The organism is Sediminibacterium salmoneum NBRC 103935 (assembly GCF_000511175.1).
GTDB classification, from domain to species: Bacteria; Bacteroidota; Bacteroidia; order Chitinophagales; family Chitinophagaceae; genus Sediminibacterium; species Sediminibacterium salmoneum.
This window is the reverse complement of the sequence record NZ_KI866530.1, coordinates 3,048,408-3,102,038: the sequence shown is the minus strand read 5'-3', so window position 1 is coordinate 3,102,038 and position 53,631 is coordinate 3,048,408. Positions and strand designations below refer to the sequence as shown.

Here is a 53,631-nt window from a genome sequence, read left to right as displayed (position 1 = left end):
TGCCTCCCACGACTTCACACGCTGGGTTGAAAAAACAAATTGCACAGGTGAGTTTTCCTGTGCAATTCCCTGTTGTGCCAGTAAACTCAGTACCAGCACCCAAATGAATTTCTTCATATTATAATAACTTAATGTCAAATTGTTTTTTGGTTGGAGGCAGGCATTGCTCGTCGTCGCAAACCATATAGTTTACATATCCTGCTACATTGGTCTTGATTCCTGGCTTCACTTTCACCACCTGTGTGTACACCACTTTGCCACTGTAGAACAACACTTCCATATCGAAAATCTTATCATTGATTTTTTCCAGTTTCCCTTGTTCTTTGGGCTTGCCCTGGGGCTTTATCAATGGATTAGGGTTTAGAACAATCTTGGTTGGAACAGGACCTCCGCTTGGCATATTTTGTGAATACATATGCCAGGGCTTGGGGATATTGGCCGTAATTACCAGCTCGTAAATATCAGCTGTTTTTTCTTTGCTTCAAATGTCCATGACACCGGATCTTTTATCTGTGCGCTTACAGAACCCAGACTCATCAAAACAACCAAAACGCTTAGTAATTTTTTCATTTTTTCTTATTGAATAGACAACAATTCAAATACTTTCAATCCATCCAGGTTGTGCAGACTAGGTGATGTTGCACGTTCCGGATGCGGCATCATTCCAAAAACATTGTTTCCTGCATTTCTAATACCGGCAATATTTCGGGCCGCTCCGTTTGGATTGGCTTCTGCTGTAATATTACCTGCTGCATCAGAATAATGGAATAAAACCTGGTTGTTTTTTTCCAATTCGTCCAGGGTAGCTTCATCTGCATGAAATCTGCCCTCTCCGTGTGCAATAGGAATCTTCATGGCGCCAGTTGCAGGATTGGTTATATAAACGTTTTTACAGATAAATTGTTGATTGGCATTTTGTAAAAGCACACCGGGTAAAAGGCCGCTCTCACAAAGAATCTGAAATCCATTACAAACACCCAGCACTTTACCTCCGCGATTGGCAAAATCAATCACCGATTGCATCATTGGACTAAAACGGGCAATGGCACCACAACGCAGGTAATCTCCGTAGGAAAATCCACCAGGAAGTACAATACAATCTTCTGTTGAGAAAGCCGACAAATCTTTGTCTTTGTGCCATAACATAATCACTTCCTTGTTCAGGTCGTTCTGTAATGCATCCTGCATGTCTCTGTCGCAATTGGATCCCGGGAAAACCACCACCCCTAGTTTCATGTAATTTAGATTTAGGCACAAAGGTACAATCCAGAAAGAGAAAGAATGCCTAAAATTTAACGATTTGCCAATTATTGTACATAACTGCGGCCAAAAGCAGCCAGAATATCAAATTGGGGAAAAGCAATCGCCTGGGATAAGAAAAACCAGCCGCAGCAAATGGAACCACCGGCACCAGACAAAGCAGGGCTGCTTCAAATCCGGCATGATGAAATGCAACAGGGGCAATGGCCAGAATTAAGGTCATCACCAGCAGGGAAGACCAGTTCTTCCTCATCTGAATCACCAGTCTGCTGTTGAATTGCTGCCAGAAAAAAAGACCGATAAAAAAGCTGATCAGAAAAGCCGACAACCCAATCCATTCAGACTGCGTTAGCGGAGTTAGCTTTGTGGGAATTTCCAAATCTGGCAGCCAGTTACTGATCAGGGGTAACTGATTCGTTAAATACAATCCGGATGCCAGAAAATAATAAGGCAATACCATCCCCATAATCAGGGTAAACCATTCCTGTAATTTGAAAGCCCGCATGATACCCAGTGCAAACAAAACAACCGGAACAACCAATGCTGTAGGATGATAACAGAGTACCATAATGGCAACGAGTAATCCTATATTAAACAATAGTGTTTTGGGTGCGGGATTGTTGTAGAGTCTGGTTAATTTAATGTATATCCAGATCAGCAGAAAATTGGCCAGCAAAGCTGGTGAAATAACAGACCATTCCGGAAACAATCCGGTGAGCAACACATAAGTCATGGCCACGGTATAACTAGACTGTGGATACATTTTCTGTTCTGCCAGTAAAAAGTTTAGCCGTATGGCCTGTACCATTACAATGAGGATATACACCCAGAAAGCGGCTTCTCCCAGCAAAGGTTTCAGATAATGCTGCAACAGAAATCCCAGATAGCCAGTGTTCAAGTTAGCTTCTACCGGAACCGGTAAAAAGAAACCATGCGCGTGCACCAGCAAACTGAGCAGCAGTAAAAATAAAATATTAATAATCGATTTGTCTCTGAATAAAAATACCACGGACGCAAGTTAATAATCTATTTTGGCAAAACAGGTGAACCCCCTGTACATACAAGGAATAATCGCCTGTCTGGACCCGGTTTGCTTGGCATGTCTGGGCATGAAATCGTATCCTCTTTCCAGATTCTTAAGGGTTGGATTGCGGTCGATCTGTCCCTGAGGAGACATTGCCTGGTCGGTTAAAACATTGTTGCGTTTCTCCTGAATATTAAACAGAAAACGAATCTGGTCTCCTGAGTTCATTAAGCCATACCCAATATAATTATCGGTATTGTCGTCGAACTGGGTTTTACGTATTACATTACTCCACTCCATTTTTCCATCTGGTTCAAATGAAATGATGGCAATATTATCCGAGAAATACCGGGTAACATTATTTCCACCCATATTATTCATTCCCCAGGGCGATCCCCAGGGATAAGCATTGAAGCCGGATCCATAAGGATAGTAGCCACCGAATCCCATCCCCATCCCCATCCCAAACCCTGAACCAAAATAAGGGTTATATAAAGGACTCCGGTTCATCATATCCCAGCGATTGAAATTGTTTCCCCTTGAATTCATGTAGGCAGATTCTGCTATCATCATGAATCCACCGTCTCTGCGCAGAATAAGGTTCTTTAAATAAAAATCATTGAAAGCAGTCTTGGTAGACCCTTCTCCCTTTACATCTGCTCTGAATTCATCGGTAAAAACCGTAGTGGCATTCAGCAATTCAGTACCGTTTTTCTTGTCCCAGAGGGTATAGTACAAACCATCAATATTGCCTCTTTTCTGCTTACTGAAAAAAGAAGTAATCAGAATTTTTTTATTCAGGTTGTCAATCTTTATTCGGATATCGTCGAGAAACAGGTTTTTTACTTTTACTTCACTGATGGTGGGATTGATGCTGCCGAGTGATTTTATCACCAGACTCACTTTAATAACACTCTCATTAGCCGCTACCGAAGACTCTCTTAAACAAACCAGATTGCCCTCATTGTCTAAACCAAACTCACCCAGGTAATCGTTTCTGTCTGGCATGGGAACCGGAATCCTTACTTTCTCCAGCTGATTCAGTTCCTTATTGAATACACAGGAAGTAATCACGTGTTCTTTTTCGTTGCGGGTACTGATTTTAAATGCGCCCAGCTTCTGTTTGTCTTCGCTGTTAACAATAGTATAGATTCTGTTATTGGCCGTGTAGCCAATACCGGATGTAGTATCCAGCATGGTTACCTCCCCCATAATTTTTCCTTCCGGACCAATTTTGGCAGCCATTACATAGTAGATATTTCTTTGCTGATACTGATAAATAAAATAGGTAAAATCGGGATAGGCCAAGAAATCTGTTCCCAGTATTTTAGTTCTGGAAGGCAGAAAATCTGCTTTAACCTTTGCGCTCAATTTCATTTCCGAATCGTAAACGGAAAAGAAATGGTCGTCCCTGGCATTTTTATAAATCAGGAACTTACCGCCTATTTTACCAACCACTTCAAAATTCAACGTGCGGGGGTCATCCCGGTCTGGTTCAGAATAAACGATGCTCTGAGCAGACACGGATGCACAAGTTGCTAACATAGCCCATAAAAAAACAGAAATGACCTTTTCATACGCACTATCTTTATAGTTCAAATGTACGGTTTGTACCAATCATTTGGTTTATACAAATTACCCATACATTTGTTAAAGATTGATTCAATTTAATGCTTCAACGCTTCTTTTGTGAGTAAAAATATCAACAAAGTTACCGGTGCTGGTCTCTTGATTGCTTTAGGGATTATTTACGGTGACATCGGCACATCTCCTCTTTACGTTTTTAACGCGATTATTACCAACAGGGTTATTTCAGAAGAACTGATTATTGGTGCCCTTTCCTGTATTATCTGGACCATTACGCTGCAAACCACGGTGAAGTATGTATTGATGATTCTGAATGCAGACAACAAGGGTGAAGGGGGAACTTTTGCTTTGTATGCCCTGGTAAGACGAAGAAAAAATGGCTGGTTATTCCCGCTATGATTGGGGGTGCAGCACTGCTGGCAGACGGCATTATCACTCCGCCAATTTCGGTTACTTCTGCCATTGAGGGCCTGAAGGAATTACCTGCTATGCAATCTATTACAACAGACAGCATTGTTTTCATTGTAATCGGCATATTGGCACTTATCTTTTTTATGCAACAATTTGGTACCGCAAGTATTGGAAAATTGTTTGGCCCCATTATGACGATCTGGTTTACCATGTTGGCCATACTTGGACTGGCTCATATGGGAAATGAATGGTCCGTCTTTAAAGCACTGAACCCTTATTACGGCATTAAACTGCTGATTACTTATCCAAATGGTTTCTGGCTACTGGGTGCTGTTTTTCTTTGTACTACCGGTGCAGAAGCTCTCTATTCCGATTTGGGACACTGTGGAAGAGGAAATATCCGAATTTCCTGGATTTATGTAAAAATCTGTCTTTTACTGAACTACTTTGGACAGGGTGCTTTGTTGTTAAGTACACATAAAGGGTTGATGGTAAATGCAGCTAATAAAGCCCAGTTTGGAATCAATGCTTTTTACGACTTAATGCCACAGTGGTTTATCATTTTCGGAGTTATCATTGCCACTTCTGCTGCCATCATTGCCAGCCAGGCCATGATATCGGGTTCTTTTACCTTAATAAGTGAAGCCCTACGCCTGAACCTATGGCCCAAAATGAAAGTCAGATACCCTTCTGAAGAAAGAGGTCAACTATTTGTTCCCGGCATTAACCTGATTTTATTTCTGGGTTGTCTGGGTGTGGTTTTGTATTTCAGAGAGTCTTCCAGAATGGAAGCTGCTTATGGATTGGCCATTGTAGTAACCATGCTAACAACTACCATTTTATATTCCAATTTTTTAGTTCTCAAAAGAACCGCTTCTGTCTGGATTTATATATTCCTTGTATTCTATCTAATATATGAATCGGCATTCCTGGTTGCACTAATGGAAAAATTTGTGCACGGAGGCTATGTTACCTTATTGGTGGGCGGTGCTTTGTTTGCGGTTATGTATGTATGGTACAGAAGCCGTAAGATTAAAAACCGTTACGTAGAATTTGTTCGGCTGGAGAATTATATTCCAATGATTCAGGAGCTCAGCAACGACAAGAGCATTCCCAAATATGCTACTCACCTGGTTTACATGACCAGTGCCAACAATCACAATGAGATTGAGCACAAAATCATTTACTCCATTCTGAACAAAAAACCCAAGAGAGCAGATATCTATTGGTTTGTTCACGTAGATGTGTTGGACGATCCCTATTCCTGTGAATATACCGTTGAACATATTATTCCCAACGATATCATCCGTATTGAATTCAGACTGGGATTCAGGGTAGAACACCGCATCAATCTGATGTTCAGAAAAGTGGTGGAAGAACTGGTGAAGAACAAAGAAGTAAATATTACCAGCCGCTACGAAAGCCTGGAGAAAAACAATATTGTTGGCGACTTCCAGTTTATCGTGATGGAAAAATACCTGAGCCAGGACAACGAGTTACCTTTCTTCGAACGCATCATCATGAAACTTTATTTCTGGCTGAAAGAAATTTCATTAAGCGAGGAAAGGGGCTTTGGACTGGATCCCAGCAATGTTACCATTGAGAAATTCCCATTGATTGTGGCACCGGTTTCCAAGTTGAAACTATCCCGTATCTTTCCGGAAGGGGAAGAATAAAATCAATTCATTTGGGTACCGTTCTATTGTATGTATTAGGGGGTTACTTACTTATCGTAATCATAGGATACTTTATCCAGGAAAAACTCATTTTCAAACCCGAAAAATTAGCCCCTGATTTTGAATACAAATACGATGCTCCTTTTGAGGAATTGTTCTTTAATGTAGCACCCGGAGTTCGCATTAATGGGTTACATTTTTACGTTAAAGAACCCAAAGGGCTGATACTTTACTTTCATGGCAATTCCAGAAGCATCAAAGGCTGGGCAAAATATGCCAAGGATTTTTACCGCTTTCAGTACGATGTAGTACTGGTAGATTATCGCGGCTTTGGAAAGAGCACCGGAAAAAGAAGTGAAAAGGAAATGCTGGCCGATATGCAGTTTGTTTACGAACAACTCAAACTAAAATATCCTGAACACCATATGCTGGTATATGGCAGAAGCCTGGGCAGTGGATTCGCAACCAAAATAGCGGCAGACAATTCCCCTCGATACCTCATATTGGATGCCCCTTATTATAGTTTCATTAAAGTAGCAGAAAGATTTACGCCCTTTATTCCACACAAACTCACTTTGCGCTACAAATTACAAACCGACCAGTGGATCAGAAAAGTGAACTGTCATACTTATATCATTCACGGCACTAAAGACTGGTTAATTCCCATAAAACACAGCAAAAATCTGCAAAGACTGAACCCACATAAAATAACCCTGATCAGTATTCAGGGAGGCGGGCATAATAACCTGCCGGGTTTTGCAGAGTACCATAATTTTATCAGAGATATCTTAAAATATTAAGCAGGCAATCTGCTTACCTTTGTTCCGTGAAAAAAATTACATTCTTTTATTACCTGAAAATAGGACTTCTGCTCTATGCGTTAATTGGCTCTGTATTGTTTATTCTTCAGGATCATTTACTCTTTCACCCCAAAGCAGTGGAAGCAGACAGCAGCTATGGATTTACGCAACCTTTTCAGGAGTCGGTAATTCCGCTGGATGCCAAAACCCAGTTTCATGTAGTACATTTTACGGTGCCAGACAGCATACGAAAAGGGGTAGTATTGTATTTTCATGGTAACCAGAAAAATATTGGCCGATATGCTCCTTACGCGGAAAATTTCACCCGCAATAACTACGAAGTATGGATGATTGACTATCCCAAATTTGGCAAATCAACCGGAGAACTCACTGAAGAAAATTTGTACGAAGGCGCATTGCAATTGTATATGCTGGCTAAGATTCGGTTTAAGCCGGAACAAATTATTATTTACGGAAAGTCGATCGGAACGGGTATTGCCACCCAACTGGCATCTGTAAGGGATTGTAAGGCACTGGTGCTGGAAACACCATATTTCAGCATGAAGTCTTTGCTTGGGCGTTATTTATTCATGTATCCCCTGCAACAACTATTGCATTTTAAATTTCCTACTGTTGACTATTTACCCAAAGTAACAGCAGCCGTTCGTATTTTTCATGGTACTGATGATGGCGTTATTCCATATAGCAATGCAAAGAAATTAGAACCTCTATTGAAAAAAGGAGATGCATTCATAACCATACCAGAAGGCGAGCACAACAATTTAACTGAAAGCAAAATCATGCAGCAGGAGTTGAATAAACTCATGCAATGATGGGTAAATTTGAGCAAAAGGGTTAAGGCTAATTTTTTTCTACAGCTCCTTCATTGTAACAGACTGAGCGGATACATTCAAACTTACTGGTATACCTACTTTCAGCGCAACATTGGCTTTGGCATGACTTACCGGGAAATGAAAACAAACCGGATAATTGTATTCGGCAATATGTTCCTGAATAATTTCTTCGAGTTTTTTACCGAAAGGCCTGGTAGTGTCTTTGCATTCGGTAAAGCCACCGATAATCAACCCACTCAATTGCTTTAATACACCCGCACGTTTTAACTGAATCAACATGCGATCTATATTGTAGAGATATTCGCCTACATCCTCAATAAATAAAATGGCACCCCGGGTTTTATATAACAAAGAAGAACCTGCCAGATGTGCCAGCAGCGCAAGATTTCCGCCCACTAATACTCCGGTTGCCTTCCCCAATCTGTTTTTGGAATAGGACTTGCATTCGTATTGATTTTTCTTTCCTGTAAGGGCTTTTTGGAGCGACTGTACATAGGGCCCTTTTGCCCCCCCCTTATTAAAAGCATTGGCCATCGGCGCATGCAGGGATGCTATTTTGCACTTGCTGAATAAATAGGAATGTAATACGGTGATATCGCTGAAGCCAATGATCCACTTGGGCTGTTTGCGAAAAGCTTTGAAGTTGATTTGTTCAATAATACGCGTAACACCGTAACCTCCCCGTCCGCAAAGAATGGCTTTGATGGATGGCTCATCCAGCATGGCTTGCAATTCATCTCTTCTTTCTTCATCTGTTCCACTGAAATAGTTGCTGGAACTACTGCCCACTGTTTTCCCAATCAACACCTGAAAGCCCCACTGCTGAAGGGTTTTCACACAGGTTTTAATATTCATCGCATCCATGTATCCGGCCGGACAGGTAATGGCGATGGTATCTCCTTTTTTTAAATAGGGCGGGATGGTAATCATGGTTTAGATTTCTTGTAGTTCAACTTTATCGGGACCTACTGTTAAGCGATGTGGGATTCCCATTTTCAGTGCAAAATTATTTTTGATATGCCCTACCGGAAAATCAAAACAAACAGGATAATTGAAAGCTCCGACTTTTTCCTGTACAATCGTGTAAATATCTCTTCCGAATGGAACGGCAGGGTTGTCTAATTTAATATTGGTAAATCCACCAATAACCAATCCGCTCAGCTGATTAAGTTTGCCTGATCGCAGCAAATTGCAAAACATGCGATCAATATTGTACAAGGGCTCCCCCACATCTTCCAACACCAGTATTTTCCCTTTGGTTTCAATCATGGAAGCCGACCCATTCAGGTTCTCTAAAATTTTTAAATTGCCTCCGATGATTTTCCCTTCTGACGTTCCCAGGCGATTGGATGGAGTAACAATGGCAGGATAATTTACTTTTCTTCCTTCCAGTACATCCCTGATGGACAATATTGTTGCCTTTTGTATTTCATCAGCCAGCTCCCAGTCATTGGGGAAACTGCCGCACATTTTGGCATGGATACTGGCCACTCCCACCACCTGATGCAGATGACTATGCAGTACCGTAATATCGCTGAAGCCAATAATCCATTTGGGATGTTTTCTGAAATTTTTGAAGTTGAGTTGATCAATGATGCGCACCGTTCCATAGCCTCCGGTTGCACAAAGGATGGCATGAATATCCGGGTCGTCCATCATGCGCTGCAAATCGGCTGCTCTTTCTGTGTCTGTTCCGCCAAAAGTATGGTCGGTTTTACCAACCGTATCTCCTAACCGTACTTTATAACCCCAGGATTCTAAAATGATTTTGCACGGCTGTATGGTTGCTGAGAGTGCAAAACCTGCAGGACAAGTTATACCAATGGTATCACCGGGTTGCAGGTTTCGGGGTTGTCTGATTTTTCTGGCAGAACGTTCAGCAGCCATTGCATGCAGCGGTGCACCGAAAAGAGGCACCGACATCAATCCCATTCCCGCCATTTGTAAAAAAGAATTTCTCTTCATCAGGAACTTTTCTTGGGTTTGGTTTTTATAACAGTGCTTTCTTTTTTCCGGCCTGCCGCTTTCAAAGCCTGATCAATCAGCATTTCAATTTGACCATTGACACTTCTGAACTCGTCTGCAGCCCATTTTTCCAGGGCGGCATAGGATTGCTGATCAATGCGTAAAACAAATGACTTTTTACTCAAAACAATTCCTTTAGATTATTGATACAAACTGCCGGTATTCACCACAGGAGATGCTGCACGGTCTCCACACAATACTACTAGTAAATTACTTACCATCGCGGCTTTGCGCTCTTCATCCAATTCCACCATTTGTTTTTCGGACAATAAGTCCAAAGCCATTTCTACCATACCTACCGCACCTTCTACAATCTTACTTCTGGCAGCTACAATAGCCGTTGCCTGCTGGCGCTGTAACATAGCTTGTGCAATTTCAGGCGCATAAGCCAGGTGACTGATACGGGCTTCCTTAATAACAATACCTGCTTTGAACATGCGCTCGTTCAATTCAGACTCCAGCATTTCTATCACTTTTTCTCCACCATCCCTTAAGGTAACAGCAGCATGCTCATCTTCAATGCTATCGTATGGACAGGTAGATGCCATATGTCTTAAAGCAGCTTCACTTTGGTTGGTCATATAGTTCGAGAAATTCACCACATCGAAGCATACCTTGTACGTGTCTTCAATCTGCCACAAAATAACAGCAGCAATTTCAATGGGATTACCCAGCTTGTCGTTCACTTTTAGCTTAGTACTTTCCAAACTCTGCAAACGCAAAGAGACTTTCTGTTTGGTATACAAAGGATTTACAAAAATCAATCCATTGTCTTTTACAGTACCCACATACTTACCAAAGAAGGTAAGTACTACACTGGTATTGGGTTGCACTACCACCAATCCTAATAACAAAAAGAAGGAAGCAATAAAATCAATAACCACGAACCAGATCAACATTGTTCTGGTTTGGTCCTCAGCTTCCTTAAATTGGGTTATTGCATATATGCCTGCAGCCACCATAACAGTAACCAGTAATAAAACCAGAAACCCTTGTGCCGCTTTAATGGTCTTTTCCATAAAATTTATTTTGATATTAATTTGATATCAAATATACATCCAATTCTGAAATTTCCAAATAAACTTGCATTTAGTACCTTTGCCCACTGCAAAAGCAGGATAGAACATGAAGCAACCGAAGCGATATTTAATTACAGCCGCCCTTCCCTATGCGAACGGGCTGAAACATATTGGACACTTAGCCGGGGCTTATTTGCCCGCAGATATCTATGTACGTTATTTAAGGGCCCAGAAAAGAGATGTGGTTTTTGTGTGCGGCAGCGACGAACACGGAACAGCCATTCCCATCCAGGCTACCAAGGAAGGTACCACGGCACAGGCCATCATAGACAAGTATCATCCCATTATTGAACAGAATTTTAAAGACCTGGGTATCTCTTTTGATATTTATCACCGCACCAGTTCTCCCATTCATCACGAGACAGCCAGTGAATTCTTTACTGCGCTAAACAGCAAGGGCGATTTAATTACAAAGGAATCAGAACAATATTACGATGAACAGGCACAGAGCTTTCTGGCCGACCGATACATTAAAGGAACCTGTCCCAATTGCGGCTTTACTGCCGCATACGGAGATCAGTGCGAAAGCTGTGGCAAGAGTTTAAGCCCGGATGAACTGATTAATCCGGTGAGCACCCTAAGTGGCAATGCCCCTGTTAAAAAGACTACCAAACACTGGTACCTGCCTTTAGACAGACACGAAGATTTTTTACGTAAATGGATTCTGGAAGAACATGCCAATGACTGGCGTTCTACCGTTGTTGGCCAGTGCAAGAGCTGGATTGATGGCGGCTTACAACCCAGGGCGGTTACCCGCGATCTGGATTGGGGCGTTGCTTTACCCGCTGATGTGGAAGGCAGTGCAGGGAAAGTGTTGTATGTATGGTTTGATGCGCCCATCGGCTATATAAGTGCCACCAAGCAATGGGCATTGAATGCAGGCAAAGACTGGAAACCTTACTGGGAAGACAAAGAGACCAAACTGATTCATTTTATTGGCAAGGACAATATTGTTTTTCACTGTATCATTTTCCCGGTGATGCTACAATTGCACGGAAATATTTTACCGGACAACGTTCCTGCAAATGAGTTCATGAATCTGGAAGGGGACAAAATGAGTACCAGCAGAAACTGGAAACTCGAAATGGAAGATTATATCAACGATTTTATTAAGCCAGAGAACGGGGGATCACAACTGGCCGATACCTTACGCTACTATTTAACTGCCATAGCACCCGAAAGCAAGGACAGTGAATTTACCTGGAAGGGTTTTCAGGATGCCAACAACAGTGAGCTGGTTAGCATCTTCGGCAATTTCATTAATCGTGCATTGGTATTGATGCACAAACTATGTAAAGGAAAAGTACCCCCGTTGCATGCAGAAGTAATGGATGAGTTGGATCATGCTACCATTGCAGAAATTAAACAGACCAAAGAAAAAGTAGAGAAACTGCTGGAAGACTATAAATTCAGAGATGCCCAATTCGAAGTGATTAACCTTGCGAGAATAGGGAATCAGTACATGCAGAAAAAAGAGCCCTGGATTATTGCGAAACAACTGGAAGCCAATCCGGAAGCGCAAAAGCTGATTGACAACTGTCTGCATATCTGTTTACAGCTTACGGCAAACCTGGCGATTCTGATCAACCCATTCCTTCCCTTTACTGCCAAGAAGATCTGCTATTTACTAAAAGTAGTAGACAAAATACTGGATTGGGAAAACGCAGGCAGCATGAAATTGCTGAGTGTAGGTTATAGTTTAAGAGCACCGGAATTGTTGTTCAGAAAAATTGAAGACGAAGAAATAAGCAAACAGATTGAGAAATTAAAAGCAGCAGCCGTGAACAAAGAAAGCATTGCACCATCTAACAATAATAATCAGCCTGCTTCTGCATCAGCCACCACAGGTGAAACTGCATCACAATCTCACGTAAAGCCCGAAATTGTATTCGACGATTTTGCAAAGATTGATTTGAAAGTAGGCACAATCGTAGCTGCAGAAAAAGTAGAGAAAGCGGATAAGCTATTGAAACTACAGGTAGACCTTGGTTTTGAAACCCGCACGATTGTTTCTGGTATTGCCATGCATTTTTCTCCGGAAGATATTGTTGGCAAGCAGGTAACGGTAGTTTGCAATTTAGCTCCCAGAAAAATGCGCGGCATTGAAAGCAATGGCATGATTCTGATGGCTGAGGACGCCAATGGCAAATTACATTTTGTGAATCCGGAAGACAAGATTAATCCGGGTAGCGGGGTGAGTTAGTTCCCTTTCTGAATTTTCGATACAGGAACCACACAACAAGACCCGCAAGAATCAATGACCATGACTGGATTAGGATTAGAAACAGCCATTCAATCAGCTGCCATCCTTTTATAAAGGCGGTGAGGATTTTGCGACCAAAGCCCGGTTGATACTCCATCGCTTTTTCTTCATTGGCTATCACCGTTTGTTTCACCAGTGATCTTTGCGAAAACACAAGTGATATATCACTGTAGCGGATACGATCGCTTAGCGAAAGGTTGTCTACTTTGGCCCGGTCTGCTTCTTCCTGTTGATAGGCACTTAGATCTGCTGATTCCTTTTTGTTTTTTCTTGCCCCACCTACCGCTCTTCGAATGGTCATATGATTACTCAATACTTCAAACGAAACATCATCCAATTGAACAATCTGATTGTCAATAAAATTGGCAAGTGGCAATATGCTGGAGAGTACCGTATCAAAACGAACGGTTGGTACACGGATCTTCATATTGTTCTGCACGGTATACCTAATAAATTCCAGGGATGAATCTCTGCTCAATTCCGTTTCAGCCATTTGATTAATCTGGCTACTCAATTTGCTGTATATAACAAACCCTCCGGCTTTTTGAACAATCTCTTTGATGTCTTCTGTTGCTTCTCTTACATTGTCCACCTTGAATTCAAGTTCTGAACTGCGGATGAATTTTCTATCTGTAAAACTTCCATTTGATAAGGCAGTCATCTGCTTATCTACTGAATCTGCAGATGCCACTTCACTGGCATCTGCGGCATTGCCTTTTTCTTCGGAACCGCTACCCACGCGCTGATTGCAGGCAACTGATAACAGTAAATAAAAACAAATCAGAAGCAAAAAAGAAAGGATACGCATAACAAAGAATATTAACCCTAAAATAATGTTCCGTACAAATAACTGAATACCGTTGAGACGGTATTTGGGGTTAAAAAATATACAAGACTTTTATTGCATGATTACAAGAACCCTTCTCGCCACTTGTCTTTTATTCGCAGCCAGTATGCTGCATGCGCAGAAAAAAGCCTCCATCAAACCTGTTCTTCAAAAAGACGCGCGCAATAAAGTAAGCTTCGCCTGCAATTTTTTTGGTAATTCAACCCACTACGAACCTGTACCCGCCGCTGAAGTATCAGATGAAAATGCGGAGAAATGGATGAATGAACTGATTACGAAAATAACCGCTGTTGTAGGTTTACGCAACCGCTTCAGACTGGTGGCTCTTCAGAACTTTAACAACTGTGCTGCCGTTTGTTTTAATAATGAAACCGGACAGGAAAGATTCATTCAATTTGACAGACAGTTCCTGGAAAACTTTCAAAAGCGAACCAATAATAAATGGTTTGTAACAGGCGTATTGGCGCATGAACTGGGCCATCACTTTAATGGTCACTCGCTGGATGGAATTGGCAGCAGACCCGATAAGGAAATTGAAGCGGATGAGTTTGCCGGATTTATTTTACAAAAGCTGGGAGCAAAAGAAACCGAAGCCGAATCTATCTTTAGTTTCTTAAACGAAACCGATGGACCTCCCACCCATCCCATTAAATCCAAAAGATATGCTGCCGTTTCCAGGGGATGGAACAGTGCGGCAGGAAACAATATCTGGGTTTCTCTTTTGTTAGAAAACGATGCAGATAAAAAAGAGATTGCTTATGAAGCGTTGATGAATGCAAGAAACAACAGCAACCCAACTTTACAGTTGGAGCTTATAGACAAAGCCTTAAAGAAAGTACCTGCCTATGCAGAAGCCATTAGCGAAAAAGGCCTGGTTTATTTACAACTGAACCAATTTGCCTTGGCAGCTAAATATTGTGAAGAGGCGTTGATACTGGAACCTTATATCGGAATTCTCCGCTTAAATCTGGCCAAAGTAATGATGGCTTTGAATAATAATGACAGTGCGCTGAGTCTGGTACAGGATGCCATTTACTTAAGGCCGGTATTTCCTGAAGCATACCACCAGCGGGCAATGATATTTCTGAATAAAAATAATTTTGTACAGACAGCAAATGATTGCGCTATTGCGTTGCTGATGAGTCCGGATAATCTGGCAACCAAAGCAGATATACTCATTACCAAGGGAATGGCTCATACAGAATTAAAACAAGCAGAATTGGCTTCTGCTTGTTTTACTGAGGCTAAAAAATTAGACCCTTATAACAGTAGGTTGGCTAAATATCTTTCGGAAAAGAAAAAAGAGTAAGCTAGGCTTTATCGAAGCTTACGCATTCCTTCAATTCTTTTTCAGTGTAAGCCATATTGTATTGCTTCAATACATCATCTGGCACACCATTCCATTGATTCGGTGCATTACCCACATACCCGAGATCCTTAACCCCCATTTCTGTGGTGTAGAATCCGGTGGTTACCAAATCCCTTATGCTGTTAAAAAAGGCAACACCCTGCGCCAGTTCCTTGGGTGCTTTGTTAGGATAAGCAATGGAATCTACCACGGTTAATTGCTGTGCAGCAGATAGGTTTACAAAAGCCTTTTCATATAATTTATAGCAATGTAAATCTAACCAACGCAATCCGCCTCTGAGTGGGGTTTGGTGAGAAGGCATGTCTTTTACAATGAATTCAATGAACTCAGGAACTTTGGCTTCACTGGCACTACCACTCACTTCGTCTTTTGGAATAATAATATCTCCCAAAACCGTGATGGTTGCCATTTCATGTTCGGTGAAGAACTTAGGCTCTTTCTCTATTTTAGCCAGATAGGCTTTTTCTTCCTGCATGCGATCTGCTAAAGCAGCGTCTGCAGAACTGGCTATATTTTTTTTATCGGCACTGGTGCAGGCTTCCACCAAAACACCGGCACCAACGGTGCCAATCATCAGTGCTTTAATCGATTTTCTCCTGTCCATATTATAAGTTTTGTTTTTTCATTTCATCAATAATGTATTCACTCGCGCGCATACTCAATGCCAGAATGGTCCAGGTAATATTCTTATCGGCCTGAGACACAAACTGAGAACCGTCCACACAGAACAAGGTTTTACAATCGTGTGCCTGACTCCACTTGTTCAGGGCAGATGTTTTTTTATCGTTCCCCATTCTTACAGTACCCGCTTCGTGAATAATATTTCCCGGATTAGACAAGCCATAATTATTGGATGCATCGTCATCGGCTCCCCAGGTAATCACAGCACCCATATTGTGCATGATTTCCTTAAAGGTTTCCTTCATATGCTTGGCCTGTTTTATTTCATAATCAGAATGTCGGGTATTGAAACGCAAAACCGGGATGCCCCATTTATCTACTACCGTAGGATCTATTTCGCAGTAGTTGTTGATATCGGGCACCGACTCTCCTCTTCCTGCCATACCCACACCCGCTCCGTAGAAAAAGCGAACGTCTTCTTTTAAGGAAGCACCATATCCACCGGCTTCCTTGGTTTTACCATTCACCTGGTACTTGCCATTCAGTCCCTGCATGCCCATACCAAATCCATAAGCCGGCTGACTCATACCACCCCAGTATTCAATATGGTAACCTCTTGGGAAATCCAGTTTCTTATTGTCTAACCACCAGGGGGTATACACGTGCATACCACCAACACCGTCTTCGTTGTAACGCTTTCTGCCAAAGAGTTCCGGCAGAACACCGCCCATGGCCGCACCCGTAGAATCGTGCAGGTATTTACCTACTACATTGCTTTCATTGGCCAATCCATTCGGATGTCTTTTTGATTTTGAGTTCAACAACAAACGAGCGGTTTCACAAGTACTGGCAGCCAGAATAACTACGCGGCCATTTACCTGGTATTCCTGACTGTCTATTTTGTTTACATAAGAAATTCCGGTAGCCAGCCCTTCTGCATTCGTAATTACTTCACGGGCCATGGCCTGGGTAATTACATCAACGTTTCCGGTTTTTAATGCTGGCTTCACCAACACAGAACCGGAAGAAAAATCACCATACACTTTACAACTTCTGTTACACTGTGCACAAAAGAAGCAGGCACCTCGTTCTTCGTTAATTTTTTTGGTAAGAATGGATAAGCGGGAAGGAATTACCGGAATACCAATTCCGGTTGCCGCTTTCTTAATCATCAGTTCGTGCAATCGGGGTTTGGGTGGCGGTAAAAAAATTCCATCCGGATCATTCTCCAATCCCTCATTACTTCCAAATACACCAATTAGTTTATCAATCTTATCGTAGTAAGGTTTTACGTCTTCGTAACCAATGGGCCAGTCTTCACCAAGGCCATCAATGCTTTTTCTTTTAAAATCTTTGGGACCAAAACGCAGAGAAATTCTTCCCCAGTGATTGGTACGTCCACCCATCATACGGGCTCTCCACCACTCGAACTTCTGACTGCCCGGCGCCTGCGTATAAGGCTCTCCATCAATTTCCCAACCCCAGTAACAGCCATCAAAATCACCAAAAGGTCTGAACTTGGTACTGGCCCCTCTTCTGGGGGATTCCCATGGATTTTTTAATTGAGAAGAGTTGACTGCCGGATCATAATCTTCTCCTGCTTCCAGCAAACAAACTTTTAATCCGGCCTTAGACAAAGTATAGGCAGCCATTCCACCACCTGCACCTGAACCAACAATAACTACATCGTATTGTTTCGGTTGTTTTTTAATTTGAAAATCTCCCATATAGCGTTTTTAAACTTGGTCGTTAGAACTATGAATGTAATAATTTTAATGGTATCGGAACTGAGTTTTTGATGAATGCATTCACTTATCTAACAAAGTATTCTGTAGGAAAAGACCGAAGGGTAGATTGCCTTATATCTTCCGGTATTTCTTTGGCAACTACCTTATTGGATCTGTTGTCTACTTTCGTCCAAAAAGGGTAACCAAAATCCTTGGAAACCATTACCAGCGAACCGTTGATCCAGTTGTATACATTATAGACCCAGTAGTTATGACCTTTGTAATTGGTAGTGGTACAGCCCAATATTTCTGCAATACCATCTTTATTGAAATCGTATTCCTTTTCTGCAGAAAAATCTACAAAGCTGAACACGCGGTATTTATTTTGCTGACTCATTAAAAAGACTTTGTAATTCAGCAATGCAGCTGAGCCGTTCCCTCCTGTATAGATGCGGAACTTAATATCAGGGATTCCGTCTGCGTTAAAATCGGCAATTTCTGCTAAAGGTAAAATATGACGAAACCAAAAGGGGACCTGCAGTTTTTGTACCACTTTATTTTGCTGATACAGAATAATCTGCGAAGCTTCTGTGGTTCTTTCTAATTCCAGCAACTGAATTTGATCTACCACCATTCCTTTAATACCCTTCACCTGAATCTGAAGTAATTTATTTTCTATAGTGGTATCAATAAGCTGAGTAATTTTTGCTTTTTGATAAATCAATGGTTTATGGGTGGCAAAAAAGAAAGAGGGATTCTCTTTTTTTGTTGTCCATAAACAGAAAGGGTAAGAAAAATAATCCCGAAAATGAGACAGATTTTTTTCATAAAGAAATGATTGCTACAATTTAAACAATGCTGTTGCTTATGCAAAAAAAATCTCCTCCGGAGCAAGTCCAAAGGAGATATTAGGGCAGGGATTAACTGCTATCGAATTAACTGCAACCCATGCTGGTACCGCAGTTCAAACACTTGTAACAGGTTCCGCTTCTGATGGTTAAATGACCGCAGGTACTACAAGCAGGCGCATCGCTCTGCATGCTCTTGGCGGCTGCATTTACTGCATCCATTCCACTATTACCTGCAGCTGCTGTTGTGGTAGCTGCTCTTTGTAATTTAGGAGAAGCAGGTCCTTCTGCAGGGCTTGCATTCGGAGAGGGAGCAGTTACTCTTACACTACTCAACTCAGGCTTTCCCAAAAAAGTAGCATCTCCCTCCTCTCCTGTATTACCTACAGTGGGTCTGTCCAGCACATGAACCAAATCGGTTCTGTTCAGGTATTCATAGCCCAATGCACGGAATACAAAGTCTACCAACGAAGTAGTGGTTTTGATATTCGGATGGTCTACCATACCAGCTGGTTCAAAGCGGGTAAACACAAACTTATCTACAAACTCTTCCAACGGAACACCATATTGTAAACCTACAGATACGGCAATGGCAAAGCAGTTCATTAAGCTGCGAAGGGTAGAACCTTCTTTTGCCAGATCAATGAAAATTTCTCCCAATGTACCATCGCTGTACTCACCGGTTCTTAAGAAAACAACCTGACCGCCAATCTTGGCTTTCTGTGTAAATCCTCTTCTTTTGGCTGGCAAGGATTTTCTTTCTACGATTCTGGACAATGCACGCTTTAACTCCGTATCGGTAGAAGCAGTCATTCGCTTGGTTACTTCTTCCAATAATTCATCTACGGTTAGCTGACCCAGATCAACAATGGTGGATGCTTCAGCCACTGTAGTTTCTTCTGCAGCAGCTTCTGTAGAGGTATCTTCTGTTTTCTTTTTCTTCTCGCTCTTGTTGCTTAAGGGCTGGCTTAGTTTAGAACCATCACGGTATAAAGCATTTGCCTTAAGACCCAACTGCCAGCTAAGCATATAGCAATCAGCAATTTCTTCTACCGTTGCTTCATGAGGAAGGTTAATGGTTTTGGAAATAGCACCGCTTAAGAATGGCTGACAAGCGGCCATCATTCTGATATGTCCGTAAGCATGAATATATCTTTCTCCTTTCTTACCACATTTATTGGCACAATCAAACACAGGCAGATGAGCATCTTTTAAATAAGGAGCCCCTTCTATTGTCATGGTACCACATACATAATCGTTGGCTGCTTCAATTTCATCTTCTGTAAAGCCTAATGCTTCCAGCAAATTAAAGCTCCAGTCTTCGTATTGTGCAGGACTAAAGCCCAGACGCTGCATACATTCATCACCCAAAGTGAATCGGTTAAAGATGAACGCAATTTCAAAAGCAGATCTGGCTGCTCCGTTTAATTTTTCTATTTCAGCTGCAGTAAATCCTTTGGCTGCCAAACTTGCATTGTTAATGAAAGGTGCATTTTCAAAGCTGGCTGAACCAACTGCATATTGTTCAATGGCTTTTGCTTCCGCATCATTGTACCCTAAGTTCTTCAAGGCCTGAGGAACAGACTGGTTGATGATTTTGAAATATCCACCACCGCTTAGTTTTTTGAATTTCACCAAAGCAAAATCCGGTTCAACACCTGTAGTATCGCAATCCATTACCAGACCAATGGTACCGGTTGGTGCAATCACAGTTGTCTGAGCATTGCGGTAGCCGTATTTTTCTCCTAACTGAACTGCATCGTCCCATGCACGGGTAGCTGCTTTCAGCATATAATCAGGACAATACTGCGCCTTAATACCCTGAGGTTTAATTTCAATACCTACATAAGCTTCTGTTGCATCGTAAGCAGCAGCACGGTGGTTGCGCATAACGCGTAACATATCTTCCTTGTTCTCTTCATACTTATCAAATGTGCCAAGGAAGGAAGCCATTTCCGCAGATGTTTTATAAGCAACCCCGGTCATGATGGCCGAGATAGCACCTGCAATGCCTCTTGCTTCTTCGCTATCGTAAGCAATACCACTTACCATTAGCATAGAACCCAGGTTGGCAAAGCCAAGTCCCAGTGTTCTGTAGTCGTAAGACAATTGCGCCACTTCTTTAGAAGGGAACTGTGCCATCAATACAGAAATCTCCAATACAGTGGTCCACAAACGGGTTGTGTATTCAAATCCTTCTACATCAAAAATATTGGTATCATCATCGTGGAACTTACGCAGGTTGATGGAAGCCAAGTTACATGCGGTATTGTCTAAGAACATGTATTCTGAACAAGGATTGGAAGCATTGATGCGACCACCTTTTGGACAGGTATGCCATTCGTTGATAGTGGTATCGTATTGTGTACCTGGATCTGCACAACGCCATGCTGCATAAGCAATTTTATCCCAAACTTCTCTGGAAGGAATTTTCTTCATAACTCTGCCATCGGTTCTGGCTTTCAATTCCCAGTCTCTTCCTTCTTCCAAAGCATGGAAAAATTCATTGGGGATTCTAACAGAATTGTTAGAGTTCTGGCCAGACACGGTTGCATATGCTTCTCCTTCGTATCCATTATCGTAACCGGCAGCTACCAGGGCAGCTACTTTCTTCTCTTCTTCTACTTTCCAGTTGATGAATTCCATGATTTCCGGATGATCTAAATCCAGACAAACCATTTTAGCTGCACGACGGGTTGTTCCTCCGCTCTTAATTGCACCTGCAGCACGGTCACCAATTTTCAGGAAGCTCATTAAACCACTGGAAGTACCACCACCGCTTAATTTTTCACCACTTCCACGAATCTGAGAGAAATTGGTACCCACACCTGAACCATATTTGAAAATTCTGGCTTCACGGGTCCACAAGTCCATGATACCACCTTCGTTCACCAAATCATCGCTTACACTTAATATAAAACATGCATGCGGCTGAGGGCGTTCGTATGCGTTGGTTGATTTCTTTAATTTACCATCTTTCGGATCCACAAAATAGTGACCCTGCGGCTTACCGGTAATGCCATACACTTCGTGTAGACCGGTATTGAACCACTGGGGTGAATTGGGAACACATGCCTGATTCAGAATACTGTATGCCAATTCATCATAAAATACCTGTGCATCTTTTTCACTGGCAAAATAACCATAGCGCTCACCCCATACTCTCCAGCAATGGGCCATTCTATGTGCTACCTGCTTCACACTGGTTTCTCTTCCTAAAGAACCATCGGGTTGTGGCACACCTGCTTTCCTGAAATATTTCTGAGCAAGAATATCTGTAGCAATCTGGCTCCATTGTTTGGGAACCTCTACATTATTCATTTCAAAAACTTTTTCACCGTTTGGATTCTTGATTACGCTGTCGCGGTAATCGTATTCAAACATATCATAAGGACTTACACCTTCTTTGGTGAAGCGGCGGCTGAATTGCAAGCCTTTGGGAGTGCGTGGATTAGGCATATCGAAATTGTGGTTTAAGATGTATTTAACAGTTTTCCCAAAACCGTGTTAAATCGGTCGGTTGACGAAAATATCCTTCCATTTTCAAAATCCAATAGTGGAAATATGCACAGCTTGTGGATAAGGAAGGTGGATAATTTCAGAGCTCAAATCCACATTGAATTTCCCTGATTATACACAGGTGTCAATAAGATTTTTAGGTAATATTGCAGAAATGAAAGGTTGATGTTTTTAGCCCAAAAAGTTAAACAATCCTGCATTTACCTCCCCCCGACATTGGCAACCGCATTTAAAATGCTTTAAACGAAAACTTTTCTGCATTTTTGTACCACCATCCTATAAGAATGAAGCAAAACATTTATCATCAATTCATTACCAAAAAAAGTTCGGGGAAAAAATCCTTTGCCGTACTGATTGACCCTGATAAGGTGAATGCCAAAAGCATTGCGGAATTGGTAAAATTGTCGATTGAAGCGAAAGTGGATTATTTCTTTGTGGGCGGCAGTCTGGTCATTTCTCATCACTTGGATGAATGTATCCAGCAAATAAAAGCCGCCTGTTCCATACCTGTCATCTTATTCCCGGGCTCTCCTTCCCAGGTAAGCAAATACGCAGACGCATTGTTGTACCTGTCTTTGATTTCCGGAAGAAATCCCGAATTACTAATTGGACAACATGTAATTTCTGCACCCTTCGTTAAAAAATCCGGTCTGGAAATTATGCCAACCGGGTATATGGTAATTGACGGAGGTGCACCCACAACGGTTAGTTATATCTCCAATGCCTCTCCTATTCCTGCTGACAAAAGCGAAATAGCCATGTGTACAGCCATGGCAGGCGAAATGCTGGGCATGAAACTGATATACATGGATGCAGGTAGCGGAGCCAGAAGACCCATTACCGAACATATGATTGAAAAAGTGGCCCAGCATATTGATGTACCACTGATTATCGGAGGAGGTATTGTTGATCCTGAGAAAGCATACCTGAACTGTAAAGCGGGTGCCGATATCATTGTGGTTGGCAATGCAATAGAAAAAGATTTCTCCCTGATTTCCGAAATCAGTGCTGCCATTCATTCTGTTGCCAATGTTAATGCAGGTTAATTAACCATGTTGAGCCTTTTCCCCATTGCAAATGAACCACAACAACTATTACCTTTTGATGGTCTGGCCATTTATTATGGTAGTGTTTTTTCATCCATAGAAATACAGGATTTCAAGAAACAGCTTTTAGAAGAAATTGCTTGGGAGAACGACCAGATCCGCATGTTCGGCAAAGAGATTATTACCAAAAGAAAAGTGGCCTGGTATGGAGACCAGCCTTTTTTATACCGATATTCCAACAGCACAAAAACAGCTTTGCCATTTAACGGCACACTGAATCTTATTCGACAATCCATTGAATCCATTTCCGGAGAAAGCTACAATTCCTGTTTACTGAATTTGTATCATAACGGTGAAGAATCCATGGGCTGGCATAGCGATAATGAAAAGGAATTAAAGAAAAACGGAGCCATTGCTTCTGTTAGTTTTGGAGCAGCAAGAAAGTTTTGTTTTAAACACAGAAAGACCCAGGAAAAAAAGAAATACTGCTCGAAAACGGAAGCCTGCTGGTGATGAAGGGCTCTATACAGGAAAACTGGCTGCATCAGTTGCCCCCGTCCAAAAAAATAAAGGAGAACAGAATCAATTTAACTTTCCGAACCATTGTATCATGAAGTCATCCCCCAATATGTTTCAAAAATTCTGGAAGAACCTGGGGCCGGGGCTGGTTACCGGATCCAGCGATGATGATCCCTCTGGCATTGCTACTTATTCTCAGGCAGGGGCACAATTTGGACTGGGAACACTCTGGGCGGCTTTATTAACTTTCCCTATGATGGCTGCTGTTCAGGAAATGTGTGGCCGGATTGGTCTGGTTACCCGGAAGGGACTCACGGGAACCTTGAAAGATCACTATCCCAAACCTGTTTTGTATGGCGTAGTCATGTTGAGTTTTCCTGCTATCATTTTAAATATTGGAGCCAATATTGCGGGTATGGGCGCCGTAGGAAATTTATTGTTCCCATCCATCGATGCCAATTTTTTCAGTGCCGGTTTTACCATGATGCTGCTGATTTTAATTATTTATCTGCCCTATGAAAAAATTGCTTCTGTTTTAAAATACCTCTGCCTGGTGCTGTTGTTTTATATCATTGTTCCCTTCCTGTACAAACAGGATATCAAAGCAATACTAAAGAGTACTTTTTTACCCGATATTCAATTGAATAAGGAATACCTGGCCGTGCTGGTAGCCATTCTGGGTACTACTATTTCTCCATATTTGTTTTTCTGGCAAGCCACGATGTCTATTGAAGATTTAAAACACCGGAAACAAAAACTGGTGGTAAACAAGAAAGTGATTGCAGCCATGAAACAGGATATTGATACCGGTATGCTGTTTTCGAATATTGTGATGTACTTTATTATTTTAACCACGGGTACGGTTCTATTCAATGCAGGCATTCATCAGATAGACACTGTTGAAGATGCGGCCAAAGCACTGAAACCATTGGCCGGAGAGGCTGCTTATATTTTGTTTGCCCTGGGTATTATTGGAACCGGATTCCTGGCCATCCCCGTACTGAGTGGTGCCCTTTCTTATATGATAACAGAAATATTCAACTGGGAAAACGGACTGGATAAAAAATTTCATGAAGCCAAGGCTTTCTATACCATCATCACCCTTTCACTTATTCTGGGTCTTGGTATAAATTACTTAGGCATATCTCCTATAAACGCGCTTATTTATGCTGCCATTTTATATGGCTTAACAGCCCCTGTATTAATTGCCGTGATTCTGCATATTTCGAACAATAAAAAAATCATGGGACGATATAAAAACGGGCTATGGAGTAATGTATTTGGCGTGCTGGCCCTGGTGCTTATGTTGTTGGCTTCCATTGGCTTATTCCACTTTCAATAATTTTAAATTGCTGTATCTTTAAACAGAGGGAAGCTAATTGCCCTGACATTATGTTTTTAAAGACAATGCATCTAACTGTTGTTTTAACCCTTCTCTGTTTCAGCAGTTTTTCACAGCTGAAAGAAGAGGAAGGTTATGTTCCGGTTACAGGCGGAAAAATCTGGTACCGTGTTATGGGAAAAGGCAAAGGACTGCCACTCCTGTTAACTCATGGAGGTCCCGGAGGAACCAGTCGTTCTTTTTATCAATTTGTATCAATGGGAAAAGACCGACCCATTATTTTGTTTGATCAACTGGGCAGCGGAAGATCAGGATACCATACCGATACCAGCTTATTGAAAGTTCCTTTTTTTGTTGAGCAGGTAAAAGCATTGATAGATCATTTATCACTGGATTCGTTTTACCTACACGGTCATTCCTGGGGTACAGCACTGGCCCTTGAATATTATTTAAAATACCCCAAAGGCATCAAGGCAATTATATTTAACAGCCCGTATTTCAGCACAGAGGTCTGGAAAAAAGATGCAGATACTTTAATCAGCAGTCTGCCTTTATCTATTCAGAAAGCTATTGCAGAAGGAGAAAGAACCCGTGACTTCAATGCCGAAGCTTACCAAAATGCCAATACCGTTTTTGCGAAAAATTTTGGTGTTCGCAATACCAGACTAACCAGTCCTTGGGATACGGCAACTGCACCCAGCAATGGTTTTATTTATAATTATATGTGGGGGCCAACTGAGTTTACGGCAACCGGCACTTTAAAAAACTATGACCGTATCAGAAGTTTATCTTCTATAACTGTACCTACACTTTTTATTACCGGCGAATACGATGAAGCCCGGCCTGCAACGGTTGCAAGATTGAGCAAACTGGTAAAGCAAAGTCAGTTTGGAATAATAAAAGGTGCAGGACATGGAACCATGCACGACAACCGGGCCGAGAACATTCGTTTTATTGAATCATTTTTACAATCTTTAGAAAAAACCAATCCAAGAACAAAATGAAAATTTTAGTACCCACCGATTTTTCAGACAATTCCAAAGCTGCACTGTATTTTGCAGCCAGTCTGGCAAAGCAGATTCCCAACACCGCCGTTGTATTTTATTCTGCAGTTGCCTTAATGCAACCAGACACCTGGAATCTTTCCTTCTACCAGGAATATGAAAAAGAAGAGAAAAAAAGATTGACACAGTCACTGGAAAAATGGGTGAAATCTACCTTAGGAAGTCAGTTAAAAAATATGTCTTCCTGCAAATACCAGATTGATTTTGTGACAGGAACCGAACAGGCCATTATACAGGCTTCTCTGAAAAACAAATGCCAATTTATCTGCATTGCCACCAATGGTGCCAGCGTATTAAGAAAGCTGATGGGCACACACACGGCTTATCTGGTGAATCATTCCAGTATACCTGTACTGGCCATTCCTTCCAAATACAAAGCAAGTCCTTTGCAAAGCATTCTCTATGTTTCCGACTTTGAAAACCTGAACAATGAATTAAAAAAACTGAGCTCCATCACCAGCGCATTAAAAGCCAATATAAAAGTATTGCACTATGCCAGAATGGGAGTTAATCATCCGGAAACAAAAAAGAAAGCAGCTTTATTAGCACAGGAAAAGTATCAACATATAACACCTGTTATCCTTCCAACCCATCTTGAATCTTCTTTGATAGAACGGCTTACTAAGTTTATTAAAAAAGAAAAGCCCGGATTGGTTGTACTGTTCACCAAACAGAAGAAAGGATTTTTCGAAAGATTATTCCTTCCCAGTAAATCTGCTGAATTAACCTATTCTACCAAGGTCCCTACTTTGATTTTTCCCAAATAAAGCAGACATGAAAACAGGGTTTATTGTTATGCTGTCGATGGGCTTGCTGGGTAACAGGCAGGAATTGGTTGCGCAGGAAAAGCAAAGACCCAGGGATATGGGGATTGTAATTGGTGTTTTACCTACCGGCCAATACAATAGCATCATTGATGTTAAGGGTGTGGCTGTTGGTCATACCACACTTGTAAAAGCAGACTCCGTAAGAACAGGCGTAACAGCAATTCTGCCACATACCGGCAATCTCTTTAAGCGCAAAGTTCCAGCAGCCATTTATACTGGTAATGGATTTGGAAAGTTGGCGGGAAGCACGCAGGTAAACGAATTGGGAAATCTGGAAACACCCATAATTTTAACCAATACCTTAAGTGTACCGAATGCCATGAATGCATTAATCAGCTATACCCTTAGCTTGCCAGGCAATGAAAGAGTAAGTTCTGTAAATGCAGTAGTGGGTGAAACCAATGATGGCTATTTAAATGATATCAGGGGTAGACATGTACAGGAAGAACATATTTTATCTGCCATTAAAAATGCAAATTCCAATACCCTGGAAGAAGGCTCCATTGGTGCCGGCACTGGAACTGTATGCTTTGGTTTTAAAGGGGGGATTGGAACTGCCTCCAGAAAACTCCCCGCGAAACTGGGCGGATACACGGTTGGGGTAATGGTACAATCTAATTTTGGAGGCGTACTCAGTATTGATGGCATTCCCGTTGGTGAGCATTTACAGAAATTCAGTTTCAGGAATGAACTGTTGAATAATGTGGATGGATCCTGCATGATGGTGCTTGCTACAGATGCCCCGCTGGATCACAGGAACCTCATGCGACTGGCCAAAAGAGCTATGTTGGGATTGGGAAAAACAGGAGGTATTGCTTCGAATGGTAGCGGAGATTATGTGATTGCTTTTTCTACTGCTGCTGAGAATCAGATTCCGCATCAGCCTGCTACTGCAACACAAACCTTTCTGAATCTGCACAACGACAACACTTCCCAGTTATTTATGGCGGCCATTGAAGCTACTGAGGAAGCCATCATTAATTCATTGTGGATGGCCAATACAACCATCGGTATAAAAGGGAACAAGGCAGAACGCATACCGGTTGAAAAATTATTGCCCCTATTAACAACAGAAAAAAAATGACCAAGTTGTTTGTATTTATAAATAATGAATTGCTACCTGCTGAGGAAGCAAAACTTTCTGTTACCGACCTTGCCATTCAAAGAGGGTATGGGATTTTCGATTTTCTGGTAGTAGTGAAGGGGAGTCCTATTTTTTTAGACGACCACCTGAATCGTTTTTATCATTCTGCTGCCGCCATGCACCTTCCGGTAGCCCTGAACAAAAATGAATTAACCAGGGCTATTCATCTTTTAATAGAGAAAAACCAGCTATTGAATGCAGGCATACGAATCACCCTAACAGGTGGCGATTCTCCGGATGGGTACAGTATGGGAATTCCGAATTTAATCATTACACAAAATCCATTTCAGTATACCTACACTTCACCTCTGAAAGGCATCCGTTTAATTACGCACGAACACCAGCGACAATTGCCGCATATTAAAACCATTGATTACGCAAAAGCCATTTATTTACAACCCACCATTAAGGCTGCTGGGGCTGATGATGTATTGTACCATAACGCAGGAATAATTACCGAATGCCCCCGTTCTAATTTTTTTATTGTAAACAACAAACAGGAAGTAATTACACCTGACAAACAGGTATTGGCCGGTGTAACCAGAGCAAAAATATTATTGAATACCCAGTTTGTAGTAAAGCAAGGGCCCATTGATTTTGAAGACCTGGCGAATGCGAAAGAAGCTTTTGTTACCAGTTCTACCAAGAATGTATTACCCGTGGTTTCAATAAACGGGAGGCCCATCGGAGAGGGCGTTCCGGGTGTTGTTACCCAACAATTACTCCAGTGGATGATTCAGAAAAAAGGTATTTCATTAACCAATTCATAAAATATGAAAAGACTGTTTACGCTATTCACATTGGCAGCACTAAGTTTCCTTAGCAGCTGCAAACAAGACCTTGCAACAGCAACTGCCGGCAATGATTATTTCAAACCCCATTCAACAGGTCTTCAGAATGGAAATATTCAGATGATTCCCATTCAAACACCCAAAGGAAGTTTCAATGTCTGGACAAAAAGAATCGGGAATAATCCCAAAATGAAAATCCTTTTAGTAAACGGAGGACCTGGAGCCACCCATGAATACTTTGAATGTTTTGAAAACTTTCTTCCTGCTGAAGGAATTGAAATTATTTATTACGATCAACTAGGCTGTGGCAACTCGCAGAATCCGAAAGACAGCAGCTTTTTCGATTTAGCCAGGTATGTAGATGAAGTGGAACAGGTAAGAAAAGCCTTGCAACTGAATAAAGATAATTTTTACTTACTGGGACATAGCTGGGGAGGCATTCTTGCCATGGAATACGCACTCAAATACCAGAACAATTTAAAAGGTGTAATTATTTCGAATATGATGAGTGATGCAGTTGAATATGGTAAATATGCCGATGAAGTATTGGCCAAACAAATGGATCCGGCTATACTGAATGAAGTTAGAGCACTGGAAGCCAAAAAAGAGTACAGCAATCCTAAATACATGGAACTGTTGCAATCTCATTTTTATACCCAGCATGTGTTAAGACTGCCATTGAATGAGTGGCCGGAACCAGTGAACCGTTCTTTTGCCAAAATGAATCAGGACCTGTATGTAACCATGCAGGGGCCCAGCGAATTTGGCATTGCCGGCAAGCTGGCTACCTGGTCTGTAAAAAATCAACTGAATCAAATTAAAGTACCTACCCTGGTGGTGGGTGCAGCACATGACACCATGGATCCCAATCATATGAAATGGATGGCAGAAACATTACCCAATGGCACTTATCTGTTTTGCCCGAATGGTAGTCATATGAGTATGTACGACGATCAGGAAACCTATTTTAAAGGGTTGATTCATTTTATGAAAGGAGTTAATAAAGGAGAAACTAAAAACATTGTACCGCAATCCTAAAGTTTAATCCAGAACTTCAGGTCTTCATTGGTACCAGTGCCCACCACTTCATAACTGGTGGGCATTTCATTTTCTGTACTATGAAAAGTGGCAATGCGTGTACCGGCAGGCATTTTTTTTAAGGCCTTGTACAAATTGCGATTATACCTGTGAAACAACTCATTGGAAATGGGAACCGAGTCATCAATCAGATCACTTAGCTCCAGGTGTTCATAAAAGGAGTTATAAAAATAAAAATGATGGTAAGCCGAAAAATCAATGGTACTGAAATTTCCTTCAAAGAAATGGGTATTCATGATACCCAACTGACTTGCTAGTTGGGTGGCGATGGTATTCAGGGCAACCCGGTGTTCAACTCCCGCAAAAAAAGCTTTGGGATAATAATGGGCTCCTGTTAAACAAAATTTTCCAACGCCACTTCCTATATCAAGTATACGGGGGGAGTCTCCTACTGCCAGAAATTGAGCTGCTTCCTTGGCAACTGACAAGGGAGTCCAGTGACGACTGGCCAGCTGCGCAATATGGGCAGGATACAGGGAATCGAAAGCCGCATCCGAACGAAAGGGATCCATTCAGCAAAGTTCGCAAATTAAAACGGGGTAATGCAGATAATTTACAAGAGGGTTTTGATTTGGTAATTACTCATGGTTAAATAAATGGCGCCGGTTTTGGATCCGGCGGCACGCATTTTTTTTCTGTCTATATCGGTATCCTTGCCCATGAAATTAATGGGTATCCTGATTTTCTCAATTTCAAAATTAACGGTCACTTTATCTGGTAATACCTTCTGATCCTGATTGTACTGGAAATGCACTGTATAAGAACCGTCTTTCTTGGTATTGATTTCTGAAGCTACCAACCTTCTGAGCCGGGTATCCATCCAGACGGTGGCTATAGAAAAATCAGCCCGTTTATCGGTCGGAATAATATTGATCACTTTACAATTTTTACCATCCTGCATTTCCATTCCCCTATCCACGGTAATGAAATCGTATTCCAGCAAACTATTCAGGGAAAAGTCCAGCCCCCTTTTGGGGAGCATCACAAAATCACCTGAAGAAAATTTTACTTTCTGTCCCTTGGTATACATCATCTGTGCCTTCTTTACCGGCATATTGATGAAAGAAATATCCACCGACAAAGTCAATTGGGTGGTAAAGGATTGAATAGAATCGAGCCGGCTCTTCAATTTTAATAAATCAGGATCTACCGGTTGCGCAAAAACATTACCCAGTAATACCTGAGAAAACAGCATTAAAAATAATTTTCTCATTATCCAATATCTTTTCGATGAAACCAATAAATACCTGCGCCCATAAACAACAAACTATAGCCAATGGACAATAAACTATTGAAATGAATTTGTTCCCAGTTAATCTGGTAATAAAAAAAATACTGCCAGGTATCATTCAACTTGGCAAAGAACAATGCATTGAACCAATTGTCTCCAAAATCAACCTTCAGCAGAATATTCGATAAGATCAGAAAAAAGGCAGATACTATCCAAGTTTTTGCCGCCTCCTTAAAAAGGATGGCAATGGTTAAACTCGCAACCGAAAAAAAGACCATGGACAATGCCCCTGAAACGAATGACCATCTTAAACGATAATAAGCATCTGATGCATCAAAGAAATTCAATCCATTCAGATATACTACCAAGTCGCCCTTTCCGAAGAAAAAATAGGAAAGACCAAATGAACTGAGGGCCAATGCCAATACAACCAGCAGGGTAAATACAATCGCAACGATGTATTTACTCAAAATAAATTTCCATTTGCTCACAGGTTGCAACATAATGGTCTGCAAAGTGCGGTCTTTGTATTCTGCGGTTAGCATACCGGAAACCACAATCATCAGTATCAATGGCAAATGAAACCAAAGGGTGTTCAGAATCAGGTACACCAGTAAATTTCCATTTAACAGGGTGCCCTCAAAATAAAATCTTTGCTTTAAATTTTCCAGTAACAAATCAATAATATTAGTGCCCTGAAAATAGGCACTGAGTAAGATGATAGCTTCAATGGAAAACAAGGCCCCAATAGCATAATAGGTTTTTCCCTGTCGGAATAGTTTAAATATTTCTGCTTTAATTAAGGCGTACATTCCGTATTGGTTTCAAATAGTTTTTCCATACTCAATTCCGGAGTACAGGACGTAATAAAAATATGCTCCTGGTGCAATTGCTGAATCAATGCCGGCACTTGGGTTGCATCAATGGTAACCATTGCACAATTTCCTTTAAAAACAACCGGATACGATGCAAGACAGGCAGCAGTATGAATGCCCGGTGCACAAATACTAAAGACCAGGGTATTGGCTGCAATTAAATCCTGTGTTGGTCCGCTGTTTACCAACTGGCCGTTTTTCAACACATAGAGTTTATGGCAAAGCTTACTTAACTCTTCAATGATATGCGAGGAAAGGATAATGGCCAGCCTTTCTTTTTCTGCCAGGGTGGCAATTAAATTCCTGAGTGAACTTACTCCCATTGGATCCAGTCCGGTAAAAGGTTCGTCCAGTACCAGACAGGAAGGATTATTCAACAAAGCAATGGCAATGCCCAGCCTTTGTTTCATGCCCATGGAAAAATGGGCAACGGGATCCATTCGGTCTGTGGGCAAACCCACTTTATCTAATTGTACGGCAATCTCTTTTTTCGTCAGTTTCAATCCCTGAATACTCGAAAACAAATGAATATTATCATAAGCATTTAAATATTCGTACAAAGCAGGTTTTTCAATGATTCCACCAATGGGCTTCACTGCGTTCTCCGGTAAAATCACCTTTCCGCTGTCGGGCGTTACCAGACCAAAAAGAATTTTAAATAAGGTAGTCTTGCCGGCACCATTGGCACCCAACAAACCGCATATCTCTCCTGCCCCACAGCTGATACTTACCTTATCCAGTACTTTACGACCCTGGTAGGTTTTGCTTAGATCAATGCCTGCTATACTCATGCCTGCAAAGCTAATTGTTCATAATCGGAATAGTTGAAGCGGGGCTTATAATTCGGTTCCAGAAAAGTTCTGGACCAGAAATGCTTTTTGAATCCAAACCAGGGATCCTTAATCATAAAATAGGGAACATAGTGATACCACTTAACTCCTTTTGCTTTGTGATAGGCTTTTACTTCGTCTTCTATGCCTAATTCCCTGGCAGCTTCCAATGCCGCCATACGTTGACATTTAGAGCCAATATAGGTATCTACAATTCTTCTGTTAAATCCATGCATAAAAAACTGGTCCTTGGCCCTTTTGTAATTCTGATAACGGCTCCAGCCATCTGCCAGCACCAGAAAAATATGAATGAAAGAAAACATAAAACTCCAGGCCCAGAAAAAAATAACCCAGGCTGCTGCAAACTGAATGGCTTCATTCAGTTTAACCCAGTAAAACCAGGATTCAACAATGAATATGAAGAGTGAATAATACAAAAGTCTACCTACGCGCAAATAAGAAACAATGGGATGCGGTTGTTTAGGTAAAAAAGGAATTTGCATAGTATTAAAGTTAACAAACCCCACTATTCAAATCAAATATTTTCTTACTATTTATGCCGATGCTATATGCCTTACCTTCATATGGAAATCCATATAACAGGTCATGTCATCTACACCATTTGAATTAAAAGGGCTATCCGAAGAGGAGGTTAATGAAGCCAGACAAAAACACGGCAGCAATCAGCTTCAGTTTGCTTCTAAAAATAATTTCCTGGAAACCATCAAAACGGTTTTGAAGGAACCTATGATTATCCTGCTTTTTGCAGCAGCCTTTATTTATTTTATTACAGGTAATGCCGGGGATGCTTTGTTTTTATCTGTGGCCATTTTACTGGTGGCTGCCATTTCTATTTTTCAGGACTCCAGAAGCAAAGCCGCATTAGAAAAGTTACAGGATTTTACACAACCCTTTTGTAAAGTGATTCGCAACCATGAAATTGTTTCTATTCATGTTGACGAACTGGTGATTGGCGACTACCTGATGATGGAAGAAGGCAGTTCTGTTTCTGCAGATGGCACGGTTATCCGATCGAATGATTTTTCCGTAAACGAATCTATTTTAACAGGTGAAAGTTATGCAGTAGACAAAACAGCAGAAGCTGGAAATAATGAAGTGTACAGAGGATCCTATGTAGTTGGGGGATTGGCCATTGCCGTTGTTACGGCAGTGGGTAATGCTTCCAAACTGGGCAAAATTGGCAAGAGCCTCTCTGATATTGATACAGAATCCACTCCGTTGGAGCAGCAGATTAATCGCTTTGTAAGAAATATGGCCATTGTGGGGATCATTGTTTTTTTAATTGTATGGTTAATCAACTTTCAGCTATCAGGTAATGTACTGGCCAGCCTGTTGCAGGCTTTAACCCTTGCCATGAGTATTCTTCCTGAGGAAATACCAGTAGCTTTTACCACTTTCATGGCACTGGGTGCATGGAGACTCATGAAAATGGGGATTGTAGTAAAACAAATGAAGACCGTTGAAACACTGGGCAGCGCCACTGTAATCTGTACAGACAAAACAGGAACCCTTACCGAAAATAAAATGAGCATTGCCGGATTATACAATGCACAAACTGCTAAACTTTTCCAGACCGATGATTTGCCCAAAGACATAACTGAAAATGAATCTTTAATCAGTTATGCCATGTGGTCCAGCGAACCCATTCCATTTGATCCCATGGAATTGTCTATCCATGCATTTTATAAAGATAATATTAGAGCAGACCGTCGGGCAGAATTCAAAATGGTGCACGAATATCCCTTATCGGGAAAGCCTCCGATGATGACGCATATTTTCAGGAACCAGCAAGGCGAACAAATCATTGCTGCCAAAGGTGCACCGGAAGCCATTCTTTCCTGTTGCAATCTGGATCACGAAAAAAGAATGGCAACTGAAAATGCCATTCAGGCTTTTACAGAGAAAGGATATCGGGTGCTGGCAGTTGCGGAAGCCATTTTCAGCGGAGATAACTATCCGGCTCAACAGCAGGATTTCATTTTTGAATTAAAGGGGGTGGTTGCATTTTATGACCCCCCAAAGAAAAATATCACCCATGTTTTACAGGATTTTTACCGTGCAGGTATTCAGGTTAAAATTATTACCGGAGACAATGCAGCTACCACTCATTCTATTGCACAGCAAATAGGATTCAGGAATACAGGCTCTTTAACCGGTGATGAATTAATGGCAATGGAAGATGCAGCCATCCAATCGGCTGTTGCCAAAACATCCATTTTTACCCGTATGTTTCCAGAAGCCAAGTTGCGTATTATCAATGCGCTCAAAAGCAATGGAGAAATTGTTGCCATGACTGGTGACGGAGTAAATGACGGACCCGCTTTAAAAGCTGCCCATATTGGTATTGCCATGGGAAAGAAAGGAACGGAGATTGCCAAGCAGGCGGCTTCCCTAGTTTTGGTGGAAGACGATTTGGCCAAGATGGTGGAAGCCATTGCTATGGGAAGGAAAATTTATACCAATCTTAAAAAAGCCATTCAATATATTATCTCCATCCATATTCCAATTGTGCTCACCGTATTCATCCCATTGATGTTGGGCTGGATTTATCCCAATATTTTCACACCCGTCCATGTAATTTTCCTGGAATTAATTATGGGGCCTACCTGTTCTATTATTTATGAAAACGAGCCCATGGAAAAAAACACTTTATTGCAGGCTCCCCGTCCATTCACCAGTACTTTTTTTAACTGGAAGGAATTAACCACCAGTATGATTCAGGGATTATTAATTACCGCAGGTACATTATATACCTATCAGCTTGCAGTGAAACAGTCCTATGATATTGAAACCACCAGGGCCATGGTATTCAGCACACTGATATTTGCCAATATTTTTCTCACTTTAATTAACCGCTCTTTTTATTATTCCATTTTCAGTACCCTGTTTTACAAAAACAACTGGATCTATGGAATCATCTTTACAACCCTGTTGCTATTAGCAGCACTGATATACATAGAGCCCTTTGCCCGGTTCTTTGGATTCAAGCCCTTGTTAATAGCAGACCTTATCAGTTGCTTTTGGATTGGAGCAGCATCCGTACTCTGGTACGAAATAGTAAAATGGATTAAACGATTAAACAGCCGTTAACGCAAGCTGCTGGCATCTACTCTGGAAGGAGTTTCCTTACCACTGATAATCCCTCTTGCACTCAACGCGATGGAGCGAATGATTTGTGTCATGTTCGGAATATCAATGGTACTTAACTCATCAGAAGCTTTGTGATAGTAAGGGTCTACATCAATCTTGGTGGTTGAAATGGTATGTGCCGGAACGCCAAGACGTGCAAGGGTTGCATTATCTGAACGGTAAAACAAATTCTGAGAAGTGTAAGGATCAGGATAAAAAGTAAAATCGGTACCCGCCAGGTTCTGCTGCAAAATTTTACCCATATCGGTTTTTTCATAGCCAGTGATGAAAGCACTGTTCTTGCCCCATTTGCTTTCACTACCAATCATTTCAATATTGAACATGGCTTTTACCGCTAATGGATCAAACTGTCTGGAGAAATACTGAGAACCAAAACCACCCACTTCTTCTGCAGTGAAGGCAACAAAAATCAAGGTACGTTCATTGTTTTTGGCAGCAGCATAATACTTAGCCAATAACATCATCGCTGTGGTTCCTGCGGCATCATCGTTGGCTCCATTGTAAATAGAATCGTTATTCACCATATTACGGCTATTGATACCCAGGTGATCGTAATGTCCGGAGAAAATTACAAATTCATTAGGCAAAGACTTACCGGGAATCATACCCGCTACATTGGCCAGTTTCATTTCCTGGATCTCGTGCTTTGCGTCAATGGTTAATGATTTAACTGCTGTTTCAGTAGTTAATATAAATACAACAGACTTATCAGAATAAAACATATTTCCTTTCAACTGAGCCAGTCTTCCAAAATTGCTACTGAAAGAAGTATCCACCAATACAATTGTATTCTTGGTTAAGCCGCTGTATTTTCTGGCTTCTGCAAAGAGGTTGGCTCCTTTGGCAATTTGTGCCACTTCGTATCCTGATTTCTCAGTCACTTGCAAATCTTTGCTGCAGGTAACAGCCATAATTTGTTTGGTATCCAAAGCAGATTCATTCAGCATACCTGAAGCACTGATGAACTTTGGACGAATCATTGCAAAAGATTGTAAAAAATCCTTGTTGCCTTTTAATGGCTGTATGCCATAAGACTTGAACTCCGAAGCAATAAATGCAGCTGCTTTGTCTATACCCTTGGTAAAGGTTCTTCTGCCTTCCATTTCATCAGAAGCCAGGGTACCCAATACGCGCTGCACTTCTGCATCAGTAACAATGGTTTTTAAATCCTGCGCAACAGTAACAAATACAGATACCAGTAATCCGAGGGATAAAACAATCTTTTTCATATTGAGGAATTCAATTCATTCAGTTAAATAATAAATAAGAATTGGAAATTTATAAACTCATCATCTCCTTGAACTTAACGGTTTGTCTGCGACTCACTTCAATCTTCTCACCTCCTTTCAAATCCAGAATCAATCCTCCGTTAAAATAAGGTTCAATTTTTTCAATCCATCTCAGGTTGATGATATGCTTGCGATTGGCTCTGAAAAACATGCGATCATCCAGTCTTTCTTCCAGTGCATTCAGTGATTTTAAAATCAAAGGCTTATTGGTACCAAAGAATACTTTGGCATAGTTGCCCACACTTTCAAACAAACGGATTTCACCCAGCTTCACAAACCAGCAACGCTCTCCGTCTTTTACAAAGACCTGATCGTGCTCAGTAAGCGGTCCGCGATTAGATCCGGTAAGTCCTATTCTTTCTTTGTAAAGTTCAGCCTGTAGTTTTTGAATGGCATCCGATAAACGTTTGGGTTCAATCGGCTTTAACAAATAGTCCAGGGCATTTACTTCAAAAGCCTTGATAGCATATTCGTCGTAAGCAGTGGTAAATATCACTTTGGGCGCTTTCTCTACTTCAGCCAGTAAATCAAACCCGGTTTTACCGGGCATCTGAATATCCAGAAATATCAAATCGGGATTCAGGGTTTCAATTTTTTCAATACCCTCGTCTACATTGGTTGCTTCATCTATCACTTCAATGTCACTGTGATCCTGCAACAATTTTTTCAATTCATTTCTCGCCAGTCTTTCATCATCAATAATAATTGCTTTGATTGCCATAATTGCTGATTGTATTATTCTAATTAAGCCGGTACTCCCTGTACGGGCATGATAATTTTTGCTTCTACCCAATTGTTCCCCTTATCCTCAATTGTAAACCGGGCTTTGTCGCCGAACAACAATTTTAAACGGCTGCGGGTACTCTTTAATCCAAAACCCTGTGCGTCGGCAATTTCGGAAATAGTTCCGGTATTCTGCACAATCAATTCGTGATGAGATTCACGGAAGTCCGAAATAATTCGGATGACCCCTCCCTCTTTGGCCTTGCTCAACCCGTGTTTAATGGCATTTTCAACCAGGGTTTGCAACATCATGGGAGGTATGGGTTGATCAAGGGTGTCTTCATCAATATCGTATTCCACTTTCAGGCGATCTTCAAATCTAATATGTTCCAGTGCCAGATAATCTTTTACAATATTCAGTTCTCTTTCAAAAGGAACCGTCTCCTGTTTTTCGGTCTGCATACTGCTGCGGAGTAAATTACTCAGTTCAGTAATGGCGGTTCTGGCTCTTTCCGGATTTTCATCTACCAATGCCCGGATACTATTGAGTGCATTAAAAATAAAATGCGGATTGATATGGCTCTTAATGGTTTTTAACTCCATTTCCTTTACCAGGCTTTCCAGTTTAATTTTCTGGAATTCTGTTTTGGTGCCCAATTCTATATAATGCCACAAATAATAGATGGATGTCCAAACCAAAATAAGGGGGGAATCGGATACCAGGTTTACCAGGAATCTTTTTTCAACAGAAACCTTGGTTTTGGGATTGAACAGACCCAGCCACTCCGCAATTGCCGAATTAGTCAGGTTAAATAACACCAGAATAGATAACAGCACAACCGTAAAAGGAACCCATTTGCGGGACAGATCAGGTGGCAATAAATGAAAAAGCTTAATCAATTGCCTTAAAACATGGGTAAATAACAAGCCTGAAACAATAATTACAGATAGCTTGGGATAAAATATGCTATTGATTTTGGTGTCGAATACAAAGGCAAAGAACACCATGGTAACACCATAGAGCAGCCAGCCACCCAGTTGACACCACCAATACAAGACTGCTTTGCTTTTCGTTCTCATCTTTACAAAGCTAAATATAGCTAAGCCCTTGAAAAGGAACAAATTGGATTAAAGGCAAAATCGGGGGGTGGTTGGCTTAAATTAAAGTAAGCAATGGGCGAACCTTCCTTTTTAAGCTTTGTTATTGTATTTTTACTTACTAAATAACCCAATAATGGAGTTTGTTCCTGGTCCTTTACTCAAGAATATCAATAGCCCTGAAGATTTAAAGAAACTCAGCAGGGCTCAATTACACCAGATTTGCGACGAATTAAGACAATATATTATAGATGTTGTAAGCGTGCACGGCGGACATTTTGCCGCCAGTCTGGGTGTAGTGGAACTTTCCGTTGCGCTTCATTACGTGTACAATACGCCCTATGACCAATTGGTTTGGGACGTAGGTCACCAGGCTTACGGACATAAAATTCTTACCGGAAGAAGAGATCAGTTCCCCACCAACCGTAAATACAAGGGATTGAGCGGATTCCCGAAAAGATCGGAAAGCGAATACGATACTTTTGGCGTAGGACATTCCTCCACTTCTATTTCTGCTGCTTTGGGGATGGCAATCGCCGCTAAATACAAGGGCGAGAACAGGAAATCAGTAGCCGTTATTGGTGACGGGTCCATGACCGCTGGTATGGCTTTTGAAGCTATGAACCACGCAGGGGTTGCCGACAGCGATGTATTGATTATACTGAACGATAACTGCATGAGCATCGACCCGAATGTAGGTGCGCTCAAGGAATACCTAACCGATATCAGCACATCCCCAACCTATAATAAAGTAAGAGATGAAATCTGGAACCTGATGGGCAAACTGCCTGTTGGAAAAAATTTCAGCAGGGAAATGGCTTCTAAAATGGAAGCCAGCATTAAGGGAGTTGTAAACAAGAGCAGTAATTTATTCGAAGCATTAAAGCTTCGTTATTTTGGTCCGATTGATGGGCATAATATTACCAAGCTGGTAGATACTTTAAAAGATTTAAAAGATATACCGGGTCCTAAATTATTGCACATCATTACCACCAAGGGTAAGGGTTATGAACTGGCAGAGAAAGACCAGACCAAGTGGCATGCACCGGGCTTATTTGATAAAACAACGGGAGAAATCTTCAAGAAAAAAATGGATACCCCACAGCCTCCCAAATACCAGGATGTATTTGGTTATACCATGATTGAACTGGCAGAAGCGAACCCAAAAATCATGGGGGTTACACCCGCCATGCCCAGTGGTTCCTCTTTGAAATTCATGATGGACAAAATGCCGGACCGTGCTTTTGATGTGGGCATTTGCGAACAACATGCAGTAACCGTAAGTGCAGGTTTGGCCACACAGGGTTTGCGTGTGTTTTGTAATATTTATTCTTCCTTCATGCAACGTGCTTACGACCAGGTAGTTCATGATGTGGCTTTACAGAAATTACCTGTTGTATTTTGTTTAGACCGGGCTGGATTGGTAGGAGAAGACGGACCCACCCATCATGGCTGCTACGATATTTCTTTTATGCGTTGTATTCCTAATTTAATTATTGCAGCGCCAATGAACGAAAAGGAATTGCGCAATCTCATGTACACTGCTCAGCTCGAAGAAACACAATATCCTGTTGTAATTCGTTACCCAAGAGGAGAAGGAACCATGCCGGAATGGCGAACGCCTTTTGAAGCTTTATCCATAGGTAAAGGCAGAAAACTAAAAGACGGAAAAGACGTTGCTATTTTAAGTTTTGGTCATCCGGGCAATTTTGCACAGGCAGCTATTCGTAGTTTAAGAACCGAAGGCATCGACCCTGCGCATTTCGACCTGCGATTTGTGAAACCCATCGATGAAGATTTATTACACGAAGCTTTCAGCAACTATTCCAAAATTGTTACCGTTGAAGACGGTACGGTTGTAGGAGGATTCGGATCGGCTGTACTGGAATTCATGAACGCAAACGGATACAAGGCGAATGTAAAAATCCTGGGTATTCCGGATCGTTTAGTAGAACACGGCAGTCCGAAAGAATTACACAGAGAATGTGCCTATGATGCAGAAGGTATTGCAGAAGCAGTGCGAGAGCTAATGAAAGACAAAGTAAATATCGCTTCAAGCGTATTAGGATAATTAAAAAGGGTAGTGAAATCACTACCCTTTTTTTATGCTTCTTCTGAATCAAAATCGTTTTCCTGTTCGTTTCTTTCTTCTTCGGTCAGCCCTTCATCGGCAATATCCGCTTCGCGGTTTTCATTCCATTCTACAATGAAGTTATTCATGCCCTGCCCAACCAGCAGCTTCATGTATTTCTGCTGAGACAATTCTAAAATAGATAAGAATAAAAAGATGGCGTGAATTCTGTCTTCACAGATTTCAAAAACTTTTTCAAAAGCAACTGTTTTTTCCCTGCCAATAAAATCCAGCATATAATCACGGCTGCCTTCCATGGTGTAATTGTAACGAACCACTGTATGAACGGGCTTGTTCTGACGATCGTGCACACGCTGCATTACTTTTTCAAATGCTTTCATCAGTTTGAACAACGTAATATTCTGAATCTCCGTTCCTTCAGAAGCTTCTTCTCCAATAGATGCCACTTCTTTCTGCAGGTTACCTCGCTTCACCATCAACATACGCATGGCTTCCATTTCTGCCATCTGAACAGCTGCTTCCTTAAACTTCTTGTACTCAAGAATTTTGTCAATCAATTCCTGACGGGGATCAATTTCATTACCTGCTGCATCCACTTCTTTTCTTGGCAGTAACAATCTGGCCTTGATGCGCATTAAAGTTGAAACAAATAAGATAAACTCAGAGCTCAGTTCAATATTCAATTTCTCTGAACCATGAATATATTCCAGAAAGTCATTGATGATTTTGGTAATGGGAATATTATAAATATCCAATTCATCCCTTTCAATAAAGAATAGTAAAAGATCAAAAGGTCCTTCAAACTGATCTAACTTAATCTGATAATTAACAGTGCTCACGTTCCGGTTTTTTACAAAGAAAAGAAAACAGGGCCTATTTTAGCCCTGTTTCCCGAATAGTTATCCACTAAAAGGTCTTAATCCACTTTTTTGAGGGAATCCCTGATTTCGGCCAGTAATTTTTCGGCTTCTGTAGGACCCGGAGGGGTAGCCGGGGCTGCCGGAGTAGCTTCCTGCTTTATTTTGTTAAGGGCCTTGATAACCATGAATACGGCAAAAGCCACAATCACAAAATCGATCAGGTTGGTAATAAATGCACCGTACTTAACCGAGACTTCGGTTACTTCTGGGGTTACAACGGTACCCGCTGCATCTTTTACTGCAGCAGCAGCATCCTGTAATACCCATTTCTTGTCATTGAAATCTACGCCACCTGTAAGCATCCCAACCAGGGGCATAACCATGCCATCTACAAAGGAGGTAACTATCTTTCCAAAAGAAACCCCCATTACAAAGGCAACAGCAGTATCTACCAGATTGCCTCTTACGGCAAACTCTTTAAATTCTTTAATCAGACCCATAAAAATAAGTTTTGTTTATCCAATATAATAAAATCTTCAGAACCATTCCCTTTTGAAAGCGTTTATTATTGCATCTTTGAAAAAATTTTACTGTGCCGAAACAACTGATTAACTGGGGGATTTTTTGTTTACTGTGTTTGATCTGGGGTAGCTCCTTTGTATTAATGAAAGAAGGCATGAATGTGCTGAGCCCTTATCAGGTTGCTTCTATTCGTTTAATTAGCGCAGGCATGGTACTGTTGCCCTTTGCAGTAAAGGCCCTGAGAGTAATTCCGGCCAACAAAAGAGGGGTGGTGGTATTATCCGGATTATTAGGTAGTTTTTTCCCGGCCTATTTATTTTGTATTGCAGAAACCAGAATTGACAGTGCACTGGCTGGTATCATGAATGCCCTCACGCCATTGTTTGTTATTATTACCGGGGTTTCTTTCTTTCAGCTGAAAGTAAAAACCCTTCAGGTATTGGGTATTATAGTAGGATTTATTGGTTTGTCTCTGTTGGTAGCAGCTGGCTCCAAAATAAATATGGAGTATTTTTCCTATGCGCTTCTTGTTTTATTGGCTACCCTTTTTTATGGCATTAATGTAAACCTGGTAGGGAGGCATATGCAGGGCATTGGATCCATTGAAATTGCCGCACTGGCTTTTGTATTTCTGATGATTCCCTGCGGCATCATTCTTTCTTATACAGGCTATTTTTCACTGCCACTTACCGAAACGGTTTACCTGCAATCAACACTGGCATCAGGCGTATTGGGAATATTCGGAACTGCAGTAGCTTCCGTTCTTTTTTACATGCTGGTAAAAAGAGCCGGAGCTTTGTTTGCTTCAATGGTTACCTATGGAATTCCCTTCGTGGCAATTGGATGGGGAATCTGGTATGGAGAGCAGGTGAACTTTTTACAGATCACCTGCTGTGGAATTATATTGATTGGCGTTTATCTGGCCAATAAGAAATAATTAAACAGTCATCATTTCTTTTTCTTTGGCAGCCAGGTGCTTTTCTACCAGGGCAATATGCTTATCGGTTAATTCCTGAATCTCTTTCTCCGCATCTTTGGCTGCGTCTTCACTTAACCCGTCTTTCTGTAATTTTTTTACGCTTTCAATAGCATCTCTTCTGATATTACGAATGGCTACTTTGGCGTGCTCTCCTTCCCCACCTGCTTTCTTCACCAACTCTCTTCTTCTTTCTTCCGTTAACGGAGGCATGAACAAACGAATCTGTACCCCATCGTTTTGTGGAGTAATGCCAATATTGGCTGCCATAATAGAACGCTCAATCTGTGCCAGCATATTTTTTTCCCATGGCTGAATGCTGATGGTTCTGGCGTCCAGAACGGTAATATTGGCTACCTGCGCTATAGGCGTTGGTGAACCATAATAATCTACTGTAATACCATCCAACATATTGGGATTGGCTTTTCCTGCCCTGATTTTAACCAGCTCTACCTCTAAGTGTAAAATGGCTTTCTTCATAGTATCGGCGGCATCGTCAATTATTAACCCTAATTCTTCTGACATACAATTTTATTAATTGGCGCAAATTTAATGAATGAATCCTAACCAAATGCTTTTATCTTCGCCGTAAAATTAACGGTTCTGTATGGCAAGTATAGCTGATTTACAAAAGACGGCAACCCAGGTCAGAAGGGATATTGTCCGCATGGTACATGGGGTTCAAAGTGGACATCCGGGTGGATCATTGGGTTGTGCCGATGTGGTTACTGCTCTTTATTTCCATGCCATGAAACACGATGTGGCATTTTCCATGGATGGAAAAGGAGAAGATCTTTTCTTTTTATCGAATGGTCATATTTCTCCTTTGTATTATTCAGTGTTAGCCAGAGCTGGTTATTTTGATGTTAAGGAACTGGCCAGCTTTAGAAAAATCAATACCCGTTTGCAGGGGCATCCTACCACCCATGAACATTTACCTGGTGTTAGAATTGCCAGTGGTTCTTTGGGGCAGGGAATGAGCGTAGCCGCCGGTGCTGCACTTACCAAAAAGCTGAACAATGATCCGCACCTGGTTTTCTCTCTGCACGGAGACGGAGAATTACAGGAAGGACAAATCTGGGAAGCAGTAATGTTTGCTGCCCACCATAAAGTAGATAACCTGATCAGCATTATTGATGTGAATGGTCAGCAGATTGACGGACCTACCAGTAAAGTAATGTCTTTAGGAAATCTGAAAAGCAAATTTGAATCCTTCGACTGGACGGTGTTGGAAATGGACGGCAACCAGATGGAAGAGGTGGTTGCTACTCTGGATAAAGCCAAATCGATGACCGGTCAGGGAAAACCGATTTGTATTTTAATGAAAACAGAAATGGGCAAGGGAGTAGACTTCATGGAAGGCAGCCACGAATGGCATGGTATTGCTCCTTCCAATGATCAACTGGCCAAAGCTTTGGGACAGTTGGAAGAGACCTTAGGGGACTACTAATTAAGCATTTACTGTATAGTCAGTAATATAAAGAATACATAAGATCAAGTGCGCAACTGAAAAGTCTGCGCACTTATTTTTTGCGCAGTTACCCAGGCGGCCGAAAAGGCAATGGCAGCAACCGTTGCAGCTACCAGCATAAAATCGGTCCATTGTACCTGAACCGGATAATAATCTATGATGAAAGTAGTACCCCCTAATTTAATCAGGTGAAAGCTTTCCTGCAACCAGCAGATTAATCCGCCCAGTAGGATTCCGGAACCTGCTCCAATAGCAGAGAGCAATAATCCCTCTAATAAAAAAATTCTTCTGATTCTGGCGGGTGTTGCTCCCAGTGCACGTAATACAGCAATGTCTTTTTGTTTCTCCAGAATCAACATGCTCAGGGCACCAATCATATTGAATGCAGCAACTACCAGTATCAGGGATAGTATGCAATAGATTACCCATTTTTCTAGTTGCATCACCGAATACAGAGAAGCGTTTTGCTGATACCGATTTTGAATTAGCACCTGATTGCCAAAAACAGATTGGAGTTGCTGGCGGATGGTTTCTTCTTTTCCTTTGGCATTGATTTCAACGGCACTGTACGTATTTGCGGGCAAGCCCAGCATATACTGCATAAAGCGAAGGTTGGTAAACGCATAGGTATTGTCGAAATCCTGTTGCACAATAAAAGCGCCGGTGGGTATAACAGAAAAAGCATTCAGTCCATCGGTCTGAGTTAAACTAGACTGAGGATTGGGAAAATAAAGCGTAGCCGCTTCAAATACTTTTTCGGTATTGATGCCTGCGGCGTTTTCAATCCCCCCTCCCATTACAATACCCGGAATGGTATCATTACCAATATTGAAACTGCCTCTGCGAATGTATTTCTGAATAGGATTTACCTTGGTATAACTTTCTTCCACCCCTTTTAAAGTGACAATGGTTTGATAAGCGCCTGTTAACAAGGCTTTTTCTTCTACCACATAACTAAATGCCTGCAAGCCTTTCAGCTGTTTTAACTCCGTCTGTTGTCTGGCATTTACGGTAAAAGTTTTACCACTTGAAGGCACCACTTTATAGGCCGGGTAAAAATCTCCGTACAGTCCTTTTACCAGAGACTCAAAACCATTGAATACACTAAGAATAATAATTAAAGAAGCAGTGCCTACGGCGATGGCCATTACCGAAATACCTGCAATAATATTGATGGCATTGGTTGTTTTTTTAGATCGGAAATATCGCCAGGCAAAGAGAAGATTCATTTCTCTTTATCATTTATTTTCTTGAAGATCTCTTCCATCTTAAATACATAGTCCAGGGTATCGTCGTTATAAAAATGAATCACAGGAATTCTTCTTAACTGATGTTTCATTTTATCTGCGAGTTCCTTTTTAATTTCCCAGGCTTTGGATTCAATTTTCTTCATTACTGCGGCTTCGTCTTTTACCTGGAATAAACTGATATACACCCTGGCTTCCAGCAGATCCGGTGTAACTTTTACATTGGATATAGACACCATTCCGCCATCAATCATAGCCAGGTTTAATCTTCTGAATATATCATTGAATTGCTCCTGCAATGCCCCTGCTACCTGTCTTTGTCTTTTTCCTTCCTCCATATTATAAGGTTTATGGGTGTAAAATTAGTTACTTTGCCTTGTTTCACCATTTATTCCTGTATGAAGCGTTTTGAGCGGATCTTATTTTACCTGCGTAGCCAGCGGAAAAACATTGTATTATATGTACTGTTTAATCTGTTGTCCATTGCCTTTTCCCTGATTTCACTGGTGATGCTGGCGCCTTTTCTGGGGCTTTTATTTGCCAAGGAAAAATTAATTATGGCTAAACCCACCTTGCGTTTTCCGCAGGACGGTGCCGATGCTGTTTTAGCGCATTTAAAATATTACCTGAGTATGTTGATTCAGGAACAGGGCGAAGTATACGCTTTAGGCGCCATCTGTATCGTAATTATTATTGCCATCTTTTTTAAAAATGCCTTTACCTATTTGTCATTCAGGGTACTGGCGCCCATGCGCAACTATGTAATGACCAAACTTCGTTCCGATTTATACGCCAAGATATTACAGCTGCCCATTGGATTTTTTACAGAGCAGAAAAAAGGAGATATCATCAGCCGCATGAGCAACGATGCCAATGAAATTGAATGGAGTGTAATGAGCACGCTGGAAGGGCTAATAAGGGATCCGCTGAATATTCTGATTATCCTGAGTGTGCTGGTTTACATAAGTCCAGTACTTTCTGTTTTCTTATTGGTGCTGCTTCCCTTAACCGGTTTTATCATAGGACGAGTGAGTCGTTCACTTAAAAAACAATCCACTGCTTCTGCAGAAGAACTGGGAAGTTTAATGAGTATCCTCGACGAAACCCTCGGAGGATTAAGAGTCATCAAAGCATTCAATGCAGAAAAGATTTTGCGCAACCGTTTCTTTTCTACCAACAACAACCTGAACCATATCCGCAACAAAATGAATTTCAGAAAAGACCTGGCTTCACCCATGTCTGAATTCATGGGGGTGATGGTACTCAGCTGTATTTTATGGTTTGGAGGAAGACTGGTACTGAACAATGAAGCAGGATTGGAAGCCACTGGCTTTATTAACTATATCGTGATTTTCACACAGATTATTAATCCGGCCAAGTCTTTGTCTACTGCATTTTATAACGCACAAAGAGGCAGTGCAGCCATTCAGAGAATTGAAGAAATTTTACAGGCACCCATCCTGGTTACCGACGAACCCAATGCCAGAGAACTCGCCAGCTTTAATTATTCCATTGAATTCAGGAATGTAAACTTCGCTTACAATGATACTCCCATTCTGAAAAATATCAACCTGACCATTGAAAAGGGTAAAACCATTGCCCTGGTTGGATCTTCCGGCGCAGGCAAAAGTAGTCTGGCCGATTTAATTCCTCGTTTTCACGATGTTAGTGGTGGAGAAATTCTGATTGACGGAATCAATATTAAAAATTATTCCTTACACAGCATTCGTGCTTTAATGGGCATTGTTACACAGGAGCCCATTTTATTCAATGATACCATTGCAGGCAATATTGCATTGGGGGTAGACAATGCACACCAAAAAGATATTGAACAGGCGGCAAAAGTGGCCAATGCACTGGATTTTATACAGAAAAAAGAAAATGGTTTCGAAACCAATATTGGAGACAGGGGCAGCAAGCTGAGTGGAGGAGAGAGACAGAGAGTTACCATTGCCAGGGCTGTCTTAAAGAATCCTCCTATTTTAATTTTAGATGAAGCCACTTCCTCATTGGATACCGAAAGTGAAAGACTGGTGCAGGATGCCATTAACAATATGATGCAGAACAGAACTTCCATTGTTATTGCACACAGACTTAGTACCATCCGTCACGCCAACGAAATTATTGTTTTACAGAAAGGTGAAATTGCTGAAAGAGGCACCCATGATGAACTACTGGCCAAGGGCGGCATTTATAAGAAGCTGGTAGATATGCAGGAGGTAAAATAAAATCCCGGTTACTTTGTAACCGGGACCTATCTTTTAATTTGTATTTCAGTTATTAGTCCTGATTGGGCTTTACCAATCCCAGCTTTGCTTCCAGGCTTAATGTAGCATGAGGAACAGCACGCAATCTTGCTTTGTCAATTAAGCGTCCGGTAACTCTGCAGATACCATAGGTTTTATTTTCAATGCGCATGATGGCTTTTTCCAGGTGGTCAATATAGGTAATCTGACGACTCGCCATTTGACTCAACTGTTCTTTTTCCATGCTCATGGTTCCGTCTTCCATGGTCATGTAACGGGCATCATCATTGTCTCCACCCATTTCATCTTTACGGGTAATTAGCCCTTGTAAATACGCCAATTCTTTTTTAGCTGCCTCCAGTTTCTTATTAATCAGCTCTCTGAATTCAGCCAAATCGGTATCATTGTATTTCACCAACGGACCTTGTGGCTTTGGTGCTTCTACTCTTTTCTCTAATGGAGTGTAACCGGGATTATAGGTTACGCTCGATTTGGTATTGATTTTGGGAACTTTTACATCTTTAATAGGACCTGGCACTTTTTTTACGGGTTTAACTGGGGGAGCAGGAGGCGCTTTAGGAGCGGGCTTCTGAACTACCACTGGTTTTGCCGGAGCAGGAGCAGGAGCAGGCTTAGGCGCTGCAACGGGTACTGGCTTGGCAACCGGTTTAACAGGTGCTTTTACCGCTGGTTTAGCAGGCGCTTTTGCTACTGGCTTAGCAGCTGGTTTGGCAACCGGTTTAACAGGCGCTTTGGCAGCAGGTTTTGCAGCCGGCTTTGCCGTTGGTTTATTTCCCCCTTTTACTGGTGCTTTTGCAGCTGGTTTAGCAGCAGCTTTTACCGGTGCCTTCTTGGCAGGAGCTTTTGCAGCAGGTTTTGCAGCAGCTTTAACTGGTGCCTTTGCAGCAGGTTTAACCGCAGCTTTGGCCGGCGCTTTTTTTGCGGGGGCTTTAGCAACTGGTTTAGCAGCAGCTTTTGCTGGTGCCTTTGCAGCGGGTTTTGCTGCAGCTTTGGCTGGAGCCGCCTTTACAGCTTTTTTGGGAGTTGCTTTGGGGGCTGGTTTTTTTGTAGCCATAGGTCTTATCCTTTTTTGTTTACAACCACGTTTAGTGCAATGTCATTTACTTCAATAGGGGTTCCATTCTCTAAATGGGACTTCCATTCAATGCCATCTGCCAGAATTTCGCGGCAAATATAATCGTTAAATTTAATAATAGAAGGCTTAAGGGGGGTGCCTTCGGGTAACTCTACGAATATACGGTCTGTTAATTCAAATCCGGTTTCTTTTCTAATATTTTGTATACGATTGACGAATTCCCTAGCTTCTCCCTCCAGTTTAAGATCTTCTGTTAAGGTAATATCCAGGGCAACGGTCAATTTCCCTCTGGAAGCCACGCTCCATCCGGGTATATCTTCTGCTGTAATTTCCACATCTACGAGTTCAATGGTAAAACTACCATTAGACAATACCAACTCACAATGTCCATTTTGTTCCAGACCTGCTATCTGCTCCTGAGTAAAACCAGCAATTAAACCTGCGGCTTCTTTCATGGATGCACCCAGTTTGGCGCCCAGGGTTTTGAAATTGGCCTTTATTTTTTTGCTGATTACCCCCTGTGTGGCTGTCAGGTATTCTATTTCTTTTACATTCACTTCAGCCTTAATGAGTTCTTCCATTTTTTCCAGCTGGCCTTTCATCTGAACATCCAGCACCGGAATCATTACTTTCTGTAATGGCTGACGAACTTTAATATTTACTTTCTTTCTAAGTGATAAAACAAGAGAACAGGTTTCCTGCGCCAGTTCCATTCTTTCTTCCAATAAAGCGTCTACCATATTGGCATTGTAAACCGGGAAGTCTGCATGGTGTACAGAACCAACATCAAATCTGTTGGTTACTGCATTCAAATGATTGAATACTGCATCGCTGAAGAAGGGTGATATGGGCGCAATCAATCGCACAATGGTTTCCAGACATTCATACAGGGTTTGATAGGCACTGATTTTATCTGCTTCGTATTCTCCTTTCCAGAAACGCCTTCTGCACAATCTCACATACCAGTTACTCAACTGAGCATCCACAAAATGTTCAACGGCTCTTCCCGCCAATGTGGGTTCAAAGTCGTTCATGTATTCGGTTACTTCTTTAACAAGACTGTTTAAAGAAGATAAAATCCAGCGATCAATTTCAGGTCTTTCCGCCAGCGGGATCGGGGCTTCCTTGTAAGCGAAGCCGTCTACATTGGCATAGAGACAGAAGAACTGATACGTATTGTATAAAGTGCCGAAGAATTTTCGCTGCACTTCCTGTATACCTGCTAAATCAAATTTTAAATTATCCCAGGGCGATGCATTGGTAATTAAATACCAGCGGGTAGCATCAGCTCCGTATTTCTCAATGGTTTCAAATGGATTTACCACATTGCCCAGGCGCTTACTCATTTTGTTGCCATTCTTGTCAAGCACCAGACCATTACTCACCACCGCCTTGTAAGCCACATTATCGAACAACATCACGCCCAATGCATGCAGGGTATAAAACCAGCCGCGTGTTTGATCCACCCCTTCTGCAATAAAGTCGGCAGGAAAAGCTTCTCCCTTATCAATTAAATCCTTATTCTCAAATGGATAATGCCACTGTGCATAAGGCATGGCACCACTATCAAACCAAACGTCAATTAAATCGGGTACTCTATTCATGGGTTTTCCCGAAGGGCTTACCAGTATAATTTCGTCTACATAAGGCTTATGCAAATCGAGTATTCCCTGATGTAAGTAGTTCTTATTGATTTCCCCGCCCAATACTTCATTGGCTTTTCTTATTCCTTCATTCAGTTCAGCAATAGAACCAATGCATACTTCTTCGGTACCATCTTCTGTACGCCATACCGGTAAAGGCGTTCCCCAGTAACGGCTTCTGCTTAAATTCCAGTCTACCATGTTTTCCAGCCAGTTTCCGAATCTTCCTTCTCCGGTAGACTTGGGCTTCCAGTTGATGGTTTTATTCAGTTCAACCATTCTGTCTTTCACGGCAGTGGTTTTAATAAACCAGGCATCCAGCGGATAATACAAAATGGGTTTGTCGGTTCTCCAGCAATGCGGATAACTGTGTTCGTATTTCTCTACTTTAAAAGCACGGTTCTCTTTCTTCAAATGAACACAGATGTCTACGTTTACGTCTACATAATTCGGATCATCCTTGTAATTTTTTACATAGCGATTGCTGAATGGACCCAAACCGTCTACAAATTTTCCTTCCTTGTCTACCATCGTTAAAATACCGATGTTGAACTTCTTTCCTACTTTAAAGTCGTCCGCACCAAATGCAGGTGCTGTGTGTACAATACCGGTACCATCTTCCGTGGTAACAAAGTCGCCTGTGATTACCCTGAATGGTTTGGCGTCAGGAGTGATGGCCAGAATTTCATTCAACGAATTGGCTTCATAAGGCAGTAACTGCTCATACTCCATGCCTGCGATATCGGTGCCTTTAAACTGGGTTAATACCACCCATGGCAAAATTTTGGTTTTTTCATTGATTCCCTCAAAAGAAGCATTTTCTCCTTCTGCTTTAAAATACTTGCCCATCAAGGCTTTGGCAAGAATTACATTCACAGGAAGCAGCGTGTATGGATTCACGGTTTTAACCAGTACATACTCAATATTCGGCCCTACGGTTAATCCTAAGTTAGATGGTAAAGTCCATGGCGTAGTGGTCCAGGCCATGAAGAAAACTTCTTCTTCAAACCCAATGGCTGAAGAACTTGCCTGCATTTGCTGATACCAGGCAGCACTATTTAAAGAAGTCTGTGTTGCTTTAAACATGGCTACTGCAGATGTATCTTTTACTTCCTTGTAAGTACCGGGCTGATTTAATTCATGGGAACTCAAGCCTGTACCCGCTGCAGGAGAATAGGGCTGGATACTTACACTCTCGTATAGGTATCCTTTTTTATAGAGGGTACTTAATATCCACCAAAGGGTTTCTATATAATCGTTTTCAAAAGTAACATAGGGTTTTTCCAGATCTACCCAGTATCCCATTTTGGTAGTGATATCGTCCCATTCTTTTTTGTAACGAAGTACGGCTTCGCGGCATTTTTTATTGTAGTCTTCAATGCTGATTTTCTTACCAATATCTTCCTTGGTTATGCCTAATTCTTTTTCTACTCCCAATTCAATGGGCAATCCATGGGTATCCCAACCACCCTTTCTCTTTACCTGAAAACCCTGCATGGTTTTATACCGGCATACCATGTCTTTCAGGGTTCTTGAAATAACGTGGTGAATACCGGGCATACCATTCGCGCTGGGTGGGCCCTCAAAAAAAACAAAGGGCTTTTTCCCTTCCCTTAAAGCAATACTTTTCTCGAAAGCGGCATTGGCTTTCCAACCAGCCAAAACTTCTTTTTCAATCAAGGGTAAATTCAATCCTGAAAATTCTGCATACTTAGCACTCATGGTATTCCGCAAATAAGGGTTTAAAAAATTCGGGCGAAGGTACGAATCCTGACACGAATAATCACGGTTATCCCTTCGTGGCTTAGGCTTTCTGAACTATATTTGGGTATGAAAATTGTTTTTTTCAGCTCACAACCTTATGACAAACTCTTTTTTACCCAATACAACCAACAGGGGTTTGAATTGATTTTCCAGGAAACCCACCTGGATGAACAATCGGTAAAACTGGCTTCTGGAGCAACCGCTATCTGTGTTTTTGTGAACGACAAAGTGAATGCCGGCATTATAGATCAACTGGCCCAGATGAAAGTGGGGATTATTGCCCTGCGTTGTGCGGGGTTCAACAATGTAGACCTGGAAGCTGCCAAAGCTGCCGGTATTAAAGTATGCCGTGTTCCAGCTTATTCGCCTGAAGCCGTAGCAGAACACGCAGTGGCCATGTTACTTACCCTGAACCGAAAAACCCATAAAGCCTATAACCGGGTAAGAGAGCAGAATTTTGCCTTGCAGGGGCTGCTGGGATACAATTTATTTGGCAAGACCATTGGAGTAATCGGAACCGGAAATATTGGTAAGGCTTTCTGCAAAATCATGCTGGGATTTGGCTGTAAAGTGGTGGCATTCGATTTAATTGCCAATCAGGAACTAATGGCAGCAGGGGTAGATTATCAGCCCCTCATGGAAGTGCTGAAGGCCGATATTATCTCATTGCATTGTCCTTTGAATGAACAAACCAAACATATCATTCAAAAAGACACGATTGGGCTGATGAAGCCAGGTGTGGTGATTATCAATACC

At 41.6% G+C, this 53,631-nt stretch carries 47 protein-coding genes and 2 pseudogenes; 20 read left to right on the top strand and 29 right to left on the bottom strand.

What is annotated here, in order from left to right; translation table 11 throughout:
- Positions 1 to 118: 118 nt before the first annotated feature.
- From P767_RS17260 to P767_RS0114375, 5 genes are read right to left on the bottom strand one after another with little or no spacing between them, the layout of a single operon-like run.
- Positions 119 to 415, bottom strand: coding sequence for a protein-disulfide reductase DsbD domain-containing protein (locus P767_RS17260; protein WP_051417373.1), 297 nt, complete (start codon positions 413 to 415; stop codon positions 119 to 121).
- A gap of 29 nt (positions 416 to 444) precedes the next feature.
- Positions 445 to 570 (bottom strand): hypothetical protein, encoded by a 126-nt coding sequence (locus P767_RS19025; protein ID WP_262506408.1) that lies wholly within the window; start codon positions 568 to 570, stop codon positions 445 to 447.
- 6 nt (positions 571 to 576) lie between these two features.
- A complete protein-coding gene (gene purQ, locus P767_RS0114385; protein ID WP_026765091.1) occupies positions 577 to 1,236 on the bottom strand; it encodes a phosphoribosylformylglycinamidine synthase subunit PurQ in 660 nt (219 codons plus the stop codon).
- A gap of 49 nt (positions 1,237 to 1,285) precedes the next feature.
- A complete protein-coding gene (locus tag P767_RS0114380; RefSeq protein WP_026765090.1) occupies positions 1,286 to 2,269 on the bottom strand; it encodes a hypothetical protein in 984 nt (327 codons plus the stop codon).
- A gap of 9 nt (positions 2,270 to 2,278) precedes the next feature.
- Complete coding sequence (locus tag P767_RS0114375; RefSeq protein WP_157611555.1) at positions 2,279 to 3,883, bottom strand: hypothetical protein; 1,605 nt, start codon at positions 3,881 to 3,883, stop codon at positions 2,279 to 2,281.
- Between the two features lie 90 nt (positions 3,884 to 3,973).
- Between P767_RS0114375 and P767_RS17255 the strand changes: the two are divergent.
- The 4 genes and pseudogenes from P767_RS17255 to P767_RS0114360 all read left to right on the top strand — a co-directional run.
- Positions 3,974 to 5,274: pseudogene (locus P767_RS17255) on the top strand (KUP/HAK/KT family potassium transporter); the annotation flags it as partial.
- Between the two features lie 12 nt (positions 5,275 to 5,286).
- Complete coding sequence (locus tag P767_RS19195) at positions 5,287 to 5,958, top strand: KUP/HAK/KT family potassium transporter (protein ID WP_407636329.1); 672 nt, start codon at positions 5,287 to 5,289, stop codon at positions 5,956 to 5,958.
- An 11-nt stretch (positions 5,959 to 5,969) separates the two neighbouring features.
- Positions 5,970 to 6,758 (top strand): alpha/beta hydrolase, encoded by a 789-nt coding sequence (locus P767_RS0114365; RefSeq protein ID WP_026765088.1) that lies wholly within the window; start codon positions 5,970 to 5,972, stop codon positions 6,756 to 6,758.
- A 26-nt stretch (positions 6,759 to 6,784) separates the two neighbouring features.
- Positions 6,785 to 7,591, top strand: a complete 807-nt coding sequence (locus P767_RS0114360; RefSeq protein ID WP_026765087.1) for an alpha/beta hydrolase — start codon at positions 6,785 to 6,787, stop codon at positions 7,589 to 7,591.
- A gap of 39 nt (positions 7,592 to 7,630) precedes the next feature.
- Here P767_RS0114360 and P767_RS0114355 read toward each other — a convergent pair whose 3' ends face one another.
- From P767_RS0114355 to P767_RS0114340, 4 genes are read right to left on the bottom strand one after another with little or no spacing between them, the layout of a single operon-like run.
- A complete protein-coding gene (locus tag P767_RS0114355; RefSeq protein ID WP_026765086.1) occupies positions 7,631 to 8,542 on the bottom strand; it encodes a S66 peptidase family protein in 912 nt (303 codons plus the stop codon).
- A gap of 3 nt (positions 8,543 to 8,545) precedes the next feature.
- The gene (locus tag P767_RS0114350; RefSeq protein WP_026765085.1) at positions 8,546 to 9,577 is read right to left on the bottom strand and encodes a S66 peptidase family protein; all 1,032 of its coding nucleotides are present in this window, start codon (positions 9,575 to 9,577) and stop codon (positions 8,546 to 8,548) included.
- Positions 9,577 to 9,762, bottom strand: coding sequence for a type II toxin-antitoxin system antitoxin (locus P767_RS0114345; RefSeq protein WP_026765084.1), 186 nt, complete (start codon positions 9,760 to 9,762; stop codon positions 9,577 to 9,579). Before P767_RS0114345 ends, P767_RS0114350 begins: the two co-directional genes overlap by 1 nt.
- Positions 9,763 to 9,777: 15 nt before the next feature.
- Positions 9,778 to 10,656, bottom strand: a complete 879-nt coding sequence (locus P767_RS0114340) for an SPFH domain-containing protein (RefSeq protein ID WP_026765083.1) — start codon at positions 10,654 to 10,656, stop codon at positions 9,778 to 9,780.
- A gap of 106 nt (positions 10,657 to 10,762) precedes the next feature.
- On the opposite strand from P767_RS0114340, the gene metG reads away from it, so the two are divergent.
- Entirely contained in the window at positions 10,763 to 12,919 is a 2,157-nt protein-coding gene (gene metG / locus P767_RS0114330; protein WP_026765082.1) for a methionine--tRNA ligase, read from the top strand.
- Here metG and P767_RS0114325 read toward each other — a convergent pair.
- Positions 12,894 to 13,787 (bottom strand): DUF4349 domain-containing protein, encoded by an 894-nt coding sequence (locus P767_RS0114325; protein WP_026765081.1) that lies wholly within the window; start codon positions 13,785 to 13,787, stop codon positions 12,894 to 12,896. The two genes, metG and P767_RS0114325, sit on opposite strands and share 26 nt — an antisense overlap.
- Before the next feature lie 97 nt (positions 13,788 to 13,884).
- Here P767_RS0114325 and P767_RS17795 point away from each other — a divergent pair, with 97 nt between their 5' ends.
- Entirely contained in the window at positions 13,885 to 15,135 is a 1,251-nt protein-coding gene (locus P767_RS17795) for a tetratricopeptide repeat protein (RefSeq protein WP_157611553.1), read from the top strand.
- 1 nt (position 15,136) lies between these two features.
- Here the strand turns inward: P767_RS17795 and P767_RS0114315 are convergent, their stop codons facing one another.
- The 4 genes from P767_RS0114315 to P767_RS0114295 form a co-directional block, all read right to left on the bottom strand.
- On the bottom strand, positions 15,137 to 15,799 hold the full coding sequence (locus P767_RS0114315) for a gluconate 2-dehydrogenase subunit 3 family protein (RefSeq protein ID WP_026765080.1): 663 nt from the start codon (positions 15,797 to 15,799) through the stop codon (positions 15,137 to 15,139).
- Position 15,800: 1 nt separating this feature from the next.
- Positions 15,801 to 17,543, bottom strand: a complete 1,743-nt coding sequence (locus tag P767_RS0114310) for a GMC oxidoreductase (RefSeq protein ID WP_026765079.1) — start codon at positions 17,541 to 17,543, stop codon at positions 15,801 to 15,803.
- Between the two features lie 85 nt (positions 17,544 to 17,628).
- Entirely contained in the window at positions 17,629 to 18,267 is a 639-nt protein-coding gene (locus P767_RS0114305; RefSeq protein ID WP_026765078.1) for a VCBS repeat-containing protein, read from the bottom strand.
- 211 nt (positions 18,268 to 18,478) lie between these two features.
- A complete protein-coding gene (locus P767_RS0114295) occupies positions 18,479 to 21,850 on the bottom strand; it encodes a vitamin B12-dependent ribonucleotide reductase (RefSeq protein WP_026765077.1) in 3,372 nt (1,123 codons plus the stop codon).
- A 344-nt stretch (positions 21,851 to 22,194) separates the two neighbouring features.
- Here P767_RS0114295 and P767_RS0114290 point away from each other — a divergent pair, with 344 nt between their 5' ends.
- From P767_RS0114290 to P767_RS0114255, 8 genes and pseudogenes are all read left to right on the top strand, one after another.
- Positions 22,195 to 22,956: a phosphoglycerol geranylgeranyltransferase gene (locus P767_RS0114290; protein WP_026765076.1), complete on the top strand. Its 762-nt coding sequence runs from the start codon at positions 22,195 to 22,197 to the stop codon at positions 22,954 to 22,956.
- A 6-nt stretch (positions 22,957 to 22,962) separates the two neighbouring features.
- Positions 22,963 to 23,570, top strand: a pseudogene (locus tag P767_RS17245) (alpha-ketoglutarate-dependent dioxygenase AlkB family protein).
- On the top strand, positions 23,567 to 24,817 hold the full coding sequence (locus tag P767_RS0114280) for an NRAMP family divalent metal transporter (protein WP_026765075.1): 1,251 nt from the start codon (positions 23,567 to 23,569) through the stop codon (positions 24,815 to 24,817). The pseudogene P767_RS17245 and the gene P767_RS0114280 overlap by 4 nt, the downstream one beginning before the upstream one ends.
- A 50-nt stretch (positions 24,818 to 24,867) precedes the next feature.
- Positions 24,868 to 25,821: a proline iminopeptidase-family hydrolase gene (locus P767_RS0114275; protein ID WP_026765074.1), complete on the top strand. Its 954-nt coding sequence runs from the start codon at positions 24,868 to 24,870 to the stop codon at positions 25,819 to 25,821.
- On the top strand, positions 25,818 to 26,648 hold the full coding sequence (locus tag P767_RS0114270; protein ID WP_026765073.1) for a universal stress protein: 831 nt from the start codon (positions 25,818 to 25,820) through the stop codon (positions 26,646 to 26,648). The genes P767_RS0114275 and P767_RS0114270 overlap by 4 nt, the downstream gene beginning before the upstream one ends.
- Before the next feature lie 7 nt (positions 26,649 to 26,655).
- A complete protein-coding gene (locus P767_RS0114265; RefSeq protein ID WP_026765072.1) occupies positions 26,656 to 27,792 on the top strand; it encodes a DmpA family aminopeptidase in 1,137 nt (378 codons plus the stop codon).
- Positions 27,789 to 28,622 (top strand): aminotransferase class IV, encoded by an 834-nt coding sequence (locus P767_RS0114260; protein WP_026765071.1) that lies wholly within the window; start codon positions 27,789 to 27,791, stop codon positions 28,620 to 28,622. Before P767_RS0114265 ends, P767_RS0114260 begins: the two co-directional genes overlap by 4 nt.
- 3 nt (positions 28,623 to 28,625) lie before the next feature.
- On the top strand, positions 28,626 to 29,681 hold the full coding sequence (locus P767_RS0114255; RefSeq protein WP_026765070.1) for a proline iminopeptidase-family hydrolase: 1,056 nt from the start codon (positions 28,626 to 28,628) through the stop codon (positions 29,679 to 29,681).
- Here P767_RS0114255 and P767_RS0114250 read toward each other — a convergent pair.
- Genes P767_RS0114250 through P767_RS0114230 form a run of 5 tightly spaced genes read right to left on the bottom strand, consistent with a single transcriptional unit; the run spans position 29,678 to position 33,180 of the window.
- Positions 29,678 to 30,253 carry a class I SAM-dependent methyltransferase gene (locus P767_RS0114250; RefSeq protein WP_026765069.1) on the bottom strand — a complete coding sequence of 192 codons (576 nt, stop codon included), beginning with the start codon at positions 30,251 to 30,253 and terminating at the stop codon, positions 29,678 to 29,680. The two genes, P767_RS0114255 and P767_RS0114250, sit on opposite strands and share 4 nt — an antisense overlap.
- A 41-nt stretch (positions 30,254 to 30,294) precedes the next feature.
- Entirely contained in the window at positions 30,295 to 30,954 is a 660-nt protein-coding gene (locus P767_RS0114245) for a hypothetical protein (RefSeq protein ID WP_037351920.1), read from the bottom strand.
- Entirely contained in the window at positions 30,954 to 31,784 is an 831-nt protein-coding gene (locus P767_RS0114240; RefSeq protein WP_026765067.1) for an ABC transporter permease, read from the bottom strand. The genes P767_RS0114245 and P767_RS0114240 overlap by 1 nt, the downstream gene beginning before the upstream one ends.
- Positions 31,772 to 32,638 carry an ABC transporter ATP-binding protein gene (locus P767_RS0114235; protein ID WP_026765066.1) on the bottom strand — a complete coding sequence of 289 codons (867 nt, stop codon included), beginning with the start codon at positions 32,636 to 32,638 and terminating at the stop codon, positions 31,772 to 31,774. Before P767_RS0114235 ends, P767_RS0114240 begins: the two co-directional genes overlap by 13 nt.
- Complete coding sequence (locus P767_RS0114230) at positions 32,635 to 33,180, bottom strand: hypothetical protein (protein ID WP_026765065.1); 546 nt, start codon at positions 33,178 to 33,180, stop codon at positions 32,635 to 32,637. The genes P767_RS0114235 and P767_RS0114230 overlap by 4 nt, the downstream gene beginning before the upstream one ends.
- Before the next feature lie 103 nt (positions 33,181 to 33,283).
- Between P767_RS0114230 and P767_RS0114225 the strand changes: the two genes are divergently transcribed.
- The gene (locus tag P767_RS0114225; RefSeq protein WP_026765064.1) at positions 33,284 to 35,788 is read left to right on the top strand and encodes a cation-translocating P-type ATPase; all 2,505 of its coding nucleotides are present in this window, start codon (positions 33,284 to 33,286) and stop codon (positions 35,786 to 35,788) included.
- On the opposite strand, the gene P767_RS0114220 is transcribed toward P767_RS0114225, so the two are convergent.
- The 3 genes from P767_RS0114220 to P767_RS0114210 are packed head-to-tail and all read right to left on the bottom strand — an operon-like array spanning position 35,785 to position 38,940.
- Positions 35,785 to 37,077: a M28 family metallopeptidase gene (locus tag P767_RS0114220; protein WP_026765063.1), complete on the bottom strand. Its 1,293-nt coding sequence runs from the start codon at positions 37,075 to 37,077 to the stop codon at positions 35,785 to 35,787. The genes P767_RS0114225 and P767_RS0114220 overlap by 4 nt on opposite strands.
- A gap of 49 nt (positions 37,078 to 37,126) precedes the next feature.
- The gene (locus P767_RS0114215; protein ID WP_084799966.1) at positions 37,127 to 37,858 is read right to left on the bottom strand and encodes a LytR/AlgR family response regulator transcription factor; all 732 of its coding nucleotides are present in this window, start codon (positions 37,856 to 37,858) and stop codon (positions 37,127 to 37,129) included.
- 23 nt (positions 37,859 to 37,881) lie between these two features.
- A complete protein-coding gene (locus P767_RS0114210; protein WP_037351917.1) occupies positions 37,882 to 38,940 on the bottom strand; it encodes a sensor histidine kinase in 1,059 nt (352 codons plus the stop codon).
- 154 nt (positions 38,941 to 39,094) lie between these two features.
- On the opposite strand from P767_RS0114210, the gene dxs reads away from it, so the two are divergent.
- Positions 39,095 to 41,029 (top strand): 1-deoxy-D-xylulose-5-phosphate synthase, encoded by a 1,935-nt coding sequence (dxs, locus tag P767_RS0114205; protein WP_026765060.1) that lies wholly within the window; start codon positions 39,095 to 39,097, stop codon positions 41,027 to 41,029.
- A gap of 32 nt (positions 41,030 to 41,061) precedes the next feature.
- Here the strand turns inward: dxs and P767_RS17240 are convergent, their stop codons facing one another.
- Complete coding sequence (locus P767_RS17240) at positions 41,062 to 41,889, bottom strand: segregation and condensation protein A (RefSeq protein ID WP_051417371.1); 828 nt, start codon at positions 41,887 to 41,889, stop codon at positions 41,062 to 41,064.
- Positions 41,890 to 41,966: 77 nt separating this feature from the next.
- Positions 41,967 to 42,410 carry a large-conductance mechanosensitive channel protein MscL gene (gene mscL, locus P767_RS0114195; protein WP_026765059.1) on the bottom strand — a complete coding sequence of 148 codons (444 nt, stop codon included), beginning with the start codon at positions 42,408 to 42,410 and terminating at the stop codon, positions 41,967 to 41,969.
- Between the two features lie 92 nt (positions 42,411 to 42,502).
- Between mscL and P767_RS0114190 the strand changes: the two genes are divergently transcribed.
- Positions 42,503 to 43,369 (top strand): DMT family transporter, encoded by an 867-nt coding sequence (locus tag P767_RS0114190; RefSeq protein WP_071840096.1) that lies wholly within the window; start codon positions 42,503 to 42,505, stop codon positions 43,367 to 43,369.
- On the opposite strand, the gene frr is transcribed toward P767_RS0114190, so the two are convergent.
- A complete protein-coding gene (gene frr / locus P767_RS0114185) occupies positions 43,370 to 43,933 on the bottom strand; it encodes a ribosome recycling factor (protein WP_026765057.1) in 564 nt (187 codons plus the stop codon).
- 82 nt (positions 43,934 to 44,015) lie between these two features.
- On the opposite strand from frr, the gene P767_RS0114180 reads away from it, so the two are divergent.
- Positions 44,016 to 44,858, top strand: a complete 843-nt coding sequence (locus tag P767_RS0114180; RefSeq protein ID WP_026765056.1) for a transketolase — start codon at positions 44,016 to 44,018, stop codon at positions 44,856 to 44,858.
- A gap of 44 nt (positions 44,859 to 44,902) precedes the next feature.
- Here the strand turns inward: P767_RS0114180 and P767_RS0114175 are convergent, their stop codons facing one another.
- Positions 44,903 to 46,108: an FtsX-like permease family protein gene (locus tag P767_RS0114175; protein ID WP_026765055.1), complete on the bottom strand. Its 1,206-nt coding sequence runs from the start codon at positions 46,106 to 46,108 to the stop codon at positions 44,903 to 44,905.
- Positions 46,105 to 46,464, bottom strand: coding sequence for a 30S ribosome-binding factor RbfA (gene rbfA, locus P767_RS0114170; protein WP_026765054.1), 360 nt, complete (start codon positions 46,462 to 46,464; stop codon positions 46,105 to 46,107). Before rbfA ends, P767_RS0114175 begins: the two co-directional genes overlap by 4 nt.
- Positions 46,465 to 46,476: 12 nt before the next feature.
- Here rbfA and P767_RS0114165 point away from each other — a divergent pair, with 12 nt between their 5' ends.
- Complete coding sequence (locus tag P767_RS0114165) at positions 46,477 to 48,354, top strand: ABC transporter ATP-binding protein (RefSeq protein WP_245586902.1); 1,878 nt, start codon at positions 46,477 to 46,479, stop codon at positions 48,352 to 48,354.
- Positions 48,355 to 48,406: 52 nt separating this feature from the next.
- Here the strand turns inward: P767_RS0114165 and P767_RS17235 are convergent, their stop codons facing one another.
- Both P767_RS17235 and ileS read right to left on the bottom strand, forming a co-directional pair.
- Positions 48,407 to 49,447 (bottom strand): TraR/DksA family transcriptional regulator, encoded by a 1,041-nt coding sequence (locus P767_RS17235; RefSeq protein WP_037351913.1) that lies wholly within the window; start codon positions 49,445 to 49,447, stop codon positions 48,407 to 48,409.
- 5 nt (positions 49,448 to 49,452) lie between these two features.
- Positions 49,453 to 52,833, bottom strand: coding sequence for an isoleucine--tRNA ligase (ileS, locus tag P767_RS0114155; RefSeq protein ID WP_026765052.1), 3,381 nt, complete (start codon positions 52,831 to 52,833; stop codon positions 49,453 to 49,455).
- A 108-nt stretch (positions 52,834 to 52,941) separates the two neighbouring features.
- On the opposite strand from ileS, the gene P767_RS17230 reads away from it, so the two are divergent.
- A partial coding sequence (locus P767_RS17230; RefSeq protein ID WP_037351910.1) for an NAD(P)-dependent oxidoreductase occupies positions 52,942 to 53,631 on the top strand: 690 nt, incomplete at its 3' end.

Excerpts from the sequence above, each read along its gene's own strand:
- P767_RS0114180 (WP_026765056.1), top strand. The coding sequence starts at position 44,016 with ATGGCAAGTATAGCTGATTTACAAAAGACGGCAACCCAGGTCAGAAGG.
- P767_RS0114310 (WP_026765079.1), bottom strand. The coding sequence starts at position 17,543 with ATGGGAGATTTTCAAATTAAAAAACAACCGAAACAATACGATGTAGTT.
- P767_RS0114275 (WP_026765074.1), top strand. The coding sequence starts at position 24,868 with ATGTTTTTAAAGACAATGCATCTAACTGTTGTTTTAACCCTTCTCTGT.
- P767_RS0114230 (WP_026765065.1), bottom strand. The coding sequence starts at position 33,180 with ATGCAAATTCCTTTTTTACCTAAACAACCGCATCCCATTGTTTCTTAT.
- P767_RS0114340 (WP_026765083.1), bottom strand. The coding sequence starts at position 10,656 with ATGGAAAAGACCATTAAAGCGGCACAAGGGTTTCTGGTTTTATTACTG.
- P767_RS0114270 (WP_026765073.1), top strand. The coding sequence starts at position 25,818 with ATGAAAATTTTAGTACCCACCGATTTTTCAGACAATTCCAAAGCTGCA.
- mscL (WP_026765059.1), bottom strand. The coding sequence starts at position 42,410 with ATGGGTCTGATTAAAGAATTTAAAGAGTTTGCCGTAAGAGGCAATCTG.
- P767_RS0114235 (WP_026765066.1), bottom strand. The coding sequence starts at position 32,638 with ATGAGTATAGCAGGCATTGATCTAAGCAAAACCTACCAGGGTCGTAAA.
- P767_RS0114165 (WP_245586902.1), top strand. The coding sequence starts at position 46,477 with ATGGGTGTAAAATTAGTTACTTTGCCTTGTTTCACCATTTATTCCTGT.
- P767_RS0114315 (WP_026765080.1), bottom strand. The coding sequence starts at position 15,799 with ATGGACAGGAGAAAATCGATTAAAGCACTGATGATTGGCACCGTTGGT.
- P767_RS0114225 (WP_026765064.1), top strand. The coding sequence starts at position 33,284 with ATGTCATCTACACCATTTGAATTAAAAGGGCTATCCGAAGAGGAGGTT.
- P767_RS0114295 (WP_026765077.1), bottom strand. The coding sequence starts at position 21,850 with ATGCCTAATCCACGCACTCCCAAAGGCTTGCAATTCAGCCGCCGCTTC.
- P767_RS0114280 (WP_026765075.1), top strand. The coding sequence starts at position 23,567 with ATGAAGTCATCCCCCAATATGTTTCAAAAATTCTGGAAGAACCTGGGG.
- ileS (WP_026765052.1), bottom strand. The coding sequence starts at position 52,833 with ATGAGTGCTAAGTATGCAGAATTTTCAGGATTGAATTTACCCTTGATT.
- purQ (WP_026765091.1), bottom strand. The coding sequence starts at position 1,236 with ATGAAACTAGGGGTGGTGGTTTTCCCGGGATCCAATTGCGACAGAGAC.
- P767_RS0114215 (WP_084799966.1), bottom strand. The coding sequence starts at position 37,858 with ATGGCAATCAAAGCAATTATTATTGATGATGAAAGACTGGCGAGAAAT.
- P767_RS0114355 (WP_026765086.1), bottom strand. The coding sequence starts at position 8,542 with ATGATTACCATCCCGCCCTATTTAAAAAAAGGAGATACCATCGCCATT.
- P767_RS17235 (WP_037351913.1), bottom strand. The coding sequence starts at position 49,447 with ATGGCTACAAAAAAACCAGCCCCCAAAGCAACTCCCAAAAAAGCTGTA.
- P767_RS0114250 (WP_026765069.1), bottom strand. The coding sequence starts at position 30,253 with ATGGATCCCTTTCGTTCGGATGCGGCTTTCGATTCCCTGTATCCTGCC.
- P767_RS0114255 (WP_026765070.1), top strand. The coding sequence starts at position 28,626 with ATGAAAAGACTGTTTACGCTATTCACATTGGCAGCACTAAGTTTCCTT.
- P767_RS0114245 (WP_037351920.1), bottom strand. The coding sequence starts at position 30,954 with ATGAGAAAATTATTTTTAATGCTGTTTTCTCAGGTATTACTGGGTAAT.
- dxs (WP_026765060.1), top strand. The coding sequence starts at position 39,095 with ATGGAGTTTGTTCCTGGTCCTTTACTCAAGAATATCAATAGCCCTGAA.
- P767_RS0114220 (WP_026765063.1), bottom strand. The coding sequence starts at position 37,077 with ATGAAAAAGATTGTTTTATCCCTCGGATTACTGGTATCTGTATTTGTT.
- frr (WP_026765057.1), bottom strand. The coding sequence starts at position 43,933 with ATGTCAGAAGAATTAGGGTTAATAATTGACGATGCCGCCGATACTATG.
- P767_RS0114325 (WP_026765081.1), bottom strand. The coding sequence starts at position 13,787 with ATGCGTATCCTTTCTTTTTTGCTTCTGATTTGTTTTTATTTACTGTTA.
- P767_RS0114265 (WP_026765072.1), top strand. The coding sequence starts at position 26,656 with ATGAAAACAGGGTTTATTGTTATGCTGTCGATGGGCTTGCTGGGTAAC.
- P767_RS19195 (WP_407636329.1), top strand. The coding sequence starts at position 5,287 with ATGTATGTATGGTACAGAAGCCGTAAGATTAAAAACCGTTACGTAGAA.
- metG (WP_026765082.1), top strand. The coding sequence starts at position 10,763 with ATGAAGCAACCGAAGCGATATTTAATTACAGCCGCCCTTCCCTATGCG.
- P767_RS0114210 (WP_037351917.1), bottom strand. The coding sequence starts at position 38,940 with ATGAGAACGAAAAGCAAAGCAGTCTTGTATTGGTGGTGTCAACTGGGT.
- P767_RS0114260 (WP_026765071.1), top strand. The coding sequence starts at position 27,789 with ATGACCAAGTTGTTTGTATTTATAAATAATGAATTGCTACCTGCTGAG.
- P767_RS0114240 (WP_026765067.1), bottom strand. The coding sequence starts at position 31,784 with ATGTACGCCTTAATTAAAGCAGAAATATTTAAACTATTCCGACAGGGA.
- P767_RS0114290 (WP_026765076.1), top strand. The coding sequence starts at position 22,195 with ATGAAGCAAAACATTTATCATCAATTCATTACCAAAAAAAGTTCGGGG.
- rbfA (WP_026765054.1), bottom strand. The coding sequence starts at position 46,464 with ATGGAGGAAGGAAAAAGACAAAGACAGGTAGCAGGGGCATTGCAGGAG.
- P767_RS19025 (WP_262506408.1), bottom strand. The coding sequence starts at position 570 with ATGAAAAAATTACTAAGCGTTTTGGTTGTTTTGATGAGTCTGGGTTCT.
- P767_RS17260 (WP_051417373.1), bottom strand. The coding sequence starts at position 415 with ATGTATTCACAAAATATGCCAAGCGGAGGTCCTGTTCCAACCAAGATT.
- P767_RS17795 (WP_157611553.1), top strand. The coding sequence starts at position 13,885 with ATGATTACAAGAACCCTTCTCGCCACTTGTCTTTTATTCGCAGCCAGT.
- P767_RS0114350 (WP_026765085.1), bottom strand. The coding sequence starts at position 9,577 with ATGAAGAGAAATTCTTTTTTACAAATGGCGGGAATGGGATTGATGTCG.
- P767_RS0114175 (WP_026765055.1), bottom strand. The coding sequence starts at position 46,108 with ATGAATCTTCTCTTTGCCTGGCGATATTTCCGATCTAAAAAAACAACC.